The 55,231-nt window shown below is 64.4% G+C and carries 55 protein-coding genes, 1 pseudogene and 1 riboswitch (2 of these 57 cut by a window edge); of the genes and pseudogenes, 27 read left to right on the top strand and 29 right to left on the bottom strand.

Translation table 11 applies throughout. The annotated features are described in order from the left end of the window. The 7 genes from bluB to BGP00_RS09780 all read right to left on the bottom strand — a co-directional run. Positions 1-461, bottom strand: partial view of a 5,6-dimethylbenzimidazole synthase gene (gene bluB / locus BGP00_RS09810; protein WP_292690762.1) — the 5' portion only. Its footprint begins 181 nt before the window's first position; 461 of the gene's 642 nt are visible here — the first part of the coding sequence; the start codon lies at positions 459-461; its stop codon lies beyond the left edge, outside the window. A gap of 70 nt (positions 462-531) precedes the next feature. Beyond that, on the bottom strand, positions 532-1,854 hold the full coding sequence (locus BGP00_RS09805) for an Hsp70 family protein (RefSeq protein WP_292690760.1): 1,323 nt from the start codon (positions 1,852-1,854) through the stop codon (positions 532-534). A gap of 1 nt (position 1,855) precedes the next feature. Then, positions 1,856-2,194, bottom strand: a complete 339-nt coding sequence (locus tag BGP00_RS09800; RefSeq protein ID WP_292690758.1) for a hypothetical protein — start codon at positions 2,192-2,194, stop codon at positions 1,856-1,858. A 69-nt stretch (positions 2,195-2,263) separates the two neighbouring features. Next, positions 2,264-2,596, bottom strand: coding sequence for a metalloregulator ArsR/SmtB family transcription factor (locus tag BGP00_RS09795; RefSeq protein ID WP_168601779.1), 333 nt, complete (start codon positions 2,594-2,596; stop codon positions 2,264-2,266). Beyond that, positions 2,593-5,793 carry an efflux RND transporter permease subunit gene (locus BGP00_RS09790; protein WP_292690756.1) on the bottom strand — a complete coding sequence of 1,067 codons (3,201 nt, stop codon included), beginning with the start codon at positions 5,791-5,793 and terminating at the stop codon, positions 2,593-2,595. Before BGP00_RS09790 ends, BGP00_RS09795 begins: the two co-directional genes overlap by 4 nt. After that, a complete protein-coding gene (locus BGP00_RS09785; protein WP_292690754.1) occupies positions 5,790-6,797 on the bottom strand; it encodes an efflux RND transporter periplasmic adaptor subunit in 1,008 nt (335 codons plus the stop codon). Before BGP00_RS09785 ends, BGP00_RS09790 begins: the two co-directional genes overlap by 4 nt. Before the next feature lie 29 nt (positions 6,798-6,826). Beyond that, a complete protein-coding gene (locus tag BGP00_RS09780) occupies positions 6,827-7,165 on the bottom strand; it encodes a rhodanese-like domain-containing protein (protein ID WP_292690752.1) in 339 nt (112 codons plus the stop codon). A gap of 187 nt (positions 7,166-7,352) precedes the next feature. Between BGP00_RS09780 and BGP00_RS09775 the strand changes: the two genes are divergently transcribed. Genes BGP00_RS09775 through BGP00_RS09760 form a run of 4 tightly spaced genes read left to right on the top strand, consistent with a single transcriptional unit; the run spans position 7,353 to position 10,504 of the window. Then, a complete protein-coding gene (locus tag BGP00_RS09775) occupies positions 7,353-8,660 on the top strand; it encodes an FAD/NAD(P)-binding oxidoreductase (protein ID WP_292690751.1) in 1,308 nt (435 codons plus the stop codon). Next, positions 8,657-8,860 carry a DUF2892 domain-containing protein gene (locus BGP00_RS09770; RefSeq protein ID WP_168601784.1) on the top strand — a complete coding sequence of 68 codons (204 nt, stop codon included), beginning with the start codon at positions 8,657-8,659 and terminating at the stop codon, positions 8,858-8,860. Before BGP00_RS09775 ends, BGP00_RS09770 begins: the two co-directional genes overlap by 4 nt. A gap of 12 nt (positions 8,861-8,872) precedes the next feature. After that, positions 8,873-10,141: a TolC family protein gene (locus tag BGP00_RS09765; RefSeq protein ID WP_292690748.1), complete on the top strand. Its 1,269-nt coding sequence runs from the start codon at positions 8,873-8,875 to the stop codon at positions 10,139-10,141. A 12-nt stretch (positions 10,142-10,153) separates the two neighbouring features. Continuing rightward, entirely contained in the window at positions 10,154-10,504 is a 351-nt protein-coding gene (locus BGP00_RS09760) for a carboxymuconolactone decarboxylase family protein (RefSeq protein WP_168601786.1), read from the top strand. Between the two features lies 1 nt (position 10,505). Here BGP00_RS09760 and BGP00_RS09755 read toward each other — a convergent pair whose 3' ends face one another. Then, complete coding sequence (locus tag BGP00_RS09755) at positions 10,506-12,266, bottom strand: chloride channel protein (RefSeq protein WP_292690745.1); 1,761 nt, start codon at positions 12,264-12,266, stop codon at positions 10,506-10,508. Positions 12,267-12,334: 68 nt separating this feature from the next. On the opposite strand from BGP00_RS09755, the gene BGP00_RS09750 reads away from it, so the two are divergent. Continuing rightward, complete coding sequence (locus BGP00_RS09750; protein ID WP_292690744.1) at positions 12,335-12,736, top strand: MarR family transcriptional regulator; 402 nt, start codon at positions 12,335-12,337, stop codon at positions 12,734-12,736. Positions 12,737-12,851: 115 nt separating this feature from the next. Continuing rightward, positions 12,852-13,262 carry a histidine kinase gene (locus BGP00_RS09745; protein WP_292690742.1) on the top strand — a complete coding sequence of 137 codons (411 nt, stop codon included), beginning with the start codon at positions 12,852-12,854 and terminating at the stop codon, positions 13,260-13,262. Positions 13,263-13,265: 3 nt separating this feature from the next. On the opposite strand, the gene BGP00_RS09740 is transcribed toward BGP00_RS09745, so the two are convergent. Both BGP00_RS09740 and BGP00_RS09735 read right to left on the bottom strand, forming a co-directional pair. After that, entirely contained in the window at positions 13,266-13,532 is a 267-nt protein-coding gene (locus tag BGP00_RS09740; RefSeq protein WP_292690740.1) for a metal-sensing transcriptional repressor, read from the bottom strand. A 9-nt stretch (positions 13,533-13,541) separates the two neighbouring features. Then, positions 13,542-14,411 (bottom strand): nickel/cobalt efflux transporter, encoded by an 870-nt coding sequence (locus BGP00_RS09735; protein WP_292690738.1) that lies wholly within the window; start codon positions 14,409-14,411, stop codon positions 13,542-13,544. 107 nt (positions 14,412-14,518) lie between these two features. Continuing rightward, a riboswitch (yybP-ykoY riboswitch) is annotated at positions 14,519-14,676 on the top strand. Between the two features lie 14 nt (positions 14,677-14,690). Here BGP00_RS09735 and BGP00_RS09730 point away from each other — a divergent pair. Continuing rightward, positions 14,691-15,698 carry a sodium:calcium antiporter gene (locus BGP00_RS09730; protein WP_292690736.1) on the top strand — a complete coding sequence of 336 codons (1,008 nt, stop codon included), beginning with the start codon at positions 14,691-14,693 and terminating at the stop codon, positions 15,696-15,698. On the opposite strand, the gene BGP00_RS09725 is transcribed toward BGP00_RS09730, so the two are convergent. Next, complete coding sequence (locus BGP00_RS09725; protein ID WP_292690734.1) at positions 15,673-16,617, bottom strand: LysR family transcriptional regulator; 945 nt, start codon at positions 16,615-16,617, stop codon at positions 15,673-15,675. The two genes, BGP00_RS09730 and BGP00_RS09725, sit on opposite strands and share 26 nt — an antisense overlap. A gap of 104 nt (positions 16,618-16,721) precedes the next feature. Here BGP00_RS09725 and BGP00_RS09720 point away from each other — a divergent pair, with 104 nt between their 5' ends. Continuing rightward, positions 16,722-17,753 (top strand): aromatic ring-hydroxylating dioxygenase subunit alpha, encoded by a 1,032-nt coding sequence (locus BGP00_RS09720; protein WP_292690732.1) that lies wholly within the window; start codon positions 16,722-16,724, stop codon positions 17,751-17,753. A 37-nt stretch (positions 17,754-17,790) separates the two neighbouring features. On the opposite strand, the gene BGP00_RS09715 is transcribed toward BGP00_RS09720, so the two are convergent. The 3 genes from BGP00_RS09715 to BGP00_RS09705 all read right to left on the bottom strand — a co-directional run bounded on the left by BGP00_RS09715 (position 17,791) and on the right by BGP00_RS09705 (position 20,630). Beyond that, positions 17,791-18,162 carry a hypothetical protein gene (locus tag BGP00_RS09715; protein WP_246869879.1) on the bottom strand — a complete coding sequence of 124 codons (372 nt, stop codon included), beginning with the start codon at positions 18,160-18,162 and terminating at the stop codon, positions 17,791-17,793. Between the two features lie 183 nt (positions 18,163-18,345). After that, complete coding sequence (locus tag BGP00_RS09710; RefSeq protein WP_292690730.1) at positions 18,346-19,500, bottom strand: lactonase family protein; 1,155 nt, start codon at positions 19,498-19,500, stop codon at positions 18,346-18,348. 122 nt (positions 19,501-19,622) lie between these two features. Beyond that, positions 19,623-20,630: a LacI family DNA-binding transcriptional regulator gene (locus BGP00_RS09705; protein ID WP_292690728.1), complete on the bottom strand. Its 1,008-nt coding sequence runs from the start codon at positions 20,628-20,630 to the stop codon at positions 19,623-19,625. 318 nt (positions 20,631-20,948) lie between these two features. Between BGP00_RS09705 and BGP00_RS09700 the strand changes: the two genes are divergently transcribed. After that, positions 20,949-21,893: a LysR substrate-binding domain-containing protein gene (locus tag BGP00_RS09700; protein ID WP_292690726.1), complete on the top strand. Its 945-nt coding sequence runs from the start codon at positions 20,949-20,951 to the stop codon at positions 21,891-21,893. Positions 21,894-21,980: 87 nt separating this feature from the next. On the opposite strand, the gene BGP00_RS09695 is transcribed toward BGP00_RS09700, so the two are convergent. After that, positions 21,981-22,580 carry an outer membrane beta-barrel protein gene (locus BGP00_RS09695; protein WP_292690724.1) on the bottom strand — a complete coding sequence of 200 codons (600 nt, stop codon included), beginning with the start codon at positions 22,578-22,580 and terminating at the stop codon, positions 21,981-21,983. 365 nt (positions 22,581-22,945) lie between these two features. Between BGP00_RS09695 and BGP00_RS09690 the strand changes: the two genes are divergently transcribed. The 4 genes from BGP00_RS09690 to BGP00_RS09675 all read left to right on the top strand — a co-directional run bounded on the left by BGP00_RS09690 (position 22,946) and on the right by BGP00_RS09675 (position 27,093). Beyond that, on the top strand, positions 22,946-23,986 hold the full coding sequence (locus BGP00_RS09690) for a rod shape-determining protein (RefSeq protein ID WP_168601798.1): 1,041 nt from the start codon (positions 22,946-22,948) through the stop codon (positions 23,984-23,986). 92 nt (positions 23,987-24,078) lie between these two features. Then, on the top strand, positions 24,079-24,798 hold the full coding sequence (locus BGP00_RS09685; RefSeq protein WP_292690722.1) for a TadE/TadG family type IV pilus assembly protein: 720 nt from the start codon (positions 24,079-24,081) through the stop codon (positions 24,796-24,798). Then, positions 24,792-25,403: a hypothetical protein gene (locus tag BGP00_RS09680; RefSeq protein ID WP_292690720.1), complete on the top strand. Its 612-nt coding sequence runs from the start codon at positions 24,792-24,794 to the stop codon at positions 25,401-25,403. The genes BGP00_RS09685 and BGP00_RS09680 overlap by 7 nt, the downstream gene beginning before the upstream one ends. Positions 25,404-25,413: 10 nt before the next feature. After that, positions 25,414-27,093, top strand: a complete 1,680-nt coding sequence (locus tag BGP00_RS09675; protein WP_292690718.1) for a pilus assembly protein TadG-related protein — start codon at positions 25,414-25,416, stop codon at positions 27,091-27,093. A gap of 87 nt (positions 27,094-27,180) precedes the next feature. On the opposite strand, the gene cydX is transcribed toward BGP00_RS09675, so the two are convergent. From cydX to BGP00_RS09660, 3 genes are read right to left on the bottom strand one after another with little or no spacing between them, the layout of a single operon-like run. Then, positions 27,181-27,291: a cytochrome bd-I oxidase subunit CydX gene (cydX, locus tag BGP00_RS09670; protein ID WP_084391181.1), complete on the bottom strand. Its 111-nt coding sequence runs from the start codon at positions 27,289-27,291 to the stop codon at positions 27,181-27,183. A gap of 13 nt (positions 27,292-27,304) precedes the next feature. Further along, on the bottom strand, positions 27,305-28,453 hold the full coding sequence (gene cydB, locus BGP00_RS09665) for a cytochrome d ubiquinol oxidase subunit II (protein WP_292690705.1): 1,149 nt from the start codon (positions 28,451-28,453) through the stop codon (positions 27,305-27,307). Between the two features lie 12 nt (positions 28,454-28,465). Beyond that, entirely contained in the window at positions 28,466-30,028 is a 1,563-nt protein-coding gene (locus BGP00_RS09660) for a cytochrome ubiquinol oxidase subunit I (protein WP_292690703.1), read from the bottom strand. A 141-nt stretch (positions 30,029-30,169) separates the two neighbouring features. Between BGP00_RS09660 and BGP00_RS09655 the strand changes: the two genes are divergently transcribed. Then, positions 30,170-31,768 carry an ATP-binding cassette domain-containing protein gene (locus tag BGP00_RS09655; RefSeq protein WP_292690701.1) on the top strand — a complete coding sequence of 533 codons (1,599 nt, stop codon included), beginning with the start codon at positions 30,170-30,172 and terminating at the stop codon, positions 31,766-31,768. Further along, positions 31,765-33,333 (top strand): ATP-binding cassette domain-containing protein, encoded by a 1,569-nt coding sequence (locus BGP00_RS09650; protein WP_292690699.1) that lies wholly within the window; start codon positions 31,765-31,767, stop codon positions 33,331-33,333. The genes BGP00_RS09655 and BGP00_RS09650 overlap by 4 nt, the downstream gene beginning before the upstream one ends. Here BGP00_RS09650 and BGP00_RS09645 read toward each other — a convergent pair. Next, positions 33,293-33,730, bottom strand: a complete 438-nt coding sequence (locus BGP00_RS09645; RefSeq protein ID WP_292690697.1) for a c-type cytochrome — start codon at positions 33,728-33,730, stop codon at positions 33,293-33,295. The genes BGP00_RS09650 and BGP00_RS09645 overlap by 41 nt on opposite strands. 270 nt (positions 33,731-34,000) lie before the next feature. Here BGP00_RS09645 and BGP00_RS09640 point away from each other — a divergent pair, with 270 nt between their 5' ends. The 3 genes from BGP00_RS09640 to BGP00_RS09630 are packed head-to-tail and all read left to right on the top strand — an operon-like array spanning position 34,001 to position 36,680. Further along, positions 34,001-35,860 carry a DUF885 family protein gene (locus BGP00_RS09640; RefSeq protein WP_292690695.1) on the top strand — a complete coding sequence of 620 codons (1,860 nt, stop codon included), beginning with the start codon at positions 34,001-34,003 and terminating at the stop codon, positions 35,858-35,860. A 46-nt stretch (positions 35,861-35,906) separates the two neighbouring features. Beyond that, positions 35,907-36,263, top strand: a complete 357-nt coding sequence (locus BGP00_RS09635) for a MarR family transcriptional regulator (RefSeq protein WP_292690693.1) — start codon at positions 35,907-35,909, stop codon at positions 36,261-36,263. 15 nt (positions 36,264-36,278) lie between these two features. Beyond that, positions 36,279-36,680 (top strand): hypothetical protein, encoded by a 402-nt coding sequence (locus BGP00_RS09630; protein ID WP_292690691.1) that lies wholly within the window; start codon positions 36,279-36,281, stop codon positions 36,678-36,680. A gap of 45 nt (positions 36,681-36,725) precedes the next feature. On the opposite strand, the gene BGP00_RS09625 is transcribed toward BGP00_RS09630, so the two are convergent. The 4 genes from BGP00_RS09625 to BGP00_RS09610 all read right to left on the bottom strand — a co-directional run bounded on the left by BGP00_RS09625 (position 36,726) and on the right by BGP00_RS09610 (position 40,284). Then, positions 36,726-37,766 (bottom strand): NAD(P)-dependent alcohol dehydrogenase, encoded by a 1,041-nt coding sequence (locus BGP00_RS09625; RefSeq protein ID WP_292690690.1) that lies wholly within the window; start codon positions 37,764-37,766, stop codon positions 36,726-36,728. 246 nt (positions 37,767-38,012) lie between these two features. Continuing rightward, entirely contained in the window at positions 38,013-38,882 is an 870-nt protein-coding gene (locus BGP00_RS09620; protein ID WP_168601811.1) for an OmpA family protein, read from the bottom strand. A 101-nt stretch (positions 38,883-38,983) separates the two neighbouring features. Next, a complete protein-coding gene (locus BGP00_RS09615) occupies positions 38,984-39,259 on the bottom strand; it encodes a hypothetical protein (protein ID WP_292690687.1) in 276 nt (91 codons plus the stop codon). Positions 39,260-39,351: 92 nt separating this feature from the next. Beyond that, positions 39,352-40,284, bottom strand: a complete 933-nt coding sequence (locus BGP00_RS09610; RefSeq protein WP_292690815.1) for a LysR family transcriptional regulator — start codon at positions 40,282-40,284, stop codon at positions 39,352-39,354. Between the two features lie 110 nt (positions 40,285-40,394). Between BGP00_RS09610 and BGP00_RS09605 the strand changes: the two genes are divergently transcribed. From BGP00_RS09605 to BGP00_RS09570, 8 genes are read left to right on the top strand one after another with little or no spacing between them, the layout of a single operon-like run. Continuing rightward, positions 40,395-41,552 carry a muconate/chloromuconate family cycloisomerase gene (locus tag BGP00_RS09605; RefSeq protein ID WP_292690685.1) on the top strand — a complete coding sequence of 386 codons (1,158 nt, stop codon included), beginning with the start codon at positions 40,395-40,397 and terminating at the stop codon, positions 41,550-41,552. Positions 41,553-41,557: 5 nt separating this feature from the next. Next, on the top strand, positions 41,558-41,848 hold the full coding sequence (catC, locus tag BGP00_RS09600; RefSeq protein ID WP_292690683.1) for a muconolactone Delta-isomerase: 291 nt from the start codon (positions 41,558-41,560) through the stop codon (positions 41,846-41,848). Positions 41,849-41,871: 23 nt separating this feature from the next. After that, positions 41,872-42,786 (top strand): dioxygenase, encoded by a 915-nt coding sequence (locus BGP00_RS09595; RefSeq protein WP_292690681.1) that lies wholly within the window; start codon positions 41,872-41,874, stop codon positions 42,784-42,786. Between the two features lie 13 nt (positions 42,787-42,799). After that, positions 42,800-44,149: a Rieske 2Fe-2S domain-containing protein gene (locus tag BGP00_RS09590; RefSeq protein WP_292690679.1), complete on the top strand. Its 1,350-nt coding sequence runs from the start codon at positions 42,800-42,802 to the stop codon at positions 44,147-44,149. Further along, positions 44,146-44,652: a benzoate 1,2-dioxygenase small subunit gene (gene benB / locus BGP00_RS09585; protein ID WP_292690677.1), complete on the top strand. Its 507-nt coding sequence runs from the start codon at positions 44,146-44,148 to the stop codon at positions 44,650-44,652. The genes BGP00_RS09590 and benB overlap by 4 nt, the downstream gene beginning before the upstream one ends. A gap of 12 nt (positions 44,653-44,664) precedes the next feature. Further along, the gene (gene benD / locus BGP00_RS09580) at positions 44,665-45,450 is read left to right on the top strand and encodes a benzoate diol dehydrogenase BenD (protein WP_292690675.1); all 786 of its coding nucleotides are present in this window, start codon (positions 44,665-44,667) and stop codon (positions 45,448-45,450) included. A gap of 11 nt (positions 45,451-45,461) precedes the next feature. Then, positions 45,462-46,244 (top strand): 3-oxoadipate enol-lactonase, encoded by a 783-nt coding sequence (gene pcaD / locus BGP00_RS09575; protein ID WP_292690673.1) that lies wholly within the window; start codon positions 45,462-45,464, stop codon positions 46,242-46,244. Then, positions 46,237-47,469, top strand: a complete 1,233-nt coding sequence (locus BGP00_RS09570) for an NAD(P)/FAD-dependent oxidoreductase (RefSeq protein WP_292690671.1) — start codon at positions 46,237-46,239, stop codon at positions 47,467-47,469. The genes pcaD and BGP00_RS09570 overlap by 8 nt, the downstream gene beginning before the upstream one ends. A gap of 3 nt (positions 47,470-47,472) precedes the next feature. On the opposite strand, the gene BGP00_RS09565 is transcribed toward BGP00_RS09570, so the two are convergent. Further along, positions 47,473-48,096 carry a glutathione S-transferase family protein gene (locus BGP00_RS09565; RefSeq protein ID WP_292690668.1) on the bottom strand — a complete coding sequence of 208 codons (624 nt, stop codon included), beginning with the start codon at positions 48,094-48,096 and terminating at the stop codon, positions 47,473-47,475. A gap of 75 nt (positions 48,097-48,171) precedes the next feature. On the opposite strand from BGP00_RS09565, the gene BGP00_RS09560 reads away from it, so the two are divergent. Next, positions 48,172-48,864: a YafY family protein gene (locus tag BGP00_RS09560; protein ID WP_292690666.1), complete on the top strand. Its 693-nt coding sequence runs from the start codon at positions 48,172-48,174 to the stop codon at positions 48,862-48,864. Here BGP00_RS09560 and BGP00_RS09555 read toward each other — a convergent pair. The 5 genes and pseudogenes from BGP00_RS09555 to pfkB all read right to left on the bottom strand — a co-directional run. Beyond that, positions 48,861-50,084, bottom strand: a complete 1,224-nt coding sequence (locus tag BGP00_RS09555; RefSeq protein WP_292690664.1) for a DUF1501 domain-containing protein — start codon at positions 50,082-50,084, stop codon at positions 48,861-48,863. The two genes, BGP00_RS09560 and BGP00_RS09555, sit on opposite strands and share 4 nt — an antisense overlap. Positions 50,085-50,104: 20 nt before the next feature. Further along, positions 50,105-51,534: pseudogene (locus BGP00_RS09550) on the bottom strand (DUF1800 domain-containing protein). 73 nt (positions 51,535-51,607) lie between these two features. Further along, on the bottom strand, positions 51,608-52,924 hold the full coding sequence (locus BGP00_RS09545; RefSeq protein WP_292690662.1) for a carbohydrate porin: 1,317 nt from the start codon (positions 52,922-52,924) through the stop codon (positions 51,608-51,610). 50 nt (positions 52,925-52,974) lie between these two features. Beyond that, entirely contained in the window at positions 52,975-54,642 is a 1,668-nt protein-coding gene (locus BGP00_RS09540; RefSeq protein WP_292690660.1) for a PTS fructose transporter subunit IIC, read from the bottom strand. 25 nt (positions 54,643-54,667) lie between these two features. Continuing rightward, positions 54,668-55,231: the 3' portion of a 1-phosphofructokinase gene (pfkB, locus tag BGP00_RS09535; RefSeq protein ID WP_292690658.1), read on the bottom strand. It continues 378 nt past the right edge of the window; 564 of the gene's 942 nt are visible here — the last part of the coding sequence; the start codon falls outside the window, past its right edge; its stop codon occupies positions 54,668-54,670.

Raw genomic sequence — 55,231 nt, 5'->3', positions numbered from 1 at the left:
AGCCCGATCCCGCGTATCCGCGCCGCCAGCCACAAGGTCTGGATTGCCCCGACGCAGGAATAGCGCAGCATTTCGGGCATGGTGGCAATGCCCAGCCCATGGCCCGCGCTGGCTTGTTCATCACAGAACACGGCGAGCAATTCAGGCGCCTCGCGGATGCCGTGGAGCTTGAGCGCGAGATAGTCGTCATGGCGCGCCTCGCCCGCATAGCGCTGGGCCGCGCGCAGGTTTTCCTCGTCAACATGGTGGGCCAGCGTGTCGCGCAGTTGCGGCGAGCGCAGGCGCACGAAACGCCAGGGCTGGGAATGGCCGACCGAGGGCGAGAGCGCGGCCTGTTCGAGCAATTCGGCCATATCCCCTTCGGCCAAAGGATCGGGCGCGAAATGGCGCACATCGCGCCGCCAGCGCAGCAGCGTGTCGAATTTCTGCGCGAAATCGGCGTCGAACCGGGGCTGCGTCACGAGGTAAAGCCCTCCTTTCGCATCAGCTATATGTCGATGATCGGCCCCTGTCTTGCGGATAATGTCCCGCTCAGTCCTGATCCTCTTCGCCCACCACCCAGTCGTGCAGATCGGGAGCATTGCCGATGAGAGCCAGACCATGGGCGATCGAGGTCAGCTCATTGCCGCTGGCAAGGCGCCCATCGCCAAAACGGCGTTCGAACAAGCGCCGCACCGCCGGGATCAGCGAGGAGCCGCCCGTCAGGAAGACATGATCGACCTGATCCACGCCCAGCCCCGCGCGCGCCAGCACCGTATCGACCGTCTCCCCGATCCGCTGCAGGTCCGGCTCGATCCACGCCTCGAATTCCGCGCGCGAAACATCGGCCTCGATGGTCAGATCCGCATCGGCAAAGCGGAAATTGGCATGGGTCTGGGTGGAAAGCGCCCGCTTGAGCTGGCCCACCGCTTCATAGAGGGCATAGCCCAATTCCTGCTCGACAATGGTGATCATGCGCCCGATGGCGGCCGGATCACTGGCGCTGCGCTTCAACCGCGCCAATTGCTCCAGCGTGCGCCGGTTGCGCATCAGCGCCAGACGCGACCAGTCGCCAAAATCGGTGAAATGGCCGGCGGGGATCTCCAGCACCTTGTCAAACGAACGATAGGTGCCGCCCTTGCCCAGCAGCGGCAGCACCAGATGATCCATGATGCGATAGTCGAACCGGTCGCCCGCAATGCCGATACCCGCCGAAGCCAGCGGAACGCAGCGCCTCGCGGCCCCCGGCGCCTCGACCCGGACAAGCGAAAAGTCGCTGGTGCCCCCGCCGAAATCGGCCACCAGCAAGGTTGCGGGATCGCTGAGCCGCGAGGCAAAGCTGTAGGCCGCGCCCAGCGGTTCATAGACATAATGGACCGGCCGCCCCAGCATGGCGAACATCGCGTCATAGCGCCTGCGCGCCAGCGCCACATCGGGCCGCGACCCCACATAGCGCACCGGCCGCCCCACCACGACGCATTCGGGCCCATCCTTCATCGGATCGCCGCCATGCTGCATCAGATGGGTCAGGAAAATCTGCCCCAGCTCCTCAAACTTCAGCCGCTTTTCAAACAGATTGGCATGTTCGAAGGAAGCGCTGGCCGCCACCGATTTGAAGGATTGGAGAAACCGGCTGCCCTGGGGAAAATCGAGATATTCGGCAATCGCCCAAGGCCCCGCCTCATGCGCCAGCCCCCCGCGAAACGCCTCGTCCTGCCAGAAACACAGGGCCGAGCGGAACACCGAGGTGGGGCCATCGGGGGCGGCATATTCGATCATTTCGGCATGGGCCCAATCCGAGGCGCGGGCGATGACCGAATTGGTGGTGCCGAAATCGATCCCGATGGCGCGCGCCCCGCCCATGCCAACGCCCATATCAGCGAGGCTTTTTCGCAATGGCTGCGGTGAAATCGGGATCCTTGTTGGCCACCCAATCGACGAATTTGCGCACCGCCGGATTGGCCAGCAAGCCTTCGACATCCATGCCGTAGCGCTGCAATTCCGAATTGGTGAAATTGGTGATCAGCATCTGCTGGCAAATGCCGTGCATGGGCACGACATCGCGCCCGCCCCGGCTCTTGGGCACGGGATGGTGCCAGACTATCGTCGATCCGGTGGGCCGCCCGCAAAGCCAGCAAGGGACGGCCGGAGCGGGGGCCTCCTCTTCCTGATGTATATCGCCATAGGGGTCACGTTTCGAATGTTTGCGGGCCATGTCTGCTTCCAACTGGTTTGCCCCCCTATACCGGCCCGGTCCGGCAAGGCAATCATCTCGACCGGCACATCAACCGGGCGGCATACAGGAACCCAGCGCGCCGCCCTCGCACAGCACGCACATCGCATGGATGACGCCCGAGATCACCGGGTCCTTCAGCCGATACCAGCGCGTCTGCGCTTCGATGCGGACATGAACGACATCCTCGGCGCGCAGCATGGCCAGATGCTGCGACACCCCCGATTGCGACAGGCCGGTGATCGCCACCAGTTCGTTGACGCTCACCTCGCCCTCATCCATCCGGCACAGCATGAGCAGGCGTTCAGGATGGCTCATCACCTTGAGACGCCCGGCCATATGCGCGGCATGGAGTTTAAGTTCCGAAAGGTCCGATGGTTTCATACCGTCTCCTCGGAAAGAGAGACGCCATCATCGCGCAAGACCACATAGATCGCCGGGATCACCAGCAGCGTCAGCAGTGTCGAGGATGCCAGACCAAACAGCAGCGAGATCGCCAGCCCCTGAAAGATCGGATCGGTCAGGATCACGCTGGCCCCGATCATCGCCGCGGCCGCCGTCAGCGCGATGGGTTTGACGCGGATGCGCCCGGCCTCGATAAGCACCTGGCGCAGGCTCTTGCCGGGCGTGGCGGTATGGCGGATGAAATCGACCAGCAGGATCGAATTGCGCACGATGATCCCGGCCAGCGCGATAAAGCCGATCATCGAGGTGGCCGTAAAGGGCGCGCCAAACAGCATGTGCCCCGCCACGATCCCGATCAGCGTCAGCGGCACGGGCGTAAGGATCACCAGCGGCAGTTTGAAGCTGCCGAACTGACCCACCACCAGCACATAGATCGCCAGCAGCGCCACCATAAAGGCTCCGCCCATATCGCGGAACGTCACCCAGGTGATCTCCCATTCGCCGTCCCACAGGATCGAGGGGCGGCTTTCATCCTCGGGCTGGCCATGCATCAGGATGGCGGGTTTGGCCATGCCGTGCCCGGCCCAGTCATAAGCCTCCACCGCCCGGTCCACCGCGAGCAGGCCATAGATCGGCGCTTCATAGCGTCCCGCCAGATCGGCCATCACCATCGTCGCGCCCCGGCCATCGCGGCGGAAGATCGCCTGCCCGCCGGTTTCGCGCCGCGCATCGACCACCTCGCCAAGGCTGAGCAATTGTCCCGATGGCGTTGCGGCCACCGGCGTTGCCGCCAGCATGCCAGACCATTGGCGCTGGGCCTGATCCAGCCCGATTTCCACCGGCAAGGGATCGCGGTCCGCCCCGCGCGGCACATAGGCCAATGTCTGTCCGCCCATCAGCGCGCCGATGGAATCCAGCACCTGACCGCTGGACACCCCGTAATGGTCGATCCGGTCGCGGTCGGGCACCAGCCGCAAGGTGGGCCGCGCCTCGCCAAAGCTGTTGTCCGTATCGACGATGAAGGGCACCGAGCGGAAGATCTGTTCCAGCACCATCGCTGTCTTTTGCCGCGTGGCTTCATCCGGCCCGTAAACCTCGGCCAGCAAGGTAGCCAGCACCGGCGGTCCGGGCGGCGTTTCGACCACCTTGATGACGCCGCCCCTGGGCAGGGCCACCGCGCGCAGCCGCTCGCGCAGGTCCACGGCAATGGCATGGCTCGACCGGCTGCGCTCGCCCTTGGGGGCCAGAGTGACCATCACATCGCCCATTTCGGGCCGCGCGCGCAGGAAATAATGGCGCACCAATCCGTTGAAATTGAAAGGCGCGGCTGTCCCGGCATAGACTTCCATGGCGGAAACCTCGGGGATCTGGCGGGCGACGGCGGCGGCCTGTTCGGCGATGCGCCCGGTGGCTTCCAGCGATGTGCCTTCGGGCAGGTCGAGGACCATCTGCACCTCGCTCTTATTGTCAAAGGGCAGCAGCTTGACCGTCACCGCCTTGAAATAGAACATCGAGCAGGCCACCAGCGTGGCCACGCCGACACCCCACAGAAAGCGCTTGGCGCTGCCCCGTGTGGCGATGACGCGCGTGGCATAGCGGGCATAGATCGCCCCCAGACGGCCGCCGCTCTCGTGCTCATGTCCGTGGGCCAGCGCCCCGCGCGCAAAGCGGATCATCAGCCATGGCGCGATCACCACGGCGACAAAGAAGGAGAACACCATCGCCGCGCTGGCATTGATCGGAATGGGCGCCATATAAGGCCCCATCAGCCCCGAAACGAACAGCATCGGCAACAGCGCGGCCACCACCGTCAGCGTGGCGATGATCGTGGGATTGCCCACCTCGGCCACGGCGTCAATGGCGGCCTGTTGGCGCGACCGGCCATCGTCCATCCCCCAATGGCGCGCGATATTCTCGATCATCACAATCGCGTCATCGACCAGAATGCCGATGGAAAAGATCAGTGCGAAGAGTGAAACCCGGTTGATCGAAAAACCCATGATGCGCGAGGCAAACATGGTCAGCATGATCGTGGTGGGAATGACAATCGCCGTCACCCCTGCCTCACGCCAGCCAATGGCAAAGCCGATCAGGATAACGATGGACACCGTGGCCAGCGCCAGATGGAAAATCAGCTCATTGGCCTTTTCATCCGCGCTCTCGCCATAGTTGCGGGTGACATGGACGCTTACGCCCGCCGGGATCAGCCCGCCTTTCAGCGCCTCGACCCGCGCGACCACGGCCTGCGAGACATTGACCGCATTGGCGCCGTTGCGCTTGGCAATGGCGATCGAAACCGCAGGCGCCATCGACCAGTCCGCACCCTCGCGCGCCCAGCGCCAGCCATGCGCCTGATCCTGCGCCGCTCCCTGCTCGACCCGCGCGACATCGCCCAGCAGCACCGGCGCACCGCCCGCCGAACGGACCGTCAACCGGCGCAGCTCATCGGCGCTGGTCAGAGGCGCGCCGGCGGTGACGGCCAGCGCAGCCCCATCCTCGCGCACATTGCCTGCCGGGAACGACCGCCCGCCCTGCCGCACCGCCTCCATGACCGAGGACAAAGGCACATGCGCCGCCGAGAGCCTCGCCGGATCGGGAATCACGCGGATCGCCTCACGCTGCCCCCCGGTGATGAAGGTCAGGCCGACATCGTCCACCTTGGCCACTTCGGTCCGCAGCTTGGTCGCCAGCGTATAGAGGCTGCGCTCATCCCATCCCGCGCCTTTGGGCGTCAGGGTCAGCACAAGGATCGGTACGTCCGAAATACCGCGCACCGTGATCTGCGGCGGCAACACGCCTGCCGGGATCTTGTCGATATTCGCCTTGATCTTTTCATCCACACGGGTGGCCGCCGCCTCGGGGTCCTGCCCCACGGCGAAGCGGGCCGTGACCATCACGCCGTGATCCTCGGCCTGCGTGTAGACATGCTCGACGCCGTCGATGCTCTTGACGATCTGCTCCAGCGGCTTGCCCGCCAGTTCCACCCCGTCCGCCGCCGAGAGCCCCGGCGCGGCGACTCGAATATCGACCATCGGCACCTTGATCTGCGGCTCTTCCTCACGCGGGATCGTCACCGTGGCGATCAGACCGACAAGGATTGCGGCCAGCAGGAACAGCGGGGTCAGGGGCGAGGCGATGGTGGCCCGCGTGATGCGACCCGAAAGGCCCGGATTCATCGCCCCGCTCCCTGATCGACGCCGGCCAGCACATCGCCATCCCGGACGCCGGATAGAATTTCCACCATGCCGTTGGCGGCGGGCGCGATCTGCACCGGCACCTGCGATGGCGCGCCTTTGGCGCCGATCACGGTGGCGTAATCCAGCCCGTAGCGTGTGGAAATGAAGCTGCGCGGCACGATGATCGCGCGATGGGTTCCCGCTTCCACCTGGGCGGCCACGCGCCGCCCTATCAGTGCGGCGTCAAGGCCCTGCATCGCCACATCGGCGCTGACCTGCCCCGCCTGCACCGCCGGATAAATGCGCGTGACGGTGCCGTTCATGCCATCGGCGCGCACCTTGGCGCCGGGGCGGATCTTGGCCGCCAGCGCCTCGGGCATGTCCAGTCGCAGGACAACCGGGCCGGACGTGACCACCGCCACCACCATGCCCGGCGCGACCGGCGCGCCCGCAGGCACATCGGCGCGCAGCACGCGGCCATTGGCGGGTGCGATCACGGCGCCATTGCCCGCCATCGCGCGGATGCTGGCCTGCTGGGCGCGGGCGGCCTGGGTCTGAGCGCTGGCGGCCTGTGCGCCCGCCTCGGCCTGTTCCAGCCGTGCCTTGGCATAGACGCCATTGGCGGCCAGAAACTGCACCCTTTCCAGTTCCGCGCGCGCCTGCACGGCCTGCGCCTGCGCGGCGGCGGCCTGTGCGCCATAGGCGGCGGATTGATAGGAGAGCTGATTGTCGGTGATGCGGCCGATCACCTGTCCTTTATGCACGCTGTCGCCCGCCCGCACCGAAAGGGTGGAGAGGACGCCGGGAATGCGCGCCAGCACCTGCGCCTGATCCTGACTGGTCACCTCGGCCGAGACGCTTTGCCAGTCGGGCGCATCGGCGGCCTTCACCGTCATGCGCGGCCCGGCCGGAGCCTTGGCCGCCTCGGGCGCCGCCTGATCCGAACCGCCGCATCCTGCCAGAGCCGCCGCCATCGGCAATGCCATTGCCAGCCATCCACGCATCCGCCCTCTCCCTTGCTCGTTGGTTGTCTTCAGCGCTCGATCGGCAGGCCGGCCTTGGCCCAGGCGCCAAAGCCGCCCGCCAGATGGGTGTCGACGCTGGCCTGCGCGGCGGCGCATTTGTCCAGCGCCATGCCCGAACGCTTGCCGCCCAGACAGGTCAGCACCAGTTGCCGCCCCTCGACCGCAGGCAGGCGGCTGGGCTGGAAAGCGGAGAGCGGCATGTTGATCGAGCCGGGGATATGCCCGCCCGCAAATTCGTCCGGTTCGCGCACATCGACCACCATCGCCTGATTCGCGGCCAGCATGTTGGCCAGCTCATGAGCGTTGATTTCGCGGTGCCGGGCCGAATTTCCAAAGCCGAAGATCATGACATTGCATCCTTATGCCTCGGGCGGGATGGCCCGTTAAAAACATGCCTTGCTTATATGCTGCAAATATAATATTAGTCAAGCAGGATTGGAAGCGACGCCATGCAGGAGCCGCCCGAACCATCCGCAGATCACTGGGTCCGTATCGCATTGGGAGAGCCAAACCATGTCCTTGCCCGGAAACGCCATGCCCGGAAATTCCCTGCCGCGAATCGTCGTGCTGGGCGCGGGCCTCGGTGGCACGATCGCCGCCTATGAAATCCGCGACGCGACCAAGGGACGCGCCGAAGTCACCGTAGTTTCCGACAGCGAGGACTACTGGTTCGTGCCGTCCAACCCATGGGTGGCGGTGCGCTGGCGCGAGCCTGAGGCGATCCGGGTGCCGCTGGCGCCGGTGATGGCGAAAAAGGGCATTGGCTTTACCAGCGTGGGCGCGCTGCGCGTCCATCCGCAGGATCAGCGCATCGACCTGCGCGACGGCACCAGCATCACCTATGACTGGCTGGTGATCGCCACCGGGCCGGAACTGGCCTTTGACGAAATTCCGGGTTTCGGGCCGCAAGGCTATACCGTTTCGGTATGCCGGACCGATCATGCGGCCCATGCCGCCGACGCTTTCGACGCCTTTTGCGCCGATCCCAAGCCCATCGTTGTGGGCGCGGCGCAGGGGGCATCCTGTTTCGGCCCGGCCTATGAATTCGCGCTGATCCTCGACACCGAACTGCGCCGCCGCAAGATCCGCGACCGCGTGCCGATGACCTTTGTCACCAGCGAGCCCTATATCGGCCACCTCGGCCTTGACGGCGTGGGCGACACGAAGGGCCTGCTGGAAAGCGAGATGCGCGAGCGGCACATCAAATGGATCACCAATGCGCGCGTCGCCAGCATCGAACCGGGCATGATGCATGTCGAGGAAGTGGGCGAGGACGGCGCGGTCAAAAAGGCGCATGACCTGCCCTTTGGCTATTCGATGCTGCTGCCCGCGTTTCGGGGCGTCGAGGCGGTCCATGGCATAGAGGGTCTGACCAATCCGCGCGGCTTCATTCTGGCCGACCGGCATCAGCGCAACCCGACCTTCAAGAACATCTATTCGCTGGGCGTCTGCGTGGCGATCCCGCCGATCGGGCCGACCCCGGTGCCGGTGGGCGTGCCCAAGACCGGCTTTATGATTGAAAGCATGGTGACGGCGGTGGCCCATAATATCGCGTCCGAACTGGATGGGCGCGAACCGGACGAGGTGCCAAGCTGGAACGCGGTCTGTCTGGCCGATTTCGGCGACGGCGGCGTGGCCTTTGTCGCCCAGCCCCAGATCCCGCCGCGCAATGTCAACTGGTCCTCGCATGGCAAATGGGTCCATCTGGCCAAGGTCGGCTTTGAGAAGTACTTTCTCCACAAAGTCCGCTCCGGCACCAGCGAGCCGCTTTATGAAAAGCTCGCGCTCAACGTGCTGGGGATCAGCAAATTAAAAGAAACAACCAAGGAGAGCGTGCGATGACACTTGATACTGCTGTGATGCGTTTTGCCGGCACGGTCGTTCTGGCCAGCGCGCTGGCCGCCCATTTCATCCATCCGGCATGGATTTACCTGACCATGTTTGCCGGGGCCAATATGCTTCAGGCCAGCGTGACCGGATTTTGCCCGGCCGCAGTCCTGTTCCGGGCCATGGGCGTCAAGCCGGGCACGACGTTCAAGTAAGAGGGATCGGGCATGCGCCGCTTACTCATACTGCTGCCGCTGCTGGCGGCGGCTCCGGCATGGGCCAATGCGGCGCAGGCCAATGATCTGAACGCGGCCATCGCTGATGCCCTGGCCCATGCCCCCGCTCTGGCCGAGGCGCAGGCGGGGCAGGCCGAGGCCAAGGCGCGGCTGGACGGGGCGCGGGCGCAGGGCAACCCGATGCTCAGTGTCGAAGGACAGATTGGCGCCGGACGCATCGACAATGGCGGTTTCTTCGGCTTTACCGCGCGCAATGTGACGCCTCTGGCGCTGCGGGCGGGGGCGGAAATGCCGCTTTACGCCGGGGGCCGTGTGGCCGCCGCCATCGATCAGGCGAAGGGCGGCAAGGCCGTGGCCGATCTGGCTCTGGCCGATGCGCGTTCGCGCGTGGTGGTGGGCGCGGTGGCCGCCTATGCCGAAGTGCTCACGGCCCGCCGGATCGAGGCGCGGTTTCAGCAATTGTCGGCCGAGCTGGCCGAGGTTGAACGGCAGGCCAAATTGCGTTTTCGGGCGGGCGAGATCCCGGCCTCCGACCTTGCCGCCGCCACCGCGCGCCGGGCCGAGGGCGAGGCGGGCCTTGCCGCCACACAGGGCCGCCGCATCACCGCCGAGGCGCAATATGCGCGCGCCACCGGGCATGAGGCGGGCGATCTGGCCCCTCTCCCGCCCCTGCCCGCCACGCCGCCCACGCTGGACGAGGCCATGGAGAGCGCGCACCGCGCCAATCCGGCCCTGGCGCAGGCGGAAAAGGGCATCGACATCGCGCGGGCCGGTGTGCGCGGCGCGCGGGCCGAAAGCCTGCCCACCATCGGCGCCTTTGCCGAGGCCACGCGCACCCGCGACCAGTTCTTTCCCGATTACCGCGCCGATGCGATGGCGGTGGGCGTTCGGGGCCGTTGGACCCTTTGGGCGGGCGGGCGCACGGCTGCCAAGATCCACGAGGCCGATGCCGGGCTGGACGCCAGCGAGGCCCGCGCCCGCGAGGCTCGCGAACAGATCGATACCGCCATCATTTCGGCATGGACCGGCCTGAAAACCGCCCAGCGCATGGTCGATGCCAGTACGCTGCGCGCCACCGCCGCCGCCGAGGCGCTGCGCAGTGTGCAACTGGAGGCCAAGGTTGGCGCGAAACCCACGCTGGCCGTGCTGGATGCCGAGCGCGAGGCGACCGCCGCCGATGCCGGAAGGATTGAAGCCGAGGGGCAACGTCTGCTCGCGGCATGGCAGCTTAACGCACTGGCTGGCGCGCTGGCGCCGTAAAGGAGGTTTACCATGAACAAGGACTGGCCGCAGATGGCCAAGGATCTGTCGGGGGCGATCAAGGAAGTGCGCATCGGCGCGCCCGATGTGATGAAAAACTTCTCCGCCATGGCCAGCGCCGCCACCGCCAATGGTGCGTTGGACAGCAAGACCAAGGAGCTGATCGCGCTGGGCATTGCCGTGGCGATCCGCTGCGACGGCTGCGTGGCCTTTCATGCGCAGGCCGCGCTCAAACATGGCGCTACCCGCGAAGAGGTGATGGATGCCATGGGCCTTGCCGTCTATATGGGCGCCGGGCCAAGCCTGATGTATGCGGCGCAAGCCGTGGAGGCCTATGACCAGTTTGCGGCGGCCGCGAAATAGATCAGGCGCGCACGACCTCATCGGCGCGGGCGGCTTGGCGCGCTTTTAACAGATCGTGGCGCGTGACCATGCCGACCACCCGGCCATCGGCGGGGGACAGCACGGGAATGCGCCCCTTGCCCGTTTCCAGAATGAGGTCGGCCAGCGCGCCAATCGGTGTCTGCGGCCAGACATAGGGCGAGGAGGCATCCGAAAGGACATCGCGCAGGCACAGGTCTAGCTCCATTCCGCCGCTCTGCCAGTTCAGCGCATCCTCACGCGAGACCATGCCGACAAGGCCGCCTGCGGCATTGACCACCGGATAGCTGCGATGCCAAGCCCCATCGGCAAAGAAGGCCAGGGCCTCGGAGACCAGCGTGGTGTCGGCCATGGTCTGGGGTGCGGGGGTCATGATCCGTTCGACCTGAAACAGTTCGAGCGGATCGACGCTGTATTCCTGACGGATATGGCGGCCGCGCCGCGCGATCTTTTCGGTCAGGATCGAGCGGCGCATCACCAGCACGCTGACCCCATAGGCGCCGATGGCGCAGGCCATCGTTAGGGGCAACGCCTCGAAATGCCCGGTCAGTTCGGCGGCGAACAGGGCGCCCGTCAGCGGTGCGCGCATCGCCCCGCTCATGATCCCGGCCATGCCGATCATCGCCCAGACGCCTTCGCCCCCCGGCAGCCACAGGCCCGCCAGCGCGCCCAACGCCCCGCCCAGCATCAGCAAGGGCGCGAGCACCCCGCCCGATGTGCCCGATCCCAGCGCCACCAGCCAGACCATGGCCTTGACCGCCAGCAGCAGCGCAATCGCCCGTGCGCTCATCGCGCCATCGAGCAGCGCCTGAATATTGGCATAGCCCGCTCCCAGCACGCGCGGATCGATCAGCGCGCCCAGCCCGACCACCAGCCCGCCGATCGCAGGCCACCACATCCAATGCACCGGCAGGCGGTGAAATCCATCCTCCACCCGGTAGAGCGCGCTGGAAAGCACCCCTGCCAACGCCCCCTGCAGCAGCCCCAGCCCCAGCGCCGCCGCCAGCACCCAGAACCCGGCAGGCATAGTCAGATTGGCCGGAAACATCGGCCCGCCGCCAAGCCAAACCCCGCGCAGCACATAAGCGACCAGACAGGCCAGCACCACCGGCACAAAACTGCGCGGTTTCCATTCGAACAGCAGAACCTCGACCGCCAGCAGGATCGCGGCCAGCGGCGTGCCGAAAATCGCCGTCATCCCCGCCGCCGCGCCCGAGACCAGCAGCGTCTTGCGCTCGGCAGCGGTCAGGTGAAAGCGTTGGGCAAAGAGCGAGCCGATGGCGCCGCCGGTCATGATGATCGGCCCTTCCGCGCCAAAGGGGCCGCCGCTGCCGATGGAAATGGCTGAGGACAGGGGCTTGAGAATGGCCACTTTCAGCGACAATCGGCTCTCGCCATAGAGGATGGTTTCGATGGCCTCGGGGATGCCATGGCCGCGGATCTTTTCCGAACCATAGCGCGCCATCAGCCCGACGATCAGGCTGCCCAGCACCGGCATCAGCACGATCATCGCCGGATTGGCTCCCGCCGCCATGGTCGCAGGATCAGCCGAAAGGCGGCCATACCAGAACAGATTGGTGGCCAGCGCGATCAGCCGCAGCAGCACCCACGCCCCCGCCGCGCCCCCTGCGCCCACCACCAGCACGGCAAGGGCCAGCACGACCATGCGATGATCGGCGGTATGGTCGCGCAGATTTGGCAAATCAGGGGCGAAATGGGATGGTGGCAAAGGGGCAACGGACATAGATGGCTCCGGATTGTGCCCGGCGCAGATATATCGTAATACGATATAAATCAAGAAGAGGAAACGCCATGTCTGAACTGGAGGACGCCGATTACGCCCTGTTGGCGCAATTCCGGCATACGCTGCGCCAGTTTCTGGTGTTCAGCGAGGACAAGGCGGCCGGTTTCGGCCTGACGCCGCAACAGCATCAGGCGCTGCTGGCGATCCGCGCCGCGCCCGAAAGCGGGGCGACCGTCGGCTATGTGGCCGAAAGGCTGATCCTGAAGCCGCACAGCGCCAGCGGGCTGGTTGATCGGCTGGAAACGCAAGGCTGGCTGACGCGCGCGCCCTCGCCGCAGGATCGGCGTCAGGCCCTGCTGGTCCTGACCGACAAGGCGCGCGAGGCGCTCGAGGGGTTGAGCGCGACCCATCGCGAGGAAATCCGCCGCTTGCGCCCGATGCTGACCGATCTGCTAGATCGTCTGGGATAAGCCGTGCCGCAATGGCCCCAAGATGAATATTTTACGACAATTGTATTCAGATTGTCGGAAGTCAGCCTCCGCTAAAACCGCCCCATCGGCACATCGCCGTTACGGGAGAAGTGACATGCGGCATTGGATCGGAGCCATGGCCATCGGGGCGGCGGGCCTGATGATGGCGGGGAGCGCGCAGGCGCAGAGCTGGGGCGTCTATGTCGGTAGCGGCGCGCCGCCCTATGCGACAGGCTGGCGCGACGAAGGCGCGGACCGGATGATGAGTTTCATCTGTTCGGGGCAGCGCGCCCATGGGCTGGAAAACCGGCTGGATCACGAGGTGGACGAAGGCGATATCGACCCCGGCACCGCCAATCGCATCCACGCCGCCATCGACGGCCTTGAAAACCGCCAGCGCCACGAATGCGCGGAGGGCGATGTCCGCTCGGTCCGCGAGATCGGATGGCGCTATGACCGGATCGGGCAATGGATGGAGAGTGCCGCCCATGGCGATGACGGGCCGGGCTGGCGTCCTCGTTGGTAAACTTCAGAGATACTTGCCCAGTTCGGACAGCTGCGCCAGTTTCTCGCGCAGCTCCGGCGTCAGTTCGCCCAGCGTATCGGTCAGGTGATGTTCGATATGATGGGCCACCAGCCGCGTCTTGGCCTTGTCCAGAGCCGCCACCACGGCGGCCAGTTGCTGGGCCACATCAAGCGCGCTGCGGTTATCCTCGATCATCGCGATGATGCTGGCGAGGTGACCGTTGGCGCGCTTGAGGCGGTTGGTCAGGTCCTTGTCGGTGGCGTGGCTCATCGCGCCGGTTCAGAGCAGATGGCGCGCGCCGTCAAGCGCAATCACCGCGCCGACGATCAGGATCACCGCGCCTGAGAGCAGCGGCGCCTTGCGCACCGCATCGCCAAACCCGCTCCAGCGCTTTTCCAGATGGCGCAGCGAAAGCGCGGCCAGCACGCCCGAGGCCACCATCGTCAACGCCAGCCCTACCGAAAACCCCGTCACCAGCACCGCGCCCAGCGCCACCCTGTGCAATTGCAGGCAGAGCATCAGCACCGTGATCGCGCCGGGGCAAGGCACCAGCCCGCCCGTCAGGCCAAAGACCACGATCTGGCCCGTGGTGACCGAGCGGCCCGCAAAGCGGCGGCGGATGTCCTCGGCATGGGCCGCCTCATGGGCATCGACATAGCCGCCGGTGGCCAGTTCCAGTTCGTGGATCTCTTCTTCGGTCGGTTCGTGATGATGGTGGTGCCCGTGGTGGTGATCATGGCCATGGTGGTGATGGTCATGGTGATGGCTGTGGCCATGATGATGCTCATGGGCATGGGCCGCGTGCAGATCGGCCCGCGCGCGCCGGATCATCCAGATCGCCATGGCCACGATCACCGCGCCCGAGGCGAGCTGGAAATAGGGTTCGGTGTCCTCGGCCCGAAATGAGCCAAAGGCCCACATGCCCCCCATCGCCACCAGCCAAACCACCAGTGTATGCGAAAGCGTGGCCGCCAGCCCCAGCAGCACCGCCTGACGCACTGTGCCTTTCACCGCGATGATGAAGGCGGCCATCATGGTCTTGGAATGGCCCGGCTCCAGCCCGTGCAGCGCGCCCAGCAGGATGGCGCTGGGGATGAAGAGCCAGCCATGGGCGGCGTCCTGGGCGATAAGGGCGGTGAGATCGGTCATGGCGCCTGCACCTATCCCCCCTGGGGGGATATGGCAAGCGTGATATTGTCGCCCCTTGCCCATCGCCTCGGTTGACATGCAGGGCCCGAAGCGCCAAAGGGCGGCCACCCCCTGGGGAGTAGCCATCCGCATTTTCAGCGGAGCGCATGTCAACAAACTTGGCTTCGGCCATGGCATGTGCGGCCTTTACGGTTTGGCGAGACCATGGATCGGCATGCACTCGGGGCCGGGCGCGTGCCCGGTTCATGTATCCTATGCCCGGCCCTGTGGAATCTGTTCATGTCTTCTTTGACGATCACCATCGCACTGCTGCTCGGATCGGCAGTCGTGATCTATCTGGCCTGCGAATATTTCGTGAATGGCGTTGAATGGGTCGGCGAAAAAATGGACGTCGGCCAGAAGGCGACCGGCACGATTCTCGCCGCATTCGGCACGGCCCTGCCCGAAAGCGTGGTTACGCTGGTGGCGGTGGCCTTTGGCACGGGGGCTGCGGCCAAGGAACTGGGTGTGGGGGCGGCGCTGGGCGGTCCGTTGGCGCTGTCGACCATTGCCTATGCCACGGTGGGCGTGGTGCTGTTGCTGACGGGGCGGCGGTTGGCGGCATCAAGCGATATGGCGCATACTTTCCGCCATCTCAGCAAGGATCAGGGCTGGTTCCTCGCCATCTTTGCGGCCAAGATCACGCTGGGTCTGCTGGCCTTCGCGTGGAAACCTTGGCTCGGCGTGCTGTTTCTGGCGGCCTACGCGCTCTATGTCCGTCAGGAGCTGGGCGGCGAAGGCGATGATGCCGAAGAGGGTATCGAGCCGCTGAAATTCCAGCCCGGGCGGGCGGTTCCTGCCACGGCCATGGCTGTTTTTCAGGTGCTGGTGGCGCTGGTGGTGATCTTTGTGGCCTCGCAGATTTTTGTGCGGCAATTGGAAGCGCTTGGCCCCGCGCTGGGCCTGCGCCCGCAATTGCTGGCCCTGTTGTTCAGCCCGATCGCCACCGAATTGCCCGAAACGATGAATGCCATAATCTGGGTACGCCAGGGCAAATACAAGCTGGCGCTGGCCAATATTTCGGGCGCGATGATGATTCAGGCGACGATCCCGACCGCGCTGTGCCTGTTCTTCACGCCCTGGTTGCTGACGCCCCCGCTGCTGGTGGCGGCGGGCGCGACGATGGCGGCGATCCTCATCATGTTCCTTGTGTTTCGGCGCGGCATGGCCTCGCGCGGGCTGCTGGCGGGGATGGGGCTGCTCTATCTGGTGTTTGCGGGCGTCATTGCCGCGCTCCATCTGGGTTAAGCGGCGAGGGATCACGCCCCAGAAACAGGCGCGCGATCAGCGAGCGCAGCCAGACCACACCCGGATCGTCCTGCACCCGCAAATGCCAATATTGCGCGATGCCGATCAGCGGCGCGGCAAAGGGCGGATCGATCAGACGCAGCGGGGCCATACTGGCAAAAATGGCCCCAACCGCCTTGGGCACGGTGCTGATCAGATCCGAGCCGGCCACCAGCAGCGGTACGCTCATGAAATGGGGCGATTGCAGCGCGACACGGCGACGCAGGCCCATGTGTTCAAGCTGCATCTCGAACAATTCCTGACTGCGCCCGCTGGACGAGACGACGATATGGCCCAGCGCCAGAAAGGCTTCCTGCGTCCAAGGCGCATCCAGCGCCGGGTGCCCTTCGCGCATGATGCAGGTGAAGGGATGGTCGAACAGCTTTTGCGTCATGAAAGGCCCCTGCCCCAGATCGGGGAAATAGCCGAGCGCCAGATCGACCGCGCCCTCCCCCATCGCCTGCACCAGATCGGCCGGACGCAGCGACCGACATTCGAGCGTCACCTGCGGCGCGGCGCGCTCCAGTTCCCGCATCAGGCGGGGCAGGAACACCAACTCGCCAATGTCCGAAGTGGAGAGCACGAAATGGCGCGTCGCGCTGGCCGGGTCGAAATGGCGGCCCGCCAGAATATCATGCTCCACCCCATGCAGCAGGCGGCGCAGCGGGTCGCGCAGGCTTTCGCCCAGCGCGGTCGGGCGCATCCCCGCCCCATCGCGCACCAGCAATTGGTCACCCATCGCCCGGCGCAGTTTGCTCAGGGCAAAGCTGACATTGGGCTGGCTCATGCCCAGACGGCGGGCGGTGGCATGGACGCCGCGCTCCTCCAGCAAGGCGTCAAGCACCACCAGCAGGTTGAGGTCAAAGCGGCGATAGTCCATGCATCTTAATCCGTCTGGCTGATTATGATGATTATATCAAACAGTCTGACGGATTATGCCAGATGCTTCTAATCTCCCCGCAACCGCAGGGAGAGAGAAGCCACATGACCACCAAGCCATTTCTTCGCAACATCTGGTATGTCGCGGGTTGGGCCGCCGATCTGGCGCCCGGTGCGCGGGTGGCGCGGACGTTTTTGAACCGCCCCGTCGTCCTGTGGCGCAGCGAAGCGGGCAAGGTCTTTGCGCTGGACGACCGCTGCGCCCATCGCGCCATGGCGCTTTCGAGCGGTCCGGTGGTGGGCGAGGCGATCCGCTGCCCTTATCACGGCATGGAATTTGGCGGCGACGGACGCTGCACCCGCATTCCGGCGCAGGACAAGATCCCCGACATCGCTCGCGTGCGCGCCTATCCTCTGGTCGAGCGGCAGGGGTTGCTGTGGATCTGGATGGGCGATGCGGAGCGGGCTGATCCGGCGCTGATCCCCGATTATCCGGTGCATGAGGATCCCAAACTGGCCTGGCGCAGTTCCTATTTTCATGTGGGCGGCAATTGGCAATTGCTGGTCGATAATCTGATGGATCTCTCGCACCTGCCCTATATCCACGCCCACACGATCGGCGGCGACCCGGAATTGCATTTCCGCACGAAAACCCAGTCGGAAAAGCTGCCCAACGGCGTGCGCGTGATGCGCCATATGCCCGATTCCGATCCCCCGCCCACCTATGTCGCGGCCGCTGGCTTTACCGGCAAGGTGGACCGCTGGCAGGAAATCGAGTTCGAACCGGTAATGATCCGCATCCATACCGGCGCCTGCGATCCGGGCACCGGGGCCTATGAGGGGCGGCGCGAGCATGGCTTCTCGATGTTCGGCTTTCACGGCATCACGCCGGAAACCGAGACAACCACGCATTACTTCTGGTCGATGGCCACGAATATCCTGACCGACGGCATCCCCGACGAGGTGTTTGAACAGACCGCCCGCACTTTTGCCGAGGATATGGAAGTGCTGGAATTGCAGCAGGCGCGGATATTGGGCATGCCCGATCTGCCGATGATCGACATTGCCAGTGATGTGGGCGGGCGCCACACGCGCCAGTTCATCGCCCGATGTCTGGCGCGCGAGGAGGAGGTTTAGGCTCTAACCATGGGGGCGCAACGCCCAGGCCGAACCCTTAGCGGTGGCGATGGCCGCCCCCGCCTCCTCCGCCGTTGAAATGCGGCATGCTGGTTCGGGGGCCGGGCGTCATGGAGCCATGGAAGGGCTGATAATTATGCGGCCCGCGCGGCGCCTCGCGCATGAAATGGCCCCGGTCGCCCCGGATATAGACCCGGTCGCCCATGCCGCGGCGATAATAGAAATAGCCGTCATTGCCCCAATAGCCGTCATAGATCGTGCCGTAATAGCCGTCATACCAGCCGTTATAGGCATAGGGGCCGGGACCATAGGCCATCCGTCCGCCATAGGCATAATCATCCGCGCAGCCCGCCAGCGGCAGCGCGCCAAGGCCGAGAAGCAGCAGGGAGAGGGTCTTTTTCATCATCATGATCGCCTCCGTGATCAGGGCATCATCCTGTCGGCGCCCTTTTCTCTTGTGCGGCGGCGCAGGCATGACCAAAGCGGGACAGGCCATCAGGAATGGCCACCCGTTAACTCCTTATCCGACCCGCACTGTGACTTATGCCTGAATAAGACGCGCGCAAATGGGTAATTTCATCATTTCACCCGATCATCGCGTCAGGAATTTGATATCGGATGCCTGATCGATGCTCAGCGTCTGGACCTCTTCCTTGACCGCGCCGCTGGCGGGATCGCGGCGGAACACCTTGATCCCATGGCTGCGCTGATTAGCGATCAGGACAAAGCGGCCGTCAGGCGAAAAGGCGAACTCGCGCGGCTCATTGCCTTCGACAGAGCGGCGGTCGGCCAGTTGCAGCGATCCATCCTTGGACGACACTTTAAAGCTGAGCAGGTGATTGTCGCTGCCCCGATCGGTTATCGAGAGGAAACGGCCATCGGGCGAGAAATGCAGCGCCGCCGCGCTGACCTTGCCCGCGAACCCTTCGGGCGCCAACGCGATCGTCTGGCGCAGCGTCAGGCGGCCTTCGGCATGATCGAGCACCGCCACCTGCCCGGCCATTTCCAGTGTGACATAGGCATGTCGGCCATCGGGCGAAAAGATCAGGTGGCGCGGCCCCGATCCTTTGGGCATTTCGGTAAAAGGCTGGTCCCGCAGGGCCGACAGGGGCGTTTCGCGCCGCGCCGGGTCATAGCGATAGGCATGGATCCGGTCGCCCCCCAGATCCTGCACAAAAACAAAGCGGCCATCGGGCGAAGATACGACCGAATGGATATGGGGCGAGGTCTGACGGTCGAGGTTGACCATGCTGGCGCGATAGGTCTTGATCTGCGTGACCGGCCCCAGCGCTCCGCCCTTGCCCACCGGCAGCACCGACAAAGTGCCGCCCGGATCGGCCAAGACCGCGTAATTGGCCACGAACAGATAGCGCCCATCCTTGCTCAGACTGGCATAGGTGGGTTCGGCGCCCAGCGAGGACATGCGGTTGATGAAGGTCAGCCGCCCGCTTGCCGGGTCCATCCGATAGGCCGATGCGCGGCCCACCGGATCGCGCCCGCCCTCGCCATTTTCATCCACCGCATAGAGCAGCCGATGATCGGCCGAAGGCACCAGCCATGACGGGTTTTCCGCCGCCGTTACCTGCGCCGGGCGCGGGTCGATATGGCCGGTGCGGTCATCGAAATTATAAAGATAGATCCCCTTGCTCTGCCCGCCCGTATAGGTGCCGATCAGCAAGGGCGTGGCCATAGCGGATGAAGCGCCCAACACCAGACCGAGCGAGCCGAGCAAAACTTTGAAAACCATGACCTGTATCCTGCCAAAAGCGGCGATACAGGTGACCGCTTCGCGCTTCATCGTCAAGTGCGTCGCGCTCCTCATTCAAGTGCATCGCACTTCATCGCCAAGGCGCTTGAATGCGCCCCGGTTCAGGCCGATTCCCGAATGATCAGTTCATGATCCAGAATAACCGTGTGCTGCTCGATGGCTTCGCCGTGAAAGATCGCCTGCATCATCCGCACCGCCGCCTCGCCCAATTGCGCGGCAGGCTGGCGGATGGTGGTGAGAGGCGGCGAGGCGTAGGCGGCAAAGCGCATGTCGTCGAAACCGACCAGCGCGATGTCATCGGGCATACGCAGCCCCTTTTCGCGGATGGCGGCCTGCGCACCGATCGCCATTTCATCGCTGGCGCAAAACACCCCGTCGGGCCATTCCGGGCGTTCGAGCAAACTTGCCATCGCCTCATAGCCCGATTCCATCGAGAAATTGCCCACCACCACCCAATCGGCCCGCTGCTCCATCCCCGCCTCGCTTAAGGCGCGCTGATAGCCTTCCAGCCGGTCCGTACTGACCGTATAGCGCAGCGGCCCCGAAATCATCGCGATCCGTTTGCGGCCCGAGGCGAGCAGATGGCGCACCGCCATTTCCCCGCTGCGGATATTGTCGATTTTCACCCTCGGGCAATTGGGTCCGTAAACGCTGCCCTCGGCCAGAACTAGCGGAAAAGGCAAAGGCGAACCGGCATCGAAACTGTCGCGCAGCACGCTGGGCCAAAGCGAGCCGAACAGGATCAGCCCGTCGGCCACGCGCGAAGTGACCAGTTCGACATAGTGGTCGAGCCGCTCCTGTTTGCGCTGTGTCTCTCCGATCAGAACGCGGCAGCCCAGTTGATGGGCCACATTCTCGATATTCTTGAGCGCTTCGGCAAAGAAGAGATTGGAGATTTCCGGGATGATGACCAGAATGGTGCGGAACCCCGGCCGTCGCAATTGCTGGGCCATGGCATTGGGAACATAGTTGAAATGGGCGATCGCTTCGCGCACCCGACTGCGCCGGGCGGGCGTCACCTTTTCAGGCTCGCGCAGCACGCGCGACACGGTGGCCAGCGACACACCCGCGAATTTGGCGATGTCATGGATGGTGGGCGTATCGGACACGGGTCCATCCTGTCTGAGGCGAAGAGGTAAAGTGAAATATTAGAATGAAGAATTTATTTTTCAATCGCCATCTGCCGCCAAAGCCTCACATCTTATGCTCCTGCCCCATATCTTATGTTGCTTCAACACGGTCTTAACATCGCCTTTGCATCAAAGAAAACGGTGAACTGCGGGGCATGGGCGACGAAAGTGCGAATGCCGGGTGGTCCTTCGCATGGAATGGGTTTATCGGCCCGGTCATCAGGTCCGGCATGATGGCTTTGCGTTCAACGCGGCCGGGCGATTTGCACCGATGCTCTAAAAGGGGCGACCCGCATCATGATGGATCTCAACGATTTTGCCTTCTTTGCCGCCGTGGTCGAACATGGCGGCTTTTCGGCCGCATCGCGCGCCACCGGCGTCGACAAGGCCCGCCTTAGCCGCCATGTCGCAGCATTGGAGGAGCGGCTGCATGTGCGCCTGCTCCAGCGCTCCACCCGCAGCGTTGTGCTGACGCAGGCGGGCAAGAGTTTCTATGAAGGCTGCATGCTGGTCATCGACGGGGCGCGGGTGGCCTGCGAAAGCGTGCTGGAATTTCAGCGCGAGCCTTCGGGCACCATCCGCATCGGCAGCCCGGTCATCATTTCGCAGAATTTCCTCGCCCCCATCCTTCCACGCTATCTGGAGGCCCATCCCAAAGTGTCGGTCGTGATCGAATCCACCGACCGGCAGCTCCATCCTCTGGAGGATCGCTTCGACGTGATCCTCTCGGCGCAGGCGCAATTTCCCGATTCCAGCAGCCTTGTCGCGCGTGAAATCGGGCGGATCCGGCGCATTCTGGTCGCACAGCCGGGCTTTCTTGAGCGGCACCCGGCCCTGCGCGATCCGGCCGATCTGATCGATCTGCCCATCATCGCGCGCCATACCGATATGGTGGATGAAAGCGCCCGCTGGACCATGCTCAATGAAGAGGATGTGGCCTTCAAGCTGGATTTTCAGCCGCGTCTGGTGACGGGCGATCTTCAGATCCAGATCGAGGCGGCCTGTTCGGGGCTTGGCCTTGCGCTGCTGCCCGAACCGCTGGTCGATGCGCGTTTGGCCGGTGGCGATCTGGTGCGGGTGCTGCCCGATTGGTTCACGCCGGAATACAGCCTGTTTATCGTCTATCCCACCCCGCGCGGCATCCTGCCTTCGGTGCGCAGCTTCATTGATTTCGCGATGGCCAATATCACGGTCGGGCCGAAAAAAGCCCGCGGACCAGCGGACGGGGCTGGTCCGCGGTGATGGCGGCCAAGGGCATTGGGGGGTGGATGGAGCGATGGCCCGGAGGGGGGAACCGGGCCATACACACCCTTGGCCGAAACTTATGCCTTAGAAGCGATAGGCGACGCCTGCGAAGATCTGGTGACGGTCAAACCGGCCATTGCCTTCGCTGAAATCGCTGTAACGGTATTCGACGCGGGCCGAGACCTTGTCGGTCAGCTTGCGTTCCACACCGCCGCCCAGCAGCCAGCCATCGCGGTCATCCGAACCATGGATGTTGCCGATATTCGCACCGGTCAGCGCGTTGGAATAGCCGCCGCGGACATAGGCGAGCGTCTTGGGCGTCACCAGATAGCCGGCGCGCAGCGAGAGATCGACCGAACGCTTGGGCGAGATCGAGGCCAGCCCGTTGCCAAAGCGCGAGCTGATCGGAAAGTTCACTTCGGCCTGCGCGCCCACCACGATGCGGGGATAGACTTCCTGGTCATAGCCCATGAACACGCCCAGCGTGCCGGTGTCGCTGGTCTGGGCCAGAGGGGTGACGCCAAGGGCCGTGCCGGGGTTGCGCACGTCATTTTCTTCCCAGCCGCCCTGAACACCGACGAAGGGGCCGGTGAAACCCTGAGCATTGGCGGCGGCAGCGGGGGTGGCAACAGCCGCACCGGCCAGAGCAAAAGCAGCAGCGGCAGTATAGATGACAGAATTCATGATATTCCTCCTGCGCCCGCTGTCTCTTATTGTCCTTTGGCCCGGCTTCCGATCCTGCGGAAAACCGTTGAACCATCGGGGGTTGGCAGCGGGTGTGAGCGCCAAATGGGCCTGTCGCGGCCCGATGATAAGACGGCAATTGCGTGAAGGATTGTTGTTGGAATGATGCTAATCCGCGCCGAGCCGGTTGGGCTGGCTCTGGCCATTGCGCGGGGGCGGCCAGAGCCCTGCGCAAGGGTATCGGGCGCGGCGAAAAGGGCGTTGGTCTTACGCCTGCGGGCTTGTGTCGTAATTCCCCTGCGCGGTTCATATTCGGCTAATCTGGCGGAGGCTCCTCCCGGTTTTTTTGAAAACTGAGCGGTGACATGTCCATATTTGACCGGATTTCTTATGCCTCATCCGATTTGGCGATCGATCTCGGCACGGCCAATACGGTGGTCTATGTGCGCAACAGGGGCGTGGTCATCGCCGAGCCTTCGGTGGTCGCCCTGCAGACCATCCAGGGGGTTCACAGCGTGCTGGCGGTGGGCGATGACGCCAAGCTGATGATGGGCCGCACGCCCGAGAATATCAGGACCGTCCGCCCGCTGCGCAGCGGGGTCATTTCCGATATTGATGTGGCCGAACAGATGCTCAAACATTTCATCCGCAAGGCGCAGGGACAGCGGGGCCGGATGCGCGGCAGTCCCGAGATCATCGTCTGTGTCCCCTCGGGCTCCACTTCGGTAGAGCGGCGCGCGATCCGCGATGCCGCCTCCAATGCGGGCGCGCGCAAGGTCTGGCTGATCGAGGAAACCATGGCCGCCGCCATCGGCGCCGATCTGCCCGTCACGCATCCGATCGGCTCGATGGTGGTCGATATCGGCGGCGGCACGACCGAGGTGGGCGTGATCGCCACGGGCGGCATCAGCATGTCGATGTCGGTGCGCGTGGGTGGCGACAGAATGGACGATGCCATCATCTCCTATGTCCGGCGCAGCCACAATCTGATGATCGGCGAGTCGACGGCCGAGCGCGTCAAGCTGCAACTGGGCGCCGCCCAGCTTTCCGATGGGCCGGTGCCCACAACCATCGTCAAAGGGCGCGATCTGGTCAGGGGCGTGCCGCTCGAAATCACGATCTCGCAAGCCGAAATCGTCGAGGCGCTGGCCGAACCGGTGGGGCAGATCGTGGCGGCGGTGCGCAGCGCGCTGGAAAACACCCCGCCCGAAATCGCCGCCGACATCATCGACGGCGGGATCATCATGACCGGCGGCGGGGCGCTGCTGGCCAATCTCGACCGTCTGATCGCATCGGAAACCGGCCTGCCGGTCAAGGTGGCCGACAATCCGCTCGATTGCGTGGCGCTGGGCGCCGGGCATGTGCTGGAGGACCCTTCGTATCGCGGCGTGCTCCATGCCACCTAGGCCCAAGGGGCGGTGCGGGGCGGGCGCAAGATTCTTTTAATAAAAATTCCATACAAACACCTAGGGTCGCATAAAGCATCAGGACGGTTGTATTGGAATCTGGTCACGCCTTGGGCGGGGCATGGGTGCGCGGGCGCTCTGCCCGTCGCTTTTGCCGACGCTTGCGCCGCGATGCCTCGGGCGGGCCGACGATGGAATTCGCCCTTGTCGCCCCGGCCGTCGTCGCCCTGCTGCTGGCCATCCTGCATATCGCGTTGATCTATCTGGCGCAGGAAGGGCTGGAAACGGCGGTTGAGGCTTCCTCGCGCCTGATCCTGACCGGCTCGGCCCAAACGCTGCAACTGGGCAGCGGGACGGGCGCCTATACGGGCATGAAGGCCGCTGATTTCAAGACCGCCGTATGCAGCGGCATTTCGGGCAAGGATTCGAGCGGCGCGGCAGTGACCTATCCTGCCTCGCTGCCGCCCTTTCTGACCTGCAACCGGCTCTATGTGAATGTTCAGGTCGTGCCCGCCACCTGCACCACGCCTACCATCACGACGCCCAACTTCACCTATGCCAACGGCACGCTGGCCAGCACGGGCACCGGCTATGGCCAATCCAATTGCGCGGGCACGACCAACACCAACGGCGGGATCAGCGGCACCCAGAAATCGCTGGTGATCGTTCAGCTCATCTATCTGTGGCCCACGGTGTCGGCCCCGCTGGGACTGAATTTCGTTAATCAGGCCAATGGCAACCGGATGCTGGTGGCCACCTCGGTGGTGACGGTCGAGGGCTATCTCTGCGCCACGGGGGTGACCTCATGCTAGACCGTCTGGCGCGCAGCCGCGACGGGGCGGCGCTGATCGAATTTGCCTTTGTCCTGCCGGTGCTGCTGATCCTGTTCATCGGCGGCTATGTGGTGGCCGACATGATCGCCTGTTCGCGCAAGGTCACGGTGGCCACGCGCGCGCTTTCCGATCTGGTGGGGCGCAATGTGTCGCCCTCCAGCACCGTCACCTCGGCCACACTGACCACCTATATGAACTCGGCCCAATTGGTCATGACGCCGATGCCCGCCGCCCAGACCACGCTGCAGATCACCAATTTGCGCGTGTGCGACGCCACACATGCCTATGTCGTGTGGAGCCAGGCCCAGACCAACGGCGCCACCGTTAACTCCTCGCTGACCGCCGGGACCGTGGTGTCCATTCCGGCCAATCTGGTCACGGCGCCCATGGTGCCCACCTCGCCCGATGGCTCGAATGTCTGTCAGAACACCACCAGCGGGGCCAACAAGGTGATGGTCGGCACCGCCGGCGGCTATCTCTTTCTGGGCCAGATCAGCTTTACCTATACCCCGCCCATCGGTCTTGGAACGCTCGCCACCACGAAGCTGAGCGATCAGGACTATATGATCCCCCGCCTGCCATAGGTCGCGCGCCATGAGCCTTCGTTTCGCCCCCCTGACCCGTTCCCTGCGTCTGACTCTTGGCCCGTTGCGCCGCGACGGGCGGGGCAATGTGATGGCGATGACGGCGCTGGCCATCATTCCGCTGGTCTTTGCCACCGGCTTTGGCGTGGATTACAGCCGGGCGCAAAGGTTGCAGACCAAGCTGAACGCGGCGGCCGATGCGGCGGTGCTGGCCGCGGTGGTTCCGCAAATGCTGAACCAGACCGACGCGGCGGCTCAATCGGCCGCACAGAACATGTTCGATCAGCAGGTCAACGGCCTGAGCGGGCTGAGCAGCATCAGCCGCACCGTCACCATCAGCAGCACCCAATCGGGCAGCCTTGGCACATTGCGGGTGGCCAAGATCACCTATACGGCCATTTCCAGCAATATTTTCAGCAGCATCCTGCATGTCCCCACCCTGCCCATCGGCGGCAGCGCCAGCGCCAGCGCGTCCCAGCCGCCCAGCATCAATTTCTACATCGCGCTCGATACTTCGCCCTCAATGCTCCTGCCCACCACCACCACCGGGATCACCAATCTGACGGCGGGCGCGCGCTGGAATGGCGAGCAATATTATTACGGCCGCGTCGATGGCTGCGACTTTGCCTGTCATTCGAACAATATGCACCAATGGAACGCGGGCACCTATGTGGTGGATTCCAGCTCGCGCCCGATCTATCTCAACAACAACACGTCCAGCAGCATCACCTTTTACCGCGTGGCCTGCGACGGCACCGTCTATGACAATAACGGGACTAAACTGGGCACGGGCGGGTCGATCAGCGGGTCGGCAACCTATTGTTCGGGTTATAATCCAGCGGCCAATCCGGTCAATCTGACCTACCTGCCCACAGGCGCCTCGAAAACCACCACGGTCAGCGTCAATTTCCCCGACACATGGTGGCTGGCGCGCAATTACAGCACGGTCAATCCCGGCCAGTCGGCCATCACCCTGCGCACCGATGCCGAAGGCGATGCCGCCGCCAGCGTCATCCAATATGCCTATCGCGTCGAACAGCAATATGCGACCGCCAGCGTGCCGCCGATCTACAAGATGCAGTTCTTCACCTTCAACGTGGGCAATCCGGCGCCGCTCTCCACCTCGCCGTTCGGCACGATGACCGATGTGGCCACGCTGCAGGGTCTGACCTTTCCGAACATGGGCGCGCAGGCTCCCCTGCTGGCGGCCAATTCCTATTGGACCAACCTGAGCACCTATACCGGCAACGCCGACACCAATTTCACTTCGATGTTCACCTGGATGCAATCGACCATGCCCAGCACATCGGGCAGCGGCACGCAGGCATCGCCGCAAAACGTGCTGATTCTGGTGACCGACGGGTTGGAGGATGACAATACGGGCGACGGCATAACCCAGCTCAACGCCAACAACATCTCACAATGCAACGCGATCAAGGCGACCGGCACGCGCATTGCGATTCTTTACACACAATACCTGCCCGCCACGATCAACTACACGCTGCATCCCACGTTCAACAGCACGGCCGCCAATAACGTACCCTATATTCAGCAGCAGTTGCAGGCCTGCGCTAGCCAGAATGCCGATGGCACCTATCTGTTCCAGACCGTTTCCACCGACGGCAGCGTGTCGACCGCGCTCAACACGCTGTTTGCCATGGTGGTGCAATCGGCAAGACTGGTGAAATAAAGCGCAAAGGCGGCTCCGGCGGGAAGGGCCGAGGCCGCCTCGCAGGGTCTGACAGGGGAAATCAGACCGCAGGGTCAGAGAGCTGGGTCAGACGGCTGGGTCGTCATCAATGGGCGAGTTGAATTCGTGCCACAGCCCGTTGATGATGCCAAAGCCCACCGCAAGGCCCAGACCCAGCACCCACGTAAAATACCACATGGTGTGTTCCTTTTTAGTAGAAATCAGGGTTCGAGCGCACATCGCCCAGAGTGATCCGCCCGCCCAGCATCTTCATCACCCATGCCGTGTAGCCCAGCACCACCGGCAGGAAGATGACCGTGACGATCAGCATGATGAACAGCGTCATATGGCTGGACGAGGCATTCCACACCGTCAGGCTGGAGCGCGGATCGATCGAGGACGGCAGGATGAAGGGAAACATCGAGCAGCCCACCGTGGCGATGATGCCCGTCGTGGCCAGCGCCGTGCCTGCCAGATTGAGCCAGCCCCGCCGCGCCGTGATGCCCGCCAGCGCGACCAGCGGCCCGACAAGGCCCAGAACCGGCGCCAGCACCATCCATGGATGCGCGCGATAATTGCCCAGCCATGCGCCGGGCGCGGCCACGCTGGCCGAGAGCAGCGGGTTGGACGGACCTTGCGTGTCAACCGCGCCGTTGATCGCCATGCCCATGCCCCCGTGCGCCACCATCAGCCCGCCGACCAGGAACAGTGCGATCGTCACCACCGCCGCGATCCGGGCTATGGCGCGGGCGCGGACCAGCACCGGCCCCTCCTCGATCTTGACCGCGAGCCATCCCGCGCCATGCAGCGCCAGCATGGCCACCGAGAGCAGGCCCGTCAGCAGGGTGAAGGGCGTGAACAGGCCAAGCAGCGAGCCTTCATAGGTCATGCGCAGATCGCTATCGAGCCGGAAGGGCGCGCCGATCAGCACATTGCCCACCGCCACGCCAAACACCAGCGCAGGCACAAACCCGCCCACGAACAGCGCCCAGTCCCAGCGGTTGCGCCAGCCTGCATCGGCATGTTTCGAGCGATATTTGAACGACACCGGCCGCAGGATCAGCGCCGCCAGCACGAGGAACATGGCAAGGTAGAAGCCGGAGAAGCTGACCGCATAGACAAAGGGCCATGCGGCAAAGATCGCCCCGCCGCCAAGGATGAACCACACCTGATGGCCCTCCCAATGGGGCGCGATGGCGTTGATGACCAGACGGCGCTCCTCATCGCTGCGCCCGACAAAGGGCAGCAGCGCGCCCACCCCTAGATCGTAACCATCGGTGAGAGCAAAGCCGATCAGCAAAACGCCCAGCAGCGCCCACCAGATGACCCGCAGCGTTTCATAATCAAGCGGAATATGCATGGATCTTCCCCCTTATTCGGCGGGCAGCGGGGCAAAGCCCTGCGCGGCGGCCATGGGTTCGTGATGTTCCTCCGGCCCTTTGCGGATCGCGGCGATCATCAGGCGGATCTCGATCACGGCCAGCGTGCCGTAGAGCGCGGTAAAGCCGATGATCGTTGCCCAGATCTGCGGCACGGTCAGCGAGGATGCGCCAAGGAAGGTCGGCAGCACGCCATCGACCGCCCATGGTTGCCGCCCGATTTCAGCCAGCACCCAGCCCGCCTCGATCGCGAGCCACGGCAGCGGGATCATGAACACCGCTATCTTCAGGAACCAGCGCTTGGAAAACCGGCAGGCCGAGGCGCAATAAAAGGCCATGGCAAAGAAGGCGATAAAGCCAAAGCCGAGCGCCGCCATCCCGCGAAACAGGAAGAACATCACCGGCACGTTGGGCACCGTGTCCCATGCCGCCTTCAGGATCTGCTTGTCGTTGGCCTGGCGCGGATCGGGCATATAGCGCTTGAGCAGCAAGGCAAAGCCGATGTCGCGCTTATGCGCCTCAAAGGCGGCGCGGGCGGCGATATTGCCGCGATCCTGCTTCAGCTTCTCCACCGCATCATAGGCGATGATCCCGCTGTGAATGCGCTCATCGGCGCGCAACACCAGTTCCTCGATCCCGTCGATCTTGCCCGACAGGCTGCGCGTGCCAATGATGCCCATCACATAGGGCAGCTTGATCGCGCCATGGGTGGTGCGCCCCGCCACATCGGGCAGGCCGATCAGCGTGATCGCGGCGGGCGCGGGTTCGGTTTCCCACATGGCCTCGATGGAGGCCAGCTTCATCTTCTGGTTGTCGGTGAGCGCATAACCGCTCTCGTCGCCCAGCACGACCACCGAGAGCGCCGAGGCCAGACCAAAGGCCGAGGCCACCATCATCGAGCGGCGCGCCACATTGGTCCATTTGCCGCGCAGCAGATAGATTGCCGAAACGCCCATCACGAATGTGGCGGCGCAGACATAGCCCGCGCTGACCGTATGGACGAATTTGGCCTGCGCAACGGGATTGAACAGCACCTCTTTAAAGCTGGTCACTTCCATCCGCATGGTTTCGGGATTAAAGGCCGCCCCCACCGGATTTTGCATCCAGCCGTTGGCGATCAGGATCCACAATGCCGAAAGATTGGTGCCCAGCGCCACCAGCAAGGTGACAAAAAGATGCTGAACCCGGCTGAGCCGATCCCAGCCGAAGAACATCACGCCCACCATCGTGGCTTCGAGGAAAAAGGCCATCAGCCCCTCGATCGCCAGCGGGGCGCCGAAAATGTCGCCCACATAATGCGCGTAATAGGCCCAGTTGGTGCCGAATTCGAACTCCATGGTCAGGCCCGTGGCCACGCCCAACACGAAGTTGATGCCGAAAAGCCGCCCCCAGAAGCGGGTGATCACCCGCCAGATCGGCCGCTTGGTTATGACATAGACACTCTCCATAATGACCAGCATGAAGGAGAGGCCAAGTGTCAAAGGAACGAAAAGAAAGTGGTACATGGCTGTCAAAGCAAATTGCAGCCGCGATAGTTCGATAACCGCCATATCCATCGGACATGTCCCCGTTGGGGCCGCGCAACAGGCGCAGCCATTGACCAGCGCATCAGGCGCAAGGCAGGCAAATGGCAGGCGGGCGTATCAGACAGACTCGCTTGCTAATTGCAGGCGATGCTAATATGAGCATTTTGTAATATGGTCAACCCCCTTTCCCTCGCCCGGCCCCGCCCTGATCCCGCCTCAAGCCTTTGGTGGATCACGGATACTGTCGGCGCGATAGTCGCGGCGCTGGGGCTGGCATGGGTGATTGCGGGCGCGACGGCGGGCCATATAACAGGTTTTGCGCCCTTTGTCCTGCTTGCGGGCGGGATCATCCGGGCGCTGGCCCAATCACAGGCGCATCACAGCGGCATCGCTGCCGCAATCCGCGCCCAAACCCGCTGGCAGGCGATTCTACTGCCCGCCTTGCTGCCCACACGGCTGATGCGGGGCAGGCTGGTGGGTGAGGATATGCATTTGGCCATTGAGGCGCCCGTTGCCACGCGCGGTTATGTCGCGCGCTATCTGCCGCTGCGTCTGGCCTCGGGCGTCTCGCCGCTGCTGGTGATGCTGGCCGCATGGCCCGCCAGCCATGTCGCCGCCGCGATCATGCTGGCGACGCTGGCGCCCTTCATTCTGGGCATGGTGCTGGCCGGGACCGCCGCCGCCCGGCGGGCGCAGGCCCAGCATCAGGCGCTGGCGCGGCTGTCGGGCCTGTTCATCGACCGCCTCCGCGCGCTGCCCACAATCCTAGCCTTTGGCGCAGAGGAACGGATGACCCGCCATTTGGGCATCAGCGCCAGGGATGCGGCGCAGCGGACACTCTCGGTGCTGGCGGTCGCCTTTGCCTCGGGGGCGATCCTGGAATTCTTTGCCGCGCTCAGCGTAGCGCTGGTGGCGGTCTATTGCGGCTTTTCGCTGCTGGGCCTGCTGCCCTTCCCCGCACCCGAAAGGCTCGATCTGGGGCGGGCTTTCTTTGTGCTGGCGCTGGCGCCCGAATTCTATCTGGGCCTGCGCCGCCTTGCCGCCGCCTATCATGAAAAGCAGACCGGCGAGGCCGCGCTGGCCGCGATGGATGAAGCGTTGGGCGTCCTGCCCCCGCTGCTTCCCGCGATTGCCCCGCCCCGGCAATGGACGGGCTGCGGCGTGGTCCTGACCCATCGCGAAGGCGCGCGGATCGGCCCGCTCGACTGGGATTGGCGCGGGCCGGGGCTGCATGTGGTGACCGGCCCCACGGGCAGCGGCAAATCCTCGCTGCTGCTGGCGCTGATCGGTCAGGTTGCGGTGAGCGAGGGGCAGATTTTGGCCGATGACGGCACTTTCCTGCCCGGATCGGCCAATCCCTTCATCGGCTGGGCCGGTCAGGCGGTGGCCCTGCTGCCCGGCACGCTGCGGGGCAATCTGGCGATGGGAAAAGCCGATGACGGGGCGATGCTGGCGATCCTGAACAGGATGGGGCTGGGCGCGATGCTGGCCGCCCGCGGAGGGCTGGATATGGTCATCGACCATCGCGGTTCGGGCCTTTCGGGCGGAGAGCGGCGGCGGATCGGTCTTGCCCGCGCCATTTTGTCGGGCCGCTCGATCCTGCTGCTCGACGAACCCACCGCCGATCTCGACCCGGCCACGGCCGAAACCATCCGCATCCTGCTGGCCGAAATCGCGCAGAGCCGCATGGTGATCGCCGCGACCCATGACGCCGACCTCATCGCGCAGGCCGCGACCCAATGCCCCATCGACCGGGAGATCGCCCGATGAGCGGCCTGCTTGACGCCCCGCTGGCCGGACAGAAACGCGCGCTGCGCTGGGGCATGGTATGCGCGGGCGGCGCGGCCTTGGCGGCGATCGGCCTGCTGGGGGTGGCGGGCTGTTTTCTGGTCGGCGCGGGCGTGGCGGGGCTGGCCGGGCCGCTGGCGGTCGCGGGCTTCAACTATCTGCTGCCCAGCGCGGCCATTCGCGCCGCCGCCATCACCCGCACTGCGGGCCGCTATGGTGAGCGTATGCTGGGCCACCGCGCCGCGCTTTTTGCTCTGGCCGAACTGCGGGCCCAATTGTTCGCCCGCGTGGCGCAAGGGGCGCTGAACGGCCGCGATCCGGGGCGCAGCGGCGCGATGGCCGCCCGGTTCGGCCGCGATGTCGATCTGCTGGAGGATGCCGCGATCCGGCGAGTCGCTCGTGTCGGCGGCTGGACTGGGGGATTGGCCGGGCTGGCGATGGTCGGCCTGCTGGGCTGGGGCGCGGCTATGGTCATGGCGCTGGGCATGGCCGCGATGCGCCTTGTCTCCCATTGGCTGGCGGCCAGACTGCCCGCCTTGCAGGCGCAGGTGGCGCAGGCCCATGCCGCCGCGCAGGCCGATTATGCCGATATGGCCGGGCCCGCCGCCGATATTGCGGTTTACGATCTGGCTCCGCAACTGGCCGCCGCGCTGGAAAGCAGCGATATGGCGCGGGCCGAGCACGCGCTCGCCCGCGCCGAGGCGGTGATCACCGCCTCACAGACCATTCTCGCCAGCGTCATTGTGGCGCTGATCGCGTGGAGCGCGCAAGGTGGCGCGCCCATGCTCGCGCTCGGCCTGTTGGCGGCGATGGCGGCGCTGGAGATTTGGGCCGGGCTGGCCGCCCATGATGCCCGCGCGCCCCAAGTGCGTCAGGCCGAGGCGCGGTTGCAGGCCATGGAGTCCGCGCAGACGCCTCATCCGCCTGCCCTAACCTCGAATCCCGCGTTACATATCGCGGGACGGGATTTCGCCCCCGGCGCGCGCATTCTCCTCTCCGGCCCCTCGGGCATCGGCAAGACGCGGCTGCTTGAAACGCTGGCGGGTTTGCGCGAGGACGCGCCGCAGGTCTTGCGGGTGGATGGGATCGATCCCCGGACCTTGGGCCTCGCGGGTTTGCGTGGGACTTTTGCCGTCATGACACAGGATGCGCCGCTGATCGCGGGCAGTCTGGCCGACAATCTGGCTCTCGCCCGCCCCGGCATCGACCGGGCGGCGATGGAGCGGGCGCTCTGGGTCGCCTGCGCGCAGGATATTGTCCCGCTTGATCAATGGCTGGGCGGGGACGGGGCGCGGCTGTCGGGCGGCCAGAGGCGGCGGGTCGCTCTGGCGCGGGCCTTGCTGGCAGGGCGGCCTTGGCTCTTGCTCGACGAGCCGAGCGAAGGGCTGGACCGCGAGACTGAAGCTCTGTTGTGTCAGCGCCTGAAGCAATGGCTGGATCAGACCGGCACCGGACTGGTCCTTGTCAGCCATCGTCCGGCCATGGCGCAACTGGCCGCCGAGACGGTCAATTCCGCGTTTCGCCCAGATGCTGCAAATAGGCAATGATATCCGCCCGATCGAGCCTGTCCTCAATCCCGTCAAACTGCATCGAAGTGCCCGGAATCATCTTCTTGGGGTTGCTGATCCAGCGATCGAGGGTTGCCGCATCCCACTTTCCGCCCTTGTCGCGCATGGCCGCCGTATAGCCGAACCTGACGCTGTTCGTGCCCAACGGCTTCCCGTAAACGCCGATGAGATTTGGCCCGCCGCGGTCCGTGGCTCCATCCATATAGGAATGGCAGGCGGCGCATTGCCGAAATTTCGATGCGCCGATTTCAGCATCGGCAACGCGCATAAGATCGTCCAACGTGGGATTTGCGCCCGCAGCACGCAGACGCTCTTCGCGGCGATCATCCTTGCATCCACCGGTTGCCGTCAAAGCGCCCAAGAGCAAACCATGCATCAGTTTCGTGGCGAGGCGCCCGAGAATTGGTTTGCGCAATGTCTGCATGGATTGGACTGAGGCGGATTTTGTGAGGCGATTCATGCCATTCGCGATGCTCTCCCGAACGCGGATTGTCCAGTCCGCGCCGGAATATAGGAGGCGCCAAGCCCATGCAGCAGTCTTTGTCCGATCGAATTGGACGGGCTGGATTGTTGAAACGGCATATTGATCACAGCAATCGCGCCCTATGATTTGACGCTGCCCCGTTCGCTGGCCATCATGCCCCGCATGACCAGTTTTCCACTTTCGCGCCGGTATGCGCTCATCGGAACGGCAGCCATGCTGGCTGGCGCGGCTCGCCCTTTTCCCGCCCTTGCGGCGCAGAATGGAGGCGAGCCGATTGGTACAGGCTCCCCCGCAGCAACGCTGCTGGACAGGCTGGCGTGGGAATTGCTGGAACGGACCCCCACCGGGGCAACCTCGCTGGGCGTGGATACGGGCGCGCATGCGGGTCTGCGCGGCAAGCTGGATGACCGTTCCCCCGAGGGCGTGGCCGCCACCCGCGCCTTCCTTGAGGATGCTCTGACGCAGCTCGACCGGGTGGAGCGCAGCGGGCTGGACGCGGGCACGCTGACCAGCCTGATGGTCACGCAAACCGCATTTCGCACCGCGCGCGAAGGCATGGCCCTGCCCTATGGCGATGCCACCATCGGCGGATGGCGCAACACGCCTTATTGCGTGATCCAGAATGTGGGCGGCTGGATCGATGTGCCTCAGGTGCTGGATGGGGATCAACCGGTGCGCGATGCCGCCGATGCGGACTGTTACCTGCAAAGGTTGGCCGCCATGCCCGCCTTGCTGGACGGGGAAACGGCGCGGATCGCTCATGCGCGCGGCATCGGGCTGGTGCCGCCGGACTTTCTGCTGGACAAGACGATCGCCGGGATGACCCGCGCCATGGCTGAGGCCGCACGCATCAACGGCCCGCTGGCAGGGCCGTTGATGCGCAAGGCGGCGACCGTGCCCGGCCTTGATGCTGCGGCGCTGGGTGCGCGGGCGCAGCGGATCATCACCCAAGGCGTGATCCCCGCGCTGGAGCGGCAATTGGCCGAAATCCGGGCCCAGCGCGCCATTGCCACCGGCGCGGCCGGCATGGGTGCCCGCCCGCATGGCGACGAATGGTATGCCTGGGGCTTGCGCGCCAGCACCACCACGCGGCGCACGCCGGAGGAGATCCACGCCATCGGCCGGGCCCGTCTGGTGGAACTGGGCGCGCAGATGGACACGATCTTGCGCAGCCTTGGCCTGACGCAGGGTTCGGTCGCCGATCGCATGAAGGCGCTGCAACTGCGGAGCGACATCACCTTTGGCACGGACGATGCGGCGCGGGCCAAAATCGTGGCCTATATGAATGGCAAGCTGACCGCGATGCGCGAACAATTGCCCCGCGCCTTTCGTAAACTGGCGCGCGGCAATCTGGAAATCCGCCGCATGCCGCTGGCCGAGGAACCCGGCGCCCCGGCCGCCTATGGCGGGCCGGGCTCGATTGACGGGCGGATTCCGGGCAAGATCTGGGTCAATCTGGGCGATCCGGCGATCCACAACCGGGTCAGCATTCCCGATCTTGTGTTTCACGAAGGCATCCCTGGCCATGTGTGGCAGGGTGAATATGCGCAGGCGCTGCCGCTGATCCGCTCGATCCTCGCCTTCAACGCCTATTCCGAAGGCTGGGCGCTCTACAGCGAGCAACTGGCGGACGAACTGGGCCTCTATGACGATGATCCGGCTGGGCGGCTGGGCTATCTGATGGGCCTGTCATGGCGCGCGGCGCGGTTGGTGGTGGACACGGGCATCCACGCGCAAGGCTGGAGCCGCGAGCGGGCGCTGACCGAATTTGTCGCCGCGACCGGTCTGTCGTCCAGCAACGCGGTGAGCGAGGTGGAGCGCTATTGCGCCTGGCCGGGTCAGGCCTGCGGCTATATGCTGGGCCAGATCGAGATCAACGCCCAGCGCGAGCGCGCCCGCACGGCTTTGGGCGGGCGGTTTGATTTGCGCGATTTCAACCAGACGGTGGTGGATGGGGGGAATGTTCCGCTCGACGTGCTGGCCCAGAATGTGTCGCGCTATATTGCAACCGGCAGCGGTTGAACGGGAGGCCCCCATCTCCGATCTTTCCGCCCACGCGGGCTTTCTGATGCGCATGGTTTCGAGCGTGGTGTCGAAGGAGTTTGCGCGCAAGCTGGCCCGTGAAGATGTGACCGTGGCCGAATGGGTGATGCTGCGCGCGCTTTATGGCCGCGATGCGCTTGCCCCCAGCATGCCGGCGCGCCAAATGGGGATGACCAAGGGCGCTGTCAGCAAACTGGCCGAGCGGTTGCTGGACAAGGGCCTGATCGCCCGGACCGACAATCCCGAGGACAAGCGCGGCCACAGCTTGTCGCTCACACCCGCAGGCATCGCCAAACTGCCGGATGCGGAGCATGAGGCGCTCAAGTGGCTGCTTCAGACGCTGATCGATGGCCATGCATTGACCGCCGCGCCGGTGGACTGACCTGAAAGGACGATAATGGACGCCGCCCTGGCCGCCGTTGCGCAACAATGTCTTGCCGCTACCCATGCTGGCTCGCTCGGCTTTACCGCCATTGTTGGAACGCTGATCGAGGCCGGTTTTGAAGGCTATGCCGTCGATTACCGTCGCGGCGCCCAGACCTTTTACCTGCCCGATGGCCAATGGCTCGATTTCCCCCTGCCCGATCAGGCGGGGCCGGTGGCGGCGGCTTTTGATGCGGCCACCATGGAGGCCCAGATCCGCTGGGCCCAGTCGGGCGATCCGGCCTACAGCTATCAGGCCTTCAGCCGCCATGTGACGGCGGCGGGCTGTGCGGGTTATCTCGTTTCCTTCCCTGGCCGCCGTGTGGTCTATTACGGCCGCACGGGCGAGGTGCATATCGAGCTTTTTCCGCAATGATCTCTCGCTGCGGCGCGGACGATCCATTGCCCGCGGCATCAACGCCTAGACGCGAATGACCACCTTGCCCAACTTGGCACCTTTGGCGGCATAATCCAGCGCTTCATTGGCTTCCTCGAAGGAGAAACGGCGGTCGATGACAGGGCGGACATTGTGCTCGACCATCTTGTCCATCATGTCCTTGAACATGGCGCGGCTGCCCACGACGATGCCCTTCATCGTCAGGTCGCGCATGATCAGCAGCCCCAGACGGCGCGGGGCGGCGGCATTGACCCAGACCCGGTCCTTGTTCACCGGGCTGGAGCCGACCGACATGATCCGCCCGCCTGAGGCGCAGGATTGCAGACAGCCGTCCAACTCGGCCATGCCCACCGTGTTGACGACCAGATTGGCGCCCTTGCCGTCGGTCAGGTCCATGACCGCATCATGCCAATCGGGATGCGTCCTGTAATTGATGCCCGCATCGGCGCCGATGTCCTTCATGCGGGCGATCTTTTCATCGCTGGACGAGGTGATTATGACCCGCGCGCCCATCATCTTGCCCCATTGCGCGGCAAACACCGAAACGCCGCCGGTGCCGATGGTCACCATCGTCTCGCCGGGCTCGATCTTGCCGGTTGCCACCACGGCCTGCCACGCGGTCAGCCCGGCGCTGGGCAAGGTGCCCGCGTCTTCATGGCTGAGCGCATCGGGGATCTTGATCAGCGCCTCGGCCGGCACGACCGCCTGTTCACGCAAAAAGCCGTCGAGCGTCTGGCCATGGTCCACCAGTTTCATGCTCTCGTTCCACGGGCCATCGAGCCACAGCCGATAATGCGGCATCGTCACCCGGTCGCCGATCTGAACCTGCGTCACGCCCTCGCCCAGCGCGATCACATCGCCTGCCATGTCGCAAAGGGGAATATGTTGCGGCGCGGAGGCCGAGCGCTCCATCATCCCGGTCGATATGATATGGAAATCGCGCGCGTTCGGACCGGTCGAACGAATGCGCACCAGCGCCTCGCCGGGGCCGGGGGTGGGATCGGGGCGTTCAACCAGACGAAGCCGCCGCGTTTGGGCAAAATCGCCGACTTCATAAGCTCTCACGGATCAAACCTCCTGCTTCGCCGCCACCCCACGGCCTTGTGCATCAGAGGTAGATGGGCCAATTTCATCCTTACCGCGCCATATTCCTCATGCTCGCTGTTCGGATGCGGTCTATGCGCCAGCGCCACCAAACGGATATGCCCCGCCCAACGACAAGGGGCCCCGGCGATCCATCGATCGCCAAGGCCCCAGGCATGGCCCGTCATCCTCCGCCGGAGACGGGCCCCAGCGCTGTCCTGCGGGTATTTAGACCCCGTCAACCGCCTTGCTGACCAGCACGTTGACCGAAACGCGGCGGTTCTGTGCCTTGCCTTCGGGCGTGTCATTGCTGGCCAGAGGATCGGCCTTGGCCATGCCGGTCGGGGTCAGCATGCGATAGGGCTTCCAGTGGCACGCCTGCTGGAGATAGTTGATCACGCTGCTGGCGCGCTTCTCGCTCAATGTCTGGTTGAAATCGTCGCTGCCGGTCGCATCGGTATAGCCTACCACCAGCAGAAGCGCATTGCTCACGCCTTCGGCCTGACTCGCCGCATTGCAAAGCTCGGCCTTGTCCTGCGGCGAGAGAGTTGCCTTGCCGGTGTCGAAATGGACATTGGTCGTGCTCTTGACGTTGTAATTGTCAATGTCTGCCATACGCCCGCGCAACGCCTCAGTGGCCGCCTCGTTGGAGGCAAAGCGCTGGTCGGTGCCGTGGCGGACCATGTTCGCCATCTTCAGATCGCCCTGACGCAGCGTGATCTGGCTGGCCAGCAACCCGCCGGGAAACTGCATCGTGCGCACCGTCACCGGCAGACCGTTGAGCAAGGCCCCGCCGTCCATCTTGTTGCTGCCGAACAGGCCCTTGCTGGCCTTGATGACGGTGGCTTCATTATAGGCGATCACCGATTTGGTGCCATCAGGGCCGGTAACCTGCACCCGATTGCCCCCGCGCGCCGAGATAAAGCCCTTGATCTCGGGCCCGGGCGTCATTTGCGAGGCATCGGGGATGGGGGTGCCGTTGACGGTGATATCAGCCTTGGCGGCCTCGGGCGATTGGGCCGAAACGGCGGCCGCCATGGTCATCGCACTGGTGGCCAGCAGAACCAGAATTCCCGACTTTTTGGACATGACACGCATCACACAACTCCTTTTCGAATTCCACCAGAGCGGCGTGTCAGTTCGATCATTTCTGGTGGATGAAGGTTGCATTCAAGCATTAGTCAGGGAGGACAGAACGGTTACAACTTGCGACGAATTGTGTCTGGACGGACGTTTTTGGAGCGATTTCGACTCATTCGACAGCCGCTGATCCACCATACCAGGGCACGCAAAGCCGCCCGAGCAGGCCCGACAGGACCAGCAGAATCGCCGCCCAGCGCCGCGCCCAGTGTGATCGCCATCTGGATCAACGCCACGATCAGCTTGGACACCGGGACGCCCAGACGATTGCCCGCGATATCGAGCAGCGCCGTTTCCACCGCGTATTTGGCGAAATGGTTGCCGCGCCAGTTCATCGGCCATTTCCTCAAAAATTGATGAGGCGCGGCATCAGTACGGCGCCCCCGGCGCGCTCAGACGCAACGCTTCACGCAGCGTTGAGCCATTTTCATGATGGCGCGCCCGACACCTGCAGGCCCGCCGGAACGCCATAGCCCCATTCCTGATACATGCGCGCGATCACTGCCCCCATCAGTTCCAGTTCGGGCGATGTGTCTCCTGCACGGTGGCTCAGGATAATCGGTGAGGTCGCCGGTTCGGCCAGCTCGCGATAGGCGACATCATGGCTGCGCGCGCGACGCACCGATTCCGGCACGATCGCCATCCCTTCCTCGGCGGCGACCAGCCCGATGGCGATCTGCAATTCACGTGCCTCATGGACGATGCGCGGTTCGACGGCATGGTCGCGGAACAGCGAGATGACCTGATCGGCATAGCTGGGGCGCGGCGAGCGGGGATAAAGGATCTGCGGCTCGTCGGCCAGTTCCTTGAGCGAGACCGGCCCTTCCTGCCGGGCCAGAGGATGATCCATCGGAAAGGCTGCGATCAGCCTTTCGTGGCGCAGGATGATGCGGCGCACCGCCGGATCCTCGAAACGGATGCGACCAAATCCGATGTCGATCCGCCCGTCCTTGAGCGCGGCGATCTGATCCAGCGTCGTGCTTTCCACCAGCACCAGTTCGACATCGCGCGCCGCCTTGCGAAATTCACGGATCAGTTCGGGCAGCCGCGCATAAATGGTCGAGGCGACAAAGCCCAGCACCAGCCGCCGCCGCTTGCTGGTGGCCGCCGCGCGCACCATGGTCTGCAGATCCTCCATCCGGGCCAGCATCTGCAAGGCCTGCGAATAGAGCAGCTTGCCCACCGGCGTCAGCCGCAGGGGGCGTGTGGTGCGGTCCAGCAGGGGCGAGCCGACATCGACCTCAAGCTGTTGTATTGCCCGCGACAGGGGCGGCTGGGCGATATGCAGCCTTTCGGCGGCGCGGTGGAAATTGCCCTCCTCGGTCACGGCGACGAAGTAGCGCAGGAGTCGCAAATCGATCATTTCATACCTCACAGGTATCAAGGTGACACCGCATTGATCTTTGTCGAGGGGCGCCGAAACCCTTAATCAGATCCCAAGACAACTAACCCTTACGGAGAGTCGCCGCAATGGCCAGCCTGGATCTTTCCGATACCTATATCGTCGATGTGCCGACCATTCGCCCGCATGTGCTGGCCATGGCCACCATGCATTATCAATCGATGGTCATCGTCCGCCTGATCGATTCCGATGGGGTCGAAGGCATTGGCGAAGGCACCACCATCGGGGGTCTGAGCTATGGCGAGGAAAGCCCCGAGAGCATCAAGTCGGCCATCGACACCTATATCATCCCGGTCCTGCAGACCTGCGACATTGCGCAGGTGGGCGCGACCATGGCCAAGGTGGCCAAATGCGTGCGCGGCAACCATTTCGCCAAATGCGCGGTGGAAACGGCGCTGCTCGATATGGCGGGCAAGCGGCTGGGTGTGCCGGTGTCCGAGCTGATCGGCGGCGGACGGCGGCGCGAGAGCCTGCCTGTCGCATGGACGCTGGCCAGCGGCGATACGGCCCGCGACATTGCCGAGGGCGAGGAGATGCTCGACCGCCGCCGCCATCGCATTTTCAAGCTGAAGATCGGCAAGCGGGAAGTGCGCGAGGATGTCGCCCATGTCGGCGCCATCTGCAAGGCGCTGGGCGACCGGGCCAGCGTGCGCGTCGATGTCAACCAGAACTGGAGCGAAGCACAGGCCAAGCTGGGCATGGCGATGCTGCATGATGTGGGCTGCGAGCTGGTCGAACAGCCCATCGCGGGCGACGATATTGCCGCCATGGCGCGCCTCTCGCAATCGCATCCCGTCGCGCTGATGGCCGACGAGGCGCTGCATGGCCCGCGCAGCGCGATGCGCATAGCCACGGCCCATGCGGCAGGTGTGTTCGCGCTGAAGATCGCACAATCGGGCGGGCTTTTCGCCACGGCGGAAGTCGCCGCCATCGGCGCGGCCTCGGGCATCGGCCTCTATGGCGGCACGATGCTGGAAGGCGGGATCGGCACCATCGCCTCGGCCCATGTCTTTGCCACATTGCCGGAGCTTGCATGGGGTACCGAATTGTTCGGCCCCCTCCTCCAGACCGAGGAAATCCTGTCCGAGCCGCTGGCCTATGGCGATTTCTCGCTGAGCCTGCCGCAAGGCCCCGGTCTGGGCGTCACGCTCGACCTCGAAAAGCTGGCGCACTTCCGCCGTGATCGCACCGCCCCCACCCTTCACCCCATCGGCGCAGGAGCCTGAACCCCATGTTGTTCATGGTCGAAATGGACGTCAACATCCCCCACGACTTTGACCCGGCCACAGCCGACCGGATCAAGGCCGAGGAAAAGGCCTATTCCCAGACGCTTCAGGCATCGGGCGTGTGGCGCCACATCTGGCGCAAGGCCGGGCTCTATTCGAATGTCTCGATCTTTGACGTCGAGAGCAATGCCGCCCTCCACGATCTGCTGATCGCGCTGCCGCTTTACCCCTTCATGATGATGAAGGTGACGCCGCTGTGCCGCCACCCCTCCGCCATCCATGAGGATGACCGTTAAACACTTTGCCGGGAGAGTATAAAATGGACGTAAGCTTCGTAAAAACCCCCGAAATTCAGCAGTTGCTCGACCGCGCCGCGGGCGTCAACGAGAGCGGCGGCAATCCCCGCTTCAAGGCCATCATGCGCGATCTGTTTCAGTCGGTGATGGAACTGATCGTGCGCCATGATATTTCGGAAAGCGAATTCTGGCTGGCGATGAAGTTTCTGGCCGATGGCGCGGGCGAGATCGGCCTGATCGTGCCGGGCACCGGCATCGAGCATTTCCTCGACCTCTATATGGACGCCAAGGATGCCGAGGCGGGCCTGACCGGCGGCACGCCGCGCACCATCGAAGGCCCGCTCTATGTCGCGGGCGCGCCACTGGTCGAGGGCAATGTCAACTTGAGCACCGATCCTGACGAAGGCACGCAGGTGCTGCACATGACCGGCGCGGTGACTGGCCCCGAGGGCGAGCCGGTGCAGAATGCGATCCTCCATGTCTGGCACGCCAATTCGCAGGGCTGGTATTCACATTTCGACCCCACCGGCGAACAGACCCCGTTCAACAACCGCCGCCGGATCAAGCTGGGCGCGGACGGCAAATATGCGTTCCATTCGAAAATGCCCAGCGGCTATTCCGTGCCGCCCCAGGGCGCGACCGATCAGTTGATGCAGGCGCTGGGCCGCCACGGCAATCGCCCGGCCCATGTGCATTTCTTTATCGAGGCGCCCGGCTATCGCACGCTGACCACGCAGATCAATTTCGGCGACGATCCCTTTGCCGCCGACGATTTCGCCTTTGGCACCCGTGAGGGCCTGCTGCCGGTGCCCAACCGTCAGGGCGACGCTGCCTATATCGCCTTCGATTTCCAGCTTCAGCGCGCTCATGACGCCGGTGACGAAGGCTTCTCCTCGCGCAGCCGGGCCGAGGCCCAGCCTGCGGTCGAAAACGCCTGAGGGGAGAGGGACAATGGACGAAGGGCTGATCGGGCGCATTGCCGGCGCCGTGGTGGATGATCCGGCAACCGGGATCTTCCGCTGCCGCCGGGATGTTTTCACCGACCCTGAATTGTTCGAACTGGAGATGAAATATATCTTCGAGAGCAATTGGGTCTATCTGGCCCATGAAAGCCAGATCGAGAACAAGAACGACTATCTGACCGCCTGGATCGGGCGCACCCCGGTGATCCTGAACCGGGCCAAGGATGGCGCTCTGAACTGCGTGGTCAATGCCTGCGCGCATCGCGGCGCGAAACTGTGCCGCCGCAAGCGGGGCAATCAGCCGCTCTTCGTCTGTCCCTTCCACGGCTGGAGCTTCAAGACCGACGGCAAGCTGCTGCGCGCCAAGGACGCCAGCAGCGGGGCCTATCCTGAAAGCTTCAACCACGAAGGCTCGCATGACCTGACCCGCGTTCGGGTGGAAAGCTATCGCGGCTTTATCTTCGGCTCGCTCAACCACGATGTCCTGCCGCTGGCCGACCATCTGGGCGAGGCCAGGGTCATCATCGACCAGATGGTCGATCAGGCGCCCGAGGGGCTGGAGGTGCTGACCGGCAATTCCACCTACACCTTCGACGGCAACTGGAAGATGCAGATGGAGAATGGCTGTGACGGCTATCACGTCAGCTCGGTCCATGAAAACTATCAGTCCACCATGGGCCGCCGCGCCGAGGGCGGCACCAAGGCGGTCGATGCCAACGGCTGGTCCAAGGCCCCGGCCAGCGGGGTCTATGGCTTTGAACATGGCCATATCCTGCTCTGGACCCAGGTGTTGAACCCCGAGGTGCGCCCGGTGTGGAACCTGAAAGCACAGCTTGAGGAACGTCTGGGCTCGGACAAGGCGCGGTTTATTCTGGAGCAGACGCGCAATCTGGCGCTCTATCCCAATGTGTTCCTGATGGATCAGTTCTCCACCCAGATCCGCGTGGTGCGCCCGATCGACGTGCATACCACCGAGGTCACGATCTATTGCTATGCCCCGCGCGGAGAAAGCCCCGAAGATCGCGCCCATCGCATCCGCCAGTATGAGGATTTCTTCAACGTGTCCGGCATGGGCACGCCCGATGATCTGGAAGAATTCCGCTCCTGCCAATCGGCCTATGAGGGCGCGGGCGGCCTGTGGAACGACCTGAGCCGCGGGGCCAGGCGCTGGATCGCCGGGCCGGACGCCAATGCCGCCGCAATGGGCATGAACCCTCTGCTGTCGAGCGAGCGCAGCGAGGACGAGGGCTTGTTTGTGCGCCAGCATGAATTCTGGGCGCAGATCATGATCGAGGGCCTGACCCGCGAGGGCCATGGACTAATGGAGGCGGCACAATGACCATCGCTCTCGAACAATCCCTATCCCATGCCGACATCTGCGCCTTCCTCTACCGCGAGGCGCGCCTGCTGGACGACCGCGATTTTGACGCATGGCTGGAATGCTATGCGGACAATGTCGAATATTGGATGCCGGCATGGACCGATGATGACGCGCTGACCACCGACCCGCAGCGCGAGATCTCGCTGATCTATTACGCCAATCGCAAGGGGCTGGAGGACCGGGTCTATCGGCTCAACACCGAACGCTCCTCGGCCAGCACGCCCGAGGCGCGCACCGCCCATTTCATCGCCAATGTCGAGGTTTTGGCGGTTGCCGATGGCGCGCTCGACCTGCGCTACAACTGGCATACGCTCAGCCACCGCTATCAGCAGACCGCGCAGTTTTTCGGGACGACCTTCCTGACGCTGGACACGCGCGGGGCCGAACCGAAAATCCTGAAGAAAAAGATCGTTTTGAAAGACGATTACATTCATCAGGTCATCGACATCTACCACGTTTGAGGAGCAAGCGCTGTGATCTTTGAGGGACGTTTCGCGGGCAAGGTGATGGTCGTGACCGGCGCGGCGCAGGGCATCGGCGCGGGCGTGGCAACCCGCGCAGCGGCCGAAGGAGCCAGCCTCGTTCTGGTTGACCGTGCGCCCTTTGTCACCGAGGTCGAAGAGGCCATCATCGCGGCAGGCGGCAAGGCGATCTCGGTCCAATGCGACCTTGAAACCTATGAAGGCGCGGCCCATGCCATGGCAGCGGCCGTCAAGGCGTTTGGCCGGATCGACATCCTCGTCAACAATGTCGGCGGAGCGATCCGTATGCGCCCCTATGCCGAGTTTGCGCCCGAGCAGATCGACGCGGAAATCCGCCGCTCGCTGATGCCCACGCTCTATGGCTGCCATGCCGCGCTGCCCGCCATGCTGGCGCAGGGGGCGGGCGTGATCGTCAATGTCTCCTCCAATGCCACGCGCGGCATCCGCCGTGTGCCCTATTCGGCGGCCAAGGGCGGGATCAATGGCATGACACAGGCGCTGGCCATGGAATATGCCGAAGCGGGCATTCGCGTGGTCGCCACCGCGCCGGGGGGGACAAAGGCGCCCCCTCGCCGCACCCCGCGCAACGCCGAAGGCGACAATGCGCAGGAGCAGGCATGGATGGCGCAGGCGGTCGAACAGGTCACGCAATCGGCCTTCATGAAGCGCTATGGCACGCTGGAAGAGCAGATCGCCCCGATCCTCTTCCTCGCCTCGGACGAGGCCAGCTATATCACCGGATCGGTGCTGCCCGTGGCGGGCGGCGATCTGGGCTGAGGGAGTTCATCATGCCTTTTATCGATGTGCCGGGCGCACGGATCTATTGGAAGCGCGATGGCCGCGATGATGCGCCCGCGCTGGTGCTGCTCAATTCCATCGGCACGGATATGGATCTGTGGGATGGGGTTTTGCCCCTGCTGCGGGAACATTTCGCCCTGCTGCGTATCGATGCGCGGGGGCATGGGGCATCCTGCACCGAACCGGGGGATATGTCGCTGGCGATGCTGGCGGACGATGTGCTGGCGGCGGCCGATGCGGCGAGGATCGGGCGTTTCGCGCTGGCGGGCGTCTCGCTGGGCGGGATGATCGGTATGGAACTGACCCTGCGCGCGCCTGAAAGGATCAGCGATCTGGCGCTGATCTGCACCTCGGCGACGATGGATGCGGCATCATGGAACGACCGCATCGCCAAGGTCCGGGTCGAGGGTATGGCGGCGATTGCCGATCTGGCCATGGGGCGCTTCCTGTCCGATGCTGCCCCGCCCGCGATCAGGGAAAGCGTGCGCCGACAATTGCTGACGATGGAGGCCGAGGGCTATGCCGGATGCGGCGCGGCGATCCGCGACATGGATCTGGCCCAGCGTGTCGCGGGCATCGCCTGCCCCACGCTCGTCATCACCGGCACGCGCGACACATCCACGCCTTTAACCGGGCATGGCGAGCATCTGCTGGCGCATATTCCCGGCGCAAAGCACTACTCGCTCGAGGCCGCCCATCTCGCCCCGCTGGAGGCGCCCGAGGCGCTGGCCGGGGCCTTGCTCTCATTTCTGCAGGTTCAGACCCATGGGTAAAGCCGATATTGTCATCGTGGGCGCCGGACATGGCGGGGCGCAATGCGCGATTGCCCTGCGGCAAAACGGCTTTACCGGCACAATAACCGTGATCGGGCGCGAGCCGGAATATCCCTATGAACGCCCGCCGCTGTCCAAGGAATATTTCGCGCGGGAAAAGACATTCGAGCGCCTCTACATCCGTCCGCCCGCATTCTGGGCGGAAAAGGATGTGGCCTTTATGCTGGGCCGCGAAGTGGTGGCGGTGGACCCGGCGGCCAAGATGCTGACGCTCGATGATGGCGCGACCTATGGCTATGGCCGCCTTGTCTGGGCCACCGGGGGAGATCCGCGCCGCCTTGGCTGCGCCGGGGCCGATCTGGCCGGGGTGCACGCCGTGCGCACCCGCGCCGACTGCGACCGGTTGATGGCGCAGGTGGACGAAGGCATCCGCAACATCGTGGTCATCGGCGGCGGCTATATCGGGCTGGAGGCGGCGGCGGTTCTGTCCAAATCGGGCTTGCGCGTTACCCTGCTTGAAGCCCTGCCCCGCGTGCTGGCCCGTGTGGCGGGCGATGAACTCTCTGCCTTTTATCAGGCCGAACATCGCGCCCATGGCGTCGATCTGCGGCTTGACGCGGTGGTCGAAGGGCTTGAAGGCGAGAGCCGTGTCACCGGCGTCAGGCTGGCCGATGGCGAGGTCATTCCGGCCGATGCGGTGATCGTGGGCATCGGCATCGTGCCTGCGGTCGGTCCGCTGATCGCGGCGGGCGCGCATGGCGGTCCGGGCGTAGTGGTGGACGAATATTGCCGCACCAGCCTGCTCGACATCTATGCCATAGGCGATTGCGCCTCCTTTGCCTGCGCCTATGCCGGGGGCGCGGAAATGCGGGTGGAATCGGTGCAGAACGCCAATGACATGGCGACCTGTGTGGCCAAGGCGATCTGCGGCGATCCCCAACCCTACAAGGCTTTCCCGTGGTTCTGGTCGAACCAGTATGACCTGCGCCTGCAAACCGCCGGGATCAGCCGCGATTTCGATCAGACGGTCCTGCGCGGCGATCCTGCCAACCGGGCTTTTTCCGTGATCTATCTGAAGGATGGCCGCGTCATCGCTCTCGATTGCGTCAATATGGTCAAGGATTATGTTCAGGGGCGCAAGCTGGTGGAAGCAGGTGCGAGGCCAGATCCTGCAAGCCTTGCCGACGTGGCGCAGGCATTGAAGGACCTGGCGATCACGGCCTGAGGTTTACAAAACCGCTTCCGGCGCGTGCTGAAGCCCCGCCGCATCATCCAGCCCCAGCGCCCGGATGGCGGCGGGGCGGTTGCGGCAGCGCTCGACATAGGCGTCGATCAGCGTGCTGGCCGGGAAAGCCTTGCGGCCGAAGTTCAACGCGCTGGCGATCAGCAGGTCGGCAATGGTGAATTCCTCGCCCAGCACATAATCGCGATGCGCCAGCGTGGTTTCCAGACGGCGCACCACCGCGTCATAATCGCGCTGCTTGTTGGGCGAAGCTGCCAGCGCGCCCGACATGGCCGCAAACATCGCCGGCTCCATCTCGCAGGCATACCATGCCAGCCATGTGCAATAGGCTCCGCGCCAGGCGCTGCCCACCGCCGGGGCCAGATCGGCGCCCGGCAGGGCATCGCCAAGGTAAAGCGCGATCCCGACCGATTCCGTAATCAGCGCATCATCATGCTCGATGGCGGGCACGCGCTGGTCCGGGTGGGGATTGGCCGGGTCGGGATGGCCCTGCCCGGTCATCGGGCGATAGATCGACACGGGCGCAATCGTATAGGTCGCGCCCAATTCCTCCAGCAGCCAGATGATGCGCGAGGAACGCGATTGCGGGGCGTGATAGAGCGTGATCATGAAAACCTTCTGTTGATCGGATGCCCCCTTGTGCGCCGCCCCTGCTGACAGCATTATGTCAGCAGGGAGAAGCTGATGCGCCGCGCCGATCGATTGTTTCAGATTATACAGATCCTGCGCCGTTCCTCGCGCCCCATCACCGCGCAGGATATTGCCCAGGAATTGGAAGTCTCGCCCCGCACCGTCTATCGCGACATTGCCGACCTGATCGGACAGCGCGTACCCGTGCGCGGAGAGGCCGGTTTCGGCTATATTCTCGACGACAGTTTCGACATGCCCCCGCTGATGCTGACGCCGGAGGAGATCGAGGCGGCGGTACTGGGCGCGCAATGGGTGGCGGGGCGCGGCGATCCGGCGCTGGCGGCGGCCGCGCGCGATCTGATCGCCAAGATCACATCAGTCGTGCCGGAAAAGCTGCGCCCCTTCATCGCCCATCCGTCCACCGGCGTGCCCTCATGGACCGATACGCCGCCCGACGGTATCGACCTTGCCCGCACCCGGCTGTGGATCCGCGAGGGGCGCAAGATCGCCCTGTCCTATCGCGACGAAAAGGGCGCGGTCAGCCAGCGCGTGGTCTGGCCAGTGATCCTGGGCTATTTCGAAACGGCCCGGATGTTGGCCGCATGGTGCGAGATGCGGCAGGATTTCCGCCATTTCCGCGCCGACCGCATCGTTTCAGCGCAATTTCTGGACGAGGCCCATGGCCTGCGCCCCGGTGAATTGAAGCAAAGGTGGAAGCGCCAGATGGAGCAGAAGCGAAAGCGCTAGATCAATTGCAAGTCGTTGATCCCCGCGCCGGGAAAGACGATGCCCAATTGCCGCGCCGACAGCCCATATTGCCGCGCCAACAAGCCGCCGATCAACCCCCGGTAATCGGTCAGCACCGGCAGGTCGCGCCCCTGATTGAGCGTGTCGGGGCTGAGCTTCACCTGCGGCCCCGCCATCCGCCCGCCCGCCACAGATCCGCCCAGCACCCAATAGATGCTGCCATGGCCATGGTCGGTGCCCTTGTCGCCATTTTCGCGGAAAGTGCGGCCAAATTCGGACATGACCACCACCGTCGTGTTGCGCCAGTCCTCCGGCCCGATCGCCTCGACAAACCCGGCCAGAGCGCGGCCCAGTTCCCCGATGCGATTGGCCAGATTGCCCTGCGCCCCGCCCTGGTTGACATGGGTGTCCCATCCGCCGACATCGACAAAGGCGAGGTTGTACTGATCGCGCATCAGGCGGCCGATGCGGCGGGCGGACAGTTCAAAACCCTTGGCGGTGATCGCGTCGCGACCGGCGGCCTCCATCTCGCCCCGGATGGATTGAAACACCGTGTCGCGCACGGCAAAGCCCTGTCCGATGGCGGCTTCCAGATCGACGCCCGCCTCGTGCTGGCCACGATACATGGCTTTGATAAGCTCGGTCTGGCGCGCGTCGATGGAGGGCCGCGATGCCGCATTACCCAGCGCGATATTGGGCACCACCGGCCCCCCGCGAAAACAGAGCGGCAGTTGGTCGGTAAAGGAAATCGGCTTATCCGCCCCCAGAACGGCGGCCAGACGGCCCATAAAGCCGGACTGGAAATCGCGGCGCGCGGCGATGTTCTGCCCCAATTCGATGCTGTCCTGCGTCTCGAAATGGCTGCGGCTCATGTCATCCGTGCCGGCAAAAGGCACAAAGGCGATCTGCCGCGCCTGCCAGAGGGGCAGGATACTCTCGCGCAGCGCGGGGTGCAGATTCCAATCGGCGTCCAGCGGCAAAGGCGCATCGGGATTGGCCGGATCAGGGCGGGACAAGGCAATCGTGGGCCGCGCCTCGTGATAGAAATCGCTGGCCCCCGGCACGATGACATTCACCGCATCATAGGCCCCGCGCAAAAATACCACCAGCAGTCGGTTATTGGCGGCCCCCGGCGCGGCAAAGGCCCGGCCTCCCGCCATCATCAAAGGCAGGCCAAGCGCGGCGGAACGGATCAGATCGCGGCGGTCAAACAGGGTCATCGTCTGTCTCCGATTGTCCATTATCGGCGCATGAAATCGGGCGAGGCAAGGAAGAGCATGTTCCATTCCTGCGGGCTTGCGGCCTGATCCAGCACGGCGCGGGTCTGGCCGGTGGTGGCGCGGTCCACCCCGCCTGACCACAGGGCATTGCGCAGATCGGGCGCGCTCGGCTGATAGGCCACCGCCGGATCGCGCGGGCGCAGCAGGCCCGCCGAACCATTGCCGATGGCCTTGGCGATTTCAAAGCGCACCTCCATCTGCCCCGGCCCGGTCCATGCCGAGGCGCCCAGCGGATAGCCATCGGGGGTCTGATGATCGTAAAGCCCCTCGCCCATGCGTTTGAGCCAGTTGATCATCGGATCGACATTGACCACCACATTGCCGTCGGCCGCCGATCCATAGGCATAGCGCACCGCCGAAACGACATAATGCACCGGGTCCTTGAACGCATGGCCCAGCGAAGCGGCATAGGCGGGCGTTGCAGTCATCGCGTCCAGCACGGTGGCAAGATCCCCGCCGGATTGGCGCCAGGCGGCGGTCATCCGGTCGACCACGGCGGCAGGCGCGCGGTGGCCGGATTGCCCGCGATCAGGTCCAGCGCCTGCTCGACCTCGGCATAGCCCGAGCCATGGATCGTGTGACCCATGAATTGTTTGGTGCCGAAATCATGGCGCGCGGGATTGAATTCGAACAGACCGTCGCGCAGATAAAGACCCTGCCACTCCGGCTTCAGCCGCGGCGCGTCCGGGTTCAACCGCACCCCCACCCCGGTCAGGATGCGCGCCAGTTCCTGCACATCCTTCTGGCTATAGCCGGAACCCACGCCCATCGTGTGCAGTTCCATGATCTCGCGGGCATAATTCTCGTTGATATGGCCCGCCGCGTTCTGGTCATTGTCCAGATAGCGCAGCATGGCCGGATGGCGCAAAGTTGCCTCAAGCAAATCGCGGAAGCGGCCCAGCGAACGGGCGCGGATGACATCCTCATAATCGCCCACCATGGCGCGGATGTCCCGCTTTTGCGCATGGACGTTGAACTGGTTGAACCAGAACCATGTCATCTGTTCGCGCATCTGGTCGGGCGAATAAAGGTCGCGCAGCAGGGATCGGGTTTGCGCCTCGCGCTCAAGCGCGTTCATCGACTGCTGCCATTGCTTTTTGGCGGCCTCGCGCTGGGTGGGATCGGGGGTCTGATTGGCGGCGCGGTTTTGCGCGTCCATGTCGGCCACGAGTTGCGCCATGGGCTCGCGGCTGATCCGCATCTCGTCGATCCGCGCCTGCACGGCGGGGGGCAGCGCGGCATCGGACGATGATGCGCCAACCGGCCATTCGGCAAGGCCCCATGTGGCCCGGTTCACCCCGGCCAGCCCGCCGTCCTTCTCCCCCGCCTGTGCGGGGACCGCGCCGATCAGCAGCGGCACCAATATATGCAAACCCAGCAAGCGGCTCATCGCGGCAGCCCTCGGTTAACCTATCCCACCCCCTTTTGCCGCAAGTTTTATGACCTGTCGATGAACCTGACCTCTAGCGCATCATTCCCATCAGGGTGGGAGCATCGACCGTAAATTTCAGTCCGAAAACGAAAGCATTGCCGATGTCGCGGGGGCGGAACGGGGCGCCGGTCTGGTCCGGGTGAACAATATATTGAATATTGGGCGAAATCCGTATGGCCGGATTTACCTGCGCGCCATAGGCCAGCTCCATCATATATTGGTGGCGATGGATGTTGCCGTCGCCACCCCCGGCCATCCGCGCCGCGCGCATCCGCTCGACCGCCAAGGTGCTGAATTGCTGATCGTTGATCAAAAAGCCCAGCGTGTCGGAGTCGCGCCCCTTGAAGGTGCCGGTCTGCAACAGGCCCAACTCAAGGTAATGGCTTTCCTCGACCCGCCCCGACAGATTGGTCATGGCCACGCCGAACAGGGTCAGCCCCCGTTTTGTCGCCGGATCGGGCCTTGTCAGCATTTGGTCAAAGCGGAAATAGAGGCCCGAGCGGCCATGCAAAGTCGCCGCATTTTGCCCTGTCAGGATCGCGATCCCGCCACTGGCGTCGCGCAAAGGGTCGGCATAATCGCCCCGGTCAAACCACCCGCCCAGGATGTAATGCCCCGGCAGGCGCGTCCTGCCCGCATCGTCGGCATAGCCCGCCTCCCACGGCACGATCACGCCGGTGGCGTTGCGCGTGGAAAAGCTGAAGCCATTGTCATCGGCCTGTTTGCGGTCGGGGTTCACCTCATAGGCCCCGACATGCAGGAACCATTGCGGGGTAAAATTCGCGCGGGCATGGATCATCCAGCTTGAGGCGGGGAAATAGGTGAAATTGCTGTTTTTGAAAACGAAAGTCGGGTTGCCGCAGGCCGAATTGGTCTGAAAATTACAGTAGAGCGGCGAGTTGAGGAAGTGGATATTGGCCTGACTGCGCCCCGCCTCGATATTCAACCGGCCATTAAGCAGCTTCTGCTCCCATGTCAGGATCGCCAGATGGGTGTTCTGCGTGCCCCACACTTCCTGAACCGAGGTGTTGTTGCCGATGGCGATGCCCGACAGGCTCTTGCCATGGCGGTTGGTGACGGCGAAATGCAAGGTGCCGCCGCCAATCCCGGCGATGCGGTCCATATCGACATCCGCGCCCATATAGACCTGGCCGGTATACGCGCTCGCCCGGCGCAGCCCGCCGCTGACATTGCCCGCCGCCTCGCCGGTATAGTTGAGCGAGAGGGTGATCCCCTCATCGGCCAGCGGTTGAAAGGGCTTGACCGGCGCTTCCTGCGCCATGGCATTGGACAAGGAGAGGGCGATGACGCCTGCGGTGCAGGCGCCCTTGAGCATTTTGCGATACATGGGATGATCCTTGCGCGCCCGATCCGTGGGCGCAGGTCAGAGTGTAACCGTCAGGCCGCTTCGGGCGCCCGCTTGAGCAAGCCCACCAGCAAAGCCGTCACCACCGTCCCGGCGACAATCGCCAGCGCATAGGCGGCCAGATGGGTCACGGCCCCCGGAATGGGCAGCACGAAAATGCCGCCATGGGGAACCTTGAGCTCCACCCCAAAGGCCATCGAAATGGCCCCGGTCACGGCCGAACCCGCCATCAGCGAGGGGATGATGCGAAACGGATCGCGCGCGGCAAAGGGGATCGCGCCCTCGGTGATGAAGGCAAGACCCAACACACCCGCCGCGCCGCCCGCCTCGCGCTCCTCGGCGCTGAAACGGTTGCGGAACAGGAATGTGGCCAGCGCGATGCCCAGCGGCGGCACCATGCCCGCCGCCATGGTCGCGGCCATCGGCGTATAGACCTGGCTGGACACCAGACCGACCGAGAAGGCATAGCCCGCCTTGTTGACCGGCCCGCCCATGTCAAAGGCCGACATCGCGCCCAGAATGACGCCCAGCAGGATCGCGCTCGACCCTTGCATCGAGCGCAGCCATTCGGTCAGAAAAGCCAGCGCGGCGGCCACCGGCGCGCCCACGGCATAGATCATCACCAGCCCCGTCAGCAGCGAGCCGAGCAAAGGCAGGATCAAAACCGGCTTCAACCCCGACAGGTTTTTGGGCAGGCGGATCAGGCGATTAAGCCCATCCACCCCATAGCCCGCAATAAACCCCGCCACGATCCCGCCCAGAAAGCCCGCGCCCAGACTCGACGCGATCATGCCGCCGATCATGCCCGGCGCAATGCCGGGGCGGTCGGCCACGGAATAGGCGATATAGCCCGCCAGCGCAGGCACCATCAGAGCAAAGCCCGCCTTGGCACCGATTTCGAACAGGGCATGGGCCAGCGTCCCGGCGGCCGCATCATCATTGGCGTGAATGCCGCCCAGCGCGAAGGCCAGCGCGATCAGCAGGCCCCCCGCCACCACAAAGGGCAGCATGAAGGACACGCCGGTCATCAGATGCTTGTAAGGCCCCGCCCGCTCCTTGACGGCGGCAGGCGCGGTGCTGGACGGCTCGCCGCCCTGCACCTGCGCCTCGGCCAAGGCGCGTTCGATCAGGCCCGCGCCGCCGGTGATCGCGGGCTTGGTGTTGCTGATAAACACCCGCTTGCCCGCAAAGCGCGAACGGTCCACCTCGCGGTCGGCGGCGATCAGCACCACGTCGGCCTCGGCAATTTCCTGTGCGGTCAAGGGATTGCCAGCGCCGACCGAACCCTGCGTCTCGATGCGGATCGGATAGCCGAGTTGCCTTGCCCCCTCGGCCAGACCTTCGGCGGCCATAAAGGTATGAGCGATCCCGGTGGGGCAGGAGGTGATGGCAACGATCTTCGGCCTGCTTGCCGCCGCGCCGCCATCCGGCTCGCGGATCGCGCCCTGCGGGTCGGAGAGCACATTGTCGAGGCTGAGCCGCCAATCCGCCCGCGCGGCCAGAGGGTCATTCTCGCCGCCTACAAAGAGCAGCGCCAGATCCTCCCCCAAAGCCTCAAAACTCTGGGCGTCAGTCGGACGACGCACCGATACCTCGATGGGGCGGCCCTGAGTGCGCGCGGCCTTGCGCAGGGCCTCGGCTGCCAGCAGGGCCTGCACGTCACGGCCCCCGGCGTCGATCACGGCAAAGAGTTTTCTCATTGAATCCTCGTCCCTTTATAATTCATCAGGCCATGGTCATGGCGGAGAGCGAAACCTCCTGCGCCAAGGCCCGCACCGCGCCCAGTTCCGGCAGATTGGGGCCGACCATGCCCAGCTTGCCCACGGCAAAAGCGGTTGCGAGCCGCGCCAGAGGCTTCAGAGGCAGGCCATCAGCCAGCGCAGCAGCAAGCCCGGCCACCATCGCGTCGCCCGCCCCCACCGTGCTAGCCACGCCGGCCAGCGAGAGCCGGGCGCAAACCGCCCCCTGCGCCGAAACGAACAGAGCGCCCTCCTCGCCCATCGAAATCACCACCAGTTCGACGCCCCGGCGGCACAGATCCTCGGCCGCCGCCAACAGTTCGGCGCGGCCCATCGCCGCCTGCCCGGTCCATGCGGACAATTCGCTGCGATTGGGCTTGATGACATGGGGCAGGACAGCGGCGTCGAGCGCATGTTTGAGCGGCCCCCCGCTGGTGTCGAGCAGGACGCGGCATCCGCGCTCGCGCATGGGCGCGATCATCGCGGCATAAACATCATGCGGACAACCGGGCGGCAGGCTGCCCGAAAGCGCCACCAGATCGCCCGAGCG

It is taken from the genome of Novosphingobium sp. 63-713, from assembly GCF_001898925.1.
In the GTDB taxonomy this organism is placed as follows: Bacteria; Pseudomonadota; Alphaproteobacteria; order Sphingomonadales; family Sphingomonadaceae; genus Novosphingobium.
Note: the sequence above shows the minus strand (reverse complement) of the source record. Positions and strands in the feature narration are given on the sequence as shown.

What these genes read in the sequence shown, in the direction of transcription:
- BGP00_RS09805 (WP_292690760.1), bottom strand. Translation starts at nt 1,854, where the DNA reads ATGGGCGTTGGCATGGGCGGGGCGCGCGCCATCGGGATCGATTTCGGC.
- BGP00_RS09800 (WP_292690758.1), bottom strand. Translation starts at nt 2,194, where the DNA reads ATGGCCCGCAAACATTCGAAACGTGACCCCTATGGCGATATACATCAG.
- BGP00_RS09795 (WP_168601779.1), bottom strand. Translation starts at nt 2,596, where the DNA reads ATGAAACCATCGGACCTTTCGGAACTTAAACTCCATGCCGCGCATATG.
- BGP00_RS09790 (WP_292690756.1), bottom strand. Translation starts at nt 5,793, where the DNA reads ATGAATCCGGGCCTTTCGGGTCGCATCACGCGGGCCACCATCGCCTCG.
- BGP00_RS09785 (WP_292690754.1), bottom strand. Translation starts at nt 6,797, where the DNA reads ATGCGTGGATGGCTGGCAATGGCATTGCCGATGGCGGCGGCTCTGGCA.
- BGP00_RS09780 (WP_292690752.1), bottom strand. Translation starts at nt 7,165, where the DNA reads ATGATCTTCGGCTTTGGAAATTCGGCCCGGCACCGCGAAATCAACGCT.
- BGP00_RS09775 (WP_292690751.1), top strand. Translation starts at nt 7,353, where the DNA reads ATGCCCGGAAATTCCCTGCCGCGAATCGTCGTGCTGGGCGCGGGCCTC.
- BGP00_RS09770 (WP_168601784.1), top strand. Translation starts at nt 8,657, where the DNA reads ATGACACTTGATACTGCTGTGATGCGTTTTGCCGGCACGGTCGTTCTG.
- BGP00_RS09765 (WP_292690748.1), top strand. Translation starts at nt 8,873, where the DNA reads ATGCGCCGCTTACTCATACTGCTGCCGCTGCTGGCGGCGGCTCCGGCA.
- BGP00_RS09760 (WP_168601786.1), top strand. Translation starts at nt 10,154, where the DNA reads ATGAACAAGGACTGGCCGCAGATGGCCAAGGATCTGTCGGGGGCGATC.
- BGP00_RS09755 (WP_292690745.1), bottom strand. Translation starts at nt 12,266, where the DNA reads ATGTCCGTTGCCCCTTTGCCACCATCCCATTTCGCCCCTGATTTGCCA.
- BGP00_RS09750 (WP_292690744.1), top strand. Translation starts at nt 12,335, where the DNA reads ATGTCTGAACTGGAGGACGCCGATTACGCCCTGTTGGCGCAATTCCGG.
- BGP00_RS09745 (WP_292690742.1), top strand. Translation starts at nt 12,852, where the DNA reads ATGCGGCATTGGATCGGAGCCATGGCCATCGGGGCGGCGGGCCTGATG.
- BGP00_RS09740 (WP_292690740.1), bottom strand. Translation starts at nt 13,532, where the DNA reads ATGAGCCACGCCACCGACAAGGACCTGACCAACCGCCTCAAGCGCGCC.
- BGP00_RS09735 (WP_292690738.1), bottom strand. Translation starts at nt 14,411, where the DNA reads ATGACCGATCTCACCGCCCTTATCGCCCAGGACGCCGCCCATGGCTGG.
- BGP00_RS09730 (WP_292690736.1), top strand. Translation starts at nt 14,691, where the DNA reads ATGTCTTCTTTGACGATCACCATCGCACTGCTGCTCGGATCGGCAGTC.
- BGP00_RS09725 (WP_292690734.1), bottom strand. Translation starts at nt 16,617, where the DNA reads ATGGACTATCGCCGCTTTGACCTCAACCTGCTGGTGGTGCTTGACGCC.
- BGP00_RS09720 (WP_292690732.1), top strand. Translation starts at nt 16,722, where the DNA reads ATGACCACCAAGCCATTTCTTCGCAACATCTGGTATGTCGCGGGTTGG.
- BGP00_RS09715 (WP_246869879.1), bottom strand. Translation starts at nt 18,162, where the DNA reads ATGATGATGAAAAAGACCCTCTCCCTGCTGCTTCTCGGCCTTGGCGCG.
- BGP00_RS09710 (WP_292690730.1), bottom strand. Translation starts at nt 19,500, where the DNA reads ATGGTTTTCAAAGTTTTGCTCGGCTCGCTCGGTCTGGTGTTGGGCGCT.
- BGP00_RS09700 (WP_292690726.1), top strand. Translation starts at nt 20,949, where the DNA reads ATGATGGATCTCAACGATTTTGCCTTCTTTGCCGCCGTGGTCGAACAT.
- BGP00_RS09695 (WP_292690724.1), bottom strand. Translation starts at nt 22,580, where the DNA reads ATGAATTCTGTCATCTATACTGCCGCTGCTGCTTTTGCTCTGGCCGGT.
- BGP00_RS09690 (WP_168601798.1), top strand. Translation starts at nt 22,946, where the DNA reads ATGTCCATATTTGACCGGATTTCTTATGCCTCATCCGATTTGGCGATC.
- BGP00_RS09680 (WP_292690720.1), top strand. Translation starts at nt 24,792, where the DNA reads ATGCTAGACCGTCTGGCGCGCAGCCGCGACGGGGCGGCGCTGATCGAA.
- BGP00_RS09675 (WP_292690718.1), top strand. Translation starts at nt 25,414, where the DNA reads ATGAGCCTTCGTTTCGCCCCCCTGACCCGTTCCCTGCGTCTGACTCTT.
- cydX (WP_084391181.1), bottom strand. Translation starts at nt 27,291, where the DNA reads ATGTGGTATTTTACGTGGGTGCTGGGTCTGGGCCTTGCGGTGGGCTTT.
- cydB (WP_292690705.1), bottom strand. Translation starts at nt 28,453, where the DNA reads ATGCATATTCCGCTTGATTATGAAACGCTGCGGGTCATCTGGTGGGCG.
- BGP00_RS09660 (WP_292690703.1), bottom strand. Translation starts at nt 30,028, where the DNA reads ATGGATATGGCGGTTATCGAACTATCGCGGCTGCAATTTGCTTTGACA.
- BGP00_RS09655 (WP_292690701.1), top strand. Translation starts at nt 30,170, where the DNA reads ATGGTCAACCCCCTTTCCCTCGCCCGGCCCCGCCCTGATCCCGCCTCA.
- BGP00_RS09650 (WP_292690699.1), top strand. Translation starts at nt 31,765, where the DNA reads ATGAGCGGCCTGCTTGACGCCCCGCTGGCCGGACAGAAACGCGCGCTG.
- BGP00_RS09645 (WP_292690697.1), bottom strand. Translation starts at nt 33,730, where the DNA reads ATGCATGGTTTGCTCTTGGGCGCTTTGACGGCAACCGGTGGATGCAAG.
- BGP00_RS09640 (WP_292690695.1), top strand. Translation starts at nt 34,001, where the DNA reads ATGACCAGTTTTCCACTTTCGCGCCGGTATGCGCTCATCGGAACGGCA.
- BGP00_RS09635 (WP_292690693.1), top strand. Translation starts at nt 35,907, where the DNA reads ATGCGCATGGTTTCGAGCGTGGTGTCGAAGGAGTTTGCGCGCAAGCTG.
- BGP00_RS09630 (WP_292690691.1), top strand. Translation starts at nt 36,279, where the DNA reads ATGGACGCCGCCCTGGCCGCCGTTGCGCAACAATGTCTTGCCGCTACC.
- BGP00_RS09620 (WP_168601811.1), bottom strand. Translation starts at nt 38,882, where the DNA reads ATGCGTGTCATGTCCAAAAAGTCGGGAATTCTGGTTCTGCTGGCCACC.
- BGP00_RS09615 (WP_292690687.1), bottom strand. Translation starts at nt 39,259, where the DNA reads ATGAACTGGCGCGGCAACCATTTCGCCAAATACGCGGTGGAAACGGCG.
- BGP00_RS09605 (WP_292690685.1), top strand. Translation starts at nt 40,395, where the DNA reads ATGGCCAGCCTGGATCTTTCCGATACCTATATCGTCGATGTGCCGACC.
- catC (WP_292690683.1), top strand. Translation starts at nt 41,558, where the DNA reads ATGTTGTTCATGGTCGAAATGGACGTCAACATCCCCCACGACTTTGAC.
- BGP00_RS09595 (WP_292690681.1), top strand. Translation starts at nt 41,872, where the DNA reads ATGGACGTAAGCTTCGTAAAAACCCCCGAAATTCAGCAGTTGCTCGAC.
- BGP00_RS09590 (WP_292690679.1), top strand. Translation starts at nt 42,800, where the DNA reads ATGGACGAAGGGCTGATCGGGCGCATTGCCGGCGCCGTGGTGGATGAT.
- benB (WP_292690677.1), top strand. Translation starts at nt 44,146, where the DNA reads ATGACCATCGCTCTCGAACAATCCCTATCCCATGCCGACATCTGCGCC.
- pcaD (WP_292690673.1), top strand. Translation starts at nt 45,462, where the DNA reads ATGCCTTTTATCGATGTGCCGGGCGCACGGATCTATTGGAAGCGCGAT.
- BGP00_RS09570 (WP_292690671.1), top strand. Translation starts at nt 46,237, where the DNA reads ATGGGTAAAGCCGATATTGTCATCGTGGGCGCCGGACATGGCGGGGCG.
- BGP00_RS09565 (WP_292690668.1), bottom strand. Translation starts at nt 48,096, where the DNA reads ATGATCACGCTCTATCACGCCCCGCAATCGCGTTCCTCGCGCATCATC.
- BGP00_RS09560 (WP_292690666.1), top strand. Translation starts at nt 48,172, where the DNA reads ATGCGCCGCGCCGATCGATTGTTTCAGATTATACAGATCCTGCGCCGT.
- BGP00_RS09555 (WP_292690664.1), bottom strand. Translation starts at nt 50,084, where the DNA reads ATGACCCTGTTTGACCGCCGCGATCTGATCCGTTCCGCCGCGCTTGGC.
- BGP00_RS09545 (WP_292690662.1), bottom strand. Translation starts at nt 52,924, where the DNA reads ATGTATCGCAAAATGCTCAAGGGCGCCTGCACCGCAGGCGTCATCGCC.
- BGP00_RS09540 (WP_292690660.1), bottom strand. Translation starts at nt 54,642, where the DNA reads ATGAGAAAACTCTTTGCCGTGATCGACGCCGGGGGCCGTGACGTGCAG.